The organism is Nocardioides sp. NPDC057577, assembly GCF_042801335.1.
GTDB lineage: Bacteria > Actinomycetota > Actinomycetes > Propionibacteriales > Nocardioidaceae > Nocardioides.
Map to the genome: position 1 here is coordinate 1 of NZ_JBHVGB010000020.1, position 51,619 is coordinate 51,619.

Below are 51,619 nucleotides of genomic sequence, written 5' to 3' on the forward strand. Positions count from 1 at the left end.
GGGCACCTCGGTGCCCGCTCGACCGGCGTACGTGACTTCTCGGCAGGTTGTCAGCCGTGGATGTCGCGGCGGCGGAAGCCGACCATCGATACCAGGAGCAGCGCGGCCGCGACGGCGCAGAGGCCGAGGGTGTGGCTGAGGGGCTGGGTCTCGAGCATGGTGTTCTCGATCCACCAGAACGGGGACAGGCCGCGGACCCAGTCGGGGAGCTTGAGCGCGTCGGCCAGGATGAGCACCAGGAACATCCAGCCGAAGATCGCCCAGCTCACCGCGCCGGCCGCCTGCGGCACCCAGGCGTAGAGGGCCAGCGCGAGCGCGACGATCACCAGGACCGCGGGGACGTAGGCCAGGGCGAGCACGGTGAAGTCACCGAAGCCGACCTCGTCGACACCGGTGGCAGCAGCACCCAGGCCCATCGCCCAGATCCCGGTGACCAGCACGACCAGTGAACCGAGTCCGGCGACGAGGGCGTTCGAGAGGAGCCAGCGGAGCCTGCCGAGGGGCTTGGCCAGCACCAGGGCCGCCCGGGTGGCGTCCTCCTCCGCCTTGACCCGCAGGGTCATGATGATCGCGTACGCCGCGGCGCCGAAGGCGGAGTAGGCGGCGATGAACGCGGCGAAGGTCTTGATCATGTCCTCCGCGCCGCCCTTGAGGAGATCGGCGTAGATCGGGTTGTCGCCGACGGCCTCCAGCATGTTCGGGACCTCGCTCAGGATCGAGCCGGTCGCGAACCACATCAGTCCGAGTCCGGCGGCGGTCCAGAACAGGCCGGTACGCTGCCGCACCCACGCCAGGGCGATCGGCCCGTCGAGCAGCGGCGAGGCGTCGGCCCGCCCGCGGCGTACCTTCACCATCCCGGCGCCGAAGTCACGGTGGGAGCCGAGGAAGGCGGCGACCGCGAGGAGGACCAGCGCGACGACCGCGGCGATCCCCAGGGGCCAGATCCGGGTGTCGACGAAGACCCTGGTCTGGTGCACCCAGGCGATGGGGGAGAGCCAGGACAGCGGGCTGCCCAGGGGCTCCTGGATATCGCCGACGACACGGGCGACGTAGGTGGCGCCGACGACGGCGAAGGCCATGCCCATCGCGCCGCCGCTGCTCTCGGAGAGCTGGGAGGTGACCAGCGCGACGGCTCCGTAGACCAGCGCCGCCAGGGCGATCCCGAAGGACATCACCGCCGAGTCGACCGGGTCCAGACCCATCGCGACCATGGCCAGCATGCCGGCGGTGGCGACGATCAGGTTGGTCAGCGCGACCTCGACGATGACCGCGAGTGAGGGGGCGTGCCGGCCGAGTACGCCGGCGCGCATCAGCTCCGAGCGGCCCGACTCCTCCTCGGAGCGGGTGTGGCGGACGACCTGCAGGATCGTCATGACGGCCAGCGCGACGACCATCCAGAGGATGAGCTCGTTGGCGACCGCGGCGCCCATCGTGTAGTCGTCGAGGCCGTAGCCGGGGCCGCCCATCGCGATCATCGCCGGGCTGCTCAGGGTGACCGCGCGCGCGGCTCGCGCCTCGGGGTCGTCGTTCAGCACCGCGTACTCGCCACCCGGCGCCAGCGAGACCAGGTAGAGGACCGCGACGATCAGGGTCCACACCACGATCCGCACCCGGTCGCGGCGGAGCATGAAGCCGATCAGGTGTCCGGTGCCGGTGAAGGAGTCCAGGAGCCCGCTCTTCGGGACCGGAACCGCGGTGGCGGCGCTCATTTCGCGACCTCGGACTCGACCTCGGACTCGGTGATCACGTCGCCGTAGTGGCGCATGAACAGCTCCTCCAGGGAGGGAGGCGTGATGGTCAGACCGTGCACGTCGAGCGCGGTGAGCGTCTTGAGCACCTCGCCGACGGAGGCGTTGTCGACGTCGAAGGCCACCCTGGTCCCGGCGCCGTTGGGGTTGATGACGAGGTCGTTGACGGCCGAGATCGTACGCAGCGTCGACGCGTCCCCGCCGACGGTGGCGACGACCGAGGAGCGGGTCAGGTGGCGCAGCTCCTCGAGCGTGCCGGACTCGACGGCGACCCCGGCACGGATGATCGTGACGGTGTCGCAGACCTTCTCGACCTCGCTGAGGATGTGGCTGGAGAGCAGCACGGACGAGCCCGCGGCCTTGGCCTCCCGGGCGTACTCGGTGAAGACGGCCTCCATCAATGGGTCGAGGCCGGAGGTCGGCTCGTCGAAGATGTAGAGGTCGGATTGGTCGAGGAACGCCGCGACCAGGGCGACCTTCTGCCGGTTGCCCTTGGAGTAGGTGCGCGCCTTCTTGGTCGGGTCGAGGTCGAACCGCTCCAGCAGCTCGGCCTTCCGTGCCTTGCGCTTGGCCTTGTCGCCGCCCGGCTTGAGCCGGGTGAGGTAGTCGATGCACTCGCCACCCGAGAGGTTCGGCCACAGGTTGACGTCGCCGGGGACGTACGAGATCCGCTTGTGCAGCTCGACCGCGTCACGCCAGACGTCGCCGCCGAAGAGGCGGGCGGTGCCGGCGTCGGAGCGCAGCAGCCCGAGCAGGATCTTGATGGTGGTGGACTTGCCGGCGCCGTTGGGGCCGAGGAAGCCCGCCACCTGGCCGTGCTGGACGGTCAGGTCGAGGCCGTCGAGGGCCTTGAAGGAACCGAAGGACTTGTGCAGACCCGCGATCTCGACCGCGGGGATGTTGTCGGACATGGAAACTCGCTTCCGCGTTGGGAGGGTAGGAGGACGTACGCCGACGGGCCTGGCGTCATGGGGACGGGGGCTCGGTCGTGGCGTCCTGCGGCGGGTCTGGGACGTAGAGCAGGTATTCGTCGAGCATCCGGCGGGTGGTGAAGACGCCCTGGGTGTAGAGCTCGATCATCGGCAGGTAGCTCGTGGCCAGGAAGCCGCGCACGATGCCGCTGATGTCGCTCGGGTCCTTGGCCGGGTTGAGGGTGAGCTCGAGCATGAGCGAGCCGAGGGCGGAGAGGACCAGGTAGCGGGCCCGGGCCGTCTCGTCACGGCTCGGCTTGATCAGTCCCGCCTCGACGCCGTTCTTGGTGTAGCCGACCGCGTCCTCGATCATCTGCTCGATGAAGGTGCGGCCGACCGGGCCGCCGTCCTGCAGCGAGCGGAGGACGTAGCCGAGCATCGGCGCGTACTCGTCCGCGGCGGCGAACCGGTGCAGGATGCTCTGCCCCGAGGACAGCTCGTCGATCGTCTCGTTCTTCGCCGAGCGGATCTCGGCGAGGACCTGCTCGTCGCACTCGGCGTGGAGCTCGTCCTTGGAGCCGAAGTGGTGGATCACCAGCGCCGGGCTGACCCCGGCGTCGGTGGCGATCGAACGGACCGAGGCGCTGAATCCGTCACGCGCGAACCGCAGCACGGCGGCGTCTCGGATCCGGTCACGGGTGGTCGGGTCGGCAGGGGCTGAACGCATGTTTAATGCTAAACACGTGTTCAGCCCCTGCGCAAGGGGTAACCGATCAGTTCGTGGTCCAGCGGAAGTCGACCGCGATCGGGAAGTGGTCGGAGAGCATCAAGCCGGTGCCGTCCTCGCGGAAGTCGGGGTCCAGGTTGCGGTAGGAGGTCGCGCTCAGGTCGACCCCGCCACCGTCGCGGTAGAGCACCTTGTCGACGACCTCGCACTCCACGCCCGGGTTCACCTCCGGGCACCCCAGGGCCGGGCTGCCGCGGTCGGGCTCGTCCCCGCTGCGTACGAGCTCGACCCAGGCGTCGGTGAGTCCGTTCGCGGCGGCGAAGGCGGAGATCCGGTCGCCCTCGCGGGTGTAGCGCGTGTTGGTGTCGCCCATGACGAGGACTGCGTTGCCGGCGGAGTGCTCGGAGAGGTACGCCGTGAGCTGCTCGAGGTTGCTGCGGCGAGCGGCCTCGTCCAGGCTGTCGTCGCCGGCGTCGGCATGCAGGTTGTAGACGTCGATCCAGGTGTCCGGGGCGATCTGGGCGCGGTGGAAGGTGAACCCCTTCGGGGTCAGGCAGTCGGCCTGGTTGATCCAGCAGCGGTTCCAGGTGACACGGTCGAGCGCCTCGTACGGCTGGTGGTGCAGGCTGTTCAGCCCGCTCCCGAACGGCACGCCGCCCGAGGTCGGGGTGCGGTGGGCGTGCACGTCGGTCTCGTAGAGGTAGGCGTGGTAGTTGAAGTCCTCCTGGACGTTGACGATGTCGAACCCGGCGATCCGCCGGCCGATCTCGTTGGTGGCGGACTTGCGGGGCGTCGGGGCGCTGGAGATGGCCTCGGGGAGGCCGGCGATGTTGTACGTCAGCGCACTGAAGCTCCCGTCCTGGGCCTGCGCGGGCGTGGTGGCGAGGAGAGGGAGGGCCACGGCGAGCGAGGTCGTGGCGGCGAGGGCGAGGAGACGCTTGATCTGAGGCACGAGAAACTCCGATCGAGTGTGGGGTTGTTGGCTCGCGATGAGCCCACCCATCGTGGCGGAGTTCGTGGTGCGTGTCCGCAGATCTCCTGCGTACGTCCTCAGCCCGCGTAGCGCGCGGCCCGAGCCGTCGGCTCGCCCGGCCCGGAGGTGAGCAGCGCGAGCAGCTCCTCCTCCAGGGCGGCTCCGACCCGGCGGCAGAAGTCCTCCGGCTCGTCGGCGGCGTCGGGGGACTCCGCGACGATCCGGTCGACCACGCCGATCTGCTGGAGGTCGACGGCGAGGACCCGCTGCGCCTCGGCCATCTCGGCGGCGTGGTCGGAGTCGCCGTGCACGATCGCGCTCGCACCCTCCGGCGGTAGCGGGGAGAGCCAGGCGTGCTGCGCGGCGACCACCCGGTCGGCGGGGAGGAACGCGAGCGCGCCACCACCGTTGCCCTCGCCGAGCATCAGGCTGAGCGTCGGGGTCTCGACGTTGACGAGTGTTCCCAACGTACGCGCGATCTCGCCGGCGATGCCGCCGTTCTCCGCCTCCGCCGACAGCGCCGCGCCGGGGGTGTCGATGACGGTGACGACGGGGAGCCCGAGCCCGGCGGCGAGCCTCATCCCGCGCTGCGCCTCGCGCAGCCCCTCCGGTCCGAGCGGCTGGTGAGCCTGTTCGCGCCGGTCCTGGGCCAGCACGAGGCACGGCGCCGATCCGAACCGCGCCAGCGCGATGATCAGGCCCGGGTCCCGCTCGCCCTGCCCGGTGCCGTTGAGGGGTACGACGTCCGAGGCCGCGATCCGGAGCAGCGCCCGCGCCCCCGGCCGGTCGGTGCGTCGGGACCGCGTGATCGCGTCCCAGGTATCGACCGCCGAGAAGTCACCCCCGTTGGCCGAGACGTCACTCCCGTCGGCCGAAGCGTCACCCGATGACCTCTCGGCCGACGCGAGTGACGTCTCGGCCGACCTGCCTGACGCCTCGGCAGAAGGGCGGAGGTCGAGGATGGTGAGAACTCGGTCGACGAGCCCGGCGAGCTCGTCGGGAGGTACGACCCCGTCGACGAGGCCGTGAGCGAAGAGGTTCTCCGAGACCTGGACGCCGGAGGGGAAGGGGCGGCCGTTGAGCACCTCGTAGACCTTCGGGCCGAGGAACCCCAGGAGTGCCCCGGGCTCGGCGACGGTGACGTGGCCCAGGGAACCCCACGAGGCCATCACGCCGCCGGTGGTGGGGTGGCGCAGGTAGACGAGGTAGGGGAGTCCGGCGGTCTTGTGACGGGTGACCGCCTCGGCGATCCGCACCATCTGCACGAACGCCGGTGTGCCCTCCTGCATCCGGGTCCCGCCCGAGGCCGGCCCCGCCAGCAGCGGCAGCCCCTCGCGGGTCGCCCGCTCCACGGCCGCGATCAGCCGCTCGGCCGAAGCGCGCCCGATCGACCCGGCCAGGAACCGGAACTCCGAGAGCACCACGGCCACCCGCCGCCCGGCGATCCGGGCCTCGCCGGTGACCACCGACTCATCGGTCCCCGCCCGCTCCCGGGCACGCACCAGGTCGGCGGCGTACGCCTCGGGGAGCTCGCCGTGGACGGGCGGGGTGTCCCAGGACGTCCAGGTGCCGGGGTCGAGGACGAGGTCGATCAGCTCGGTGGAGGTGAGGCCCATGCCGGGACCATACCCCGGGTTGGCTCATTGGCTGAGCCTCTGTCCATCCGCGGACACAGCGACGAATAGTCGATAAAGCCGATTAACATTGACTAGAAGACCTCATGAAGGAGTCCGGAATGAACGCCCCACACGCCCCCGAGTTCCTCTGGTATCTGCCCAACTTCGTCGAGACCGGCCACCGTGGCGACACCGCCTCGCCGGAGGAGGGGTACGGCACCCTCGACTACCAGGTCGGCCTGGCCGAGGCGGTCGAGGACGCCGGCTGGACCGGCGCCCTGCTCGGCACGAGCTGGGGGAGGCCCGACACCTTCACCGTCGCGACCGCCCTGGCCGCGCGCACGACCACCTTCGAGCCGCTCGTCGCGATCCGCCCGGGCTACTGGCGCCCGGCCAACTTCGCCACCTCCGCGGCAACCCTCGACCAGCTCAGCCGGGGCAGGGTGCGGGTCAACATCGTCTCCGGTCAGGACGACCTGGCCGCCTATGGCGACCGCGAGGACTCACGCACCGCCCGCTACGCGCGGACCAAGGAGTTCATGCGCCTGGTGCGGCGGTTGTGGACCGAGGAGAACGTCACCTTCGACGGTGACCACTTCCAGGTCACCGGCTCCACCATCACCCCGCGGCCCTATGTCACCGACGACCGGCCGCATCCCCGGCTCTACTTCGGCGGCGCCTCACCGGAGGCCGAGGCGGTAGCCGCGACCGAGGCCGACGTGCAGCTCTTCTGGGGCGAGCCGCTGGACGGCATCGCCGAGCGGGTCGAGCGCCTGCGTGGGCTGGAGGGATCGCTGGGCCGTGACCTGGAGCCGCTCGAGTTCGGGCTCAGGATCACCACACTGATCCGCGACACCCGCGAGGAGGCCTGGCGGGACGCGGAGGAGAAGGTACGCCAGATGGCCGACAACGTCGGCGACCGCGAGTTCCGGCGCGCGGGCCGCGCGGCGGTCGGGCAGAGCCGGCTCCTCGACCTCGCCGACCGTGGCGACGTGCTCGACGACTGCCTCTACACCGCCCCGGGACGCTATGGCGGTGGCGGGGCCGGAACCACCTGGCTGGTCGGCTCCGCGGACGACGTCGCCGCCGCGCTCGCCCGCTACCAGGAGCTCGGCGTGAGCCACTTCGTCCTCTCGGACACGCCCTACCGGACCGAGGTCGCCCGGGTCGGCGAAGCGCTGATCCCGAGGCTCCGCGACGCGGGCCGGGTCGCGCTAACGGGGCCAAACGGCGTACGTCGAGCGTAGTTAACCGGAAAGACACGGTCCTGACCTGGGAAAACCGTTGGTAGGTGGAGGGTGTTCGCTCTATCCTGGTAGGACCCGGTCTCACCACCGGGCGAAATCCACCTGACCTGTTGAAGGGCCCACGCATGAGCACGCAGCACTCGACCACCGCCCCGGCGGCCTGGTCGCTGACCGCTGCGCACGAGCGCGACCCTCATGCCCGCGGGAGCCGACAGTGACCTGGGTGCATAGCCGCACCGGATCACTCCGGGCCGCTCCTGCGAGACATGTCTGTCTCGTCGGGGCGGCCCCCTTTTTTATTCAGTCCAGTGTTTCCGTCTGATCTGCACGCGATCTCTATCCGACTCTCCTGGGAGGTAAACGAAGATGACCACGACCGTGGGTGCCGTGACCCTGTACAACGCCTCCTTCGAGCCGCTCGGGAGGGTCTCGTTCAAGCACGCCGTGCGGATGCTGTTCCGTGAGGTGGCAGTGGTTCACGAGCAACAGGGCGACAAGATGATTGGGCCACATCCATGGCCCAAGGCGGTGCGGCTGGTCCGCTACATCGCCATGCATTGGATGTATCGGCCGGCCGGCTACTCCCGCGAGGGAGTGCTCAAGCGCGACCAGCATCGTTGTGCCTACTGTGGCGGCCAGGCCCGCACCATCGACCACCTGCTGCCACAGTCACGCGGCGGCAGATGGACCTGGCTGAATACCGTGGCGGCGTGCGGCAAGTGCAACGGCCGCAAGGGCAACCGCACGCCCGAGGAGGCCCACATGGCTCTCCGCATCGAGCCGTACGTCCCGACCCGGGCCCAGCTCGCCGCCATCCTCTGACCTCTCGGCGTCAGAAACGGACTTCTCGGCGGGATTTCAGGTTCTCGACTTGACGAGACATTAATAAGTACGATGGACTTACAAACATGTCCAAGGCGAGACGTCGTACGTTGCGGCCGATCGGTAAGTTGCTGCAGGAGGATGCGCGGCGGCATCACCGATCCCTGGTGCTCCAGCATCTGTTCGCGGTGGGTCCGGCGAGCCGCGCCGACTTGGCTCGGTCCTCCGGTCTGACCCGGGCGACGGTCTCCGATCTGGTGGGCAGCCTGCTCGAGGACGGGCTCGTCGAGGAGCTCGGAGCGCCGGTGGAGAGCCGGGTCGGGAAGCCGCCGATGCTGGTCGGGCTGGCCGCCGACGCCACGCACATCGTGACCATCGACGTCTCCGGTGACGACCAGGTCGCCGGAGCCGTGCTCAACCTGACCGGCGATGTCGTCCACCGCACCGCCAGGTGCCGGGAGGGCCGCACCGGAAGCGAGGCCGTGCGTCTCGTGAAGGAGCTGGTCACCGAGCTGATCGCGAGCACCGACCGGCCGATCCTCGGCATCGGGATCGGCAGTCCCGGTGTCGTCGCGGCCGACGGCACGGTGGTCGCCGCGCCCAACCTGGGCTGGGCCGATGTCGCCCTGGCCGATCAGGTGCGCCGCGAGACCGGCCGACCGACGTACGTCGCCAACGACGCCAACACCGCGGTGCTGGGGGAGTACACCTTCGGCCAGTCCGGCGACGGCGGCCTGATGCTGATCCGGGTCGGGACCGGTGTCGGTGCGGGTCTCGTGCTCGAGGGAGCGCTGCTCCACGGGTTCGTCGACGCGGCGGGTGAGGTCGGGCACGTGACCGTCGACCCCGAGGGGCCCCTGTGCGCGTGCGGGCGCAAGGGCTGCCTGGAGACCTTCCTCGCGGTGCCCCGCCTGCGGGAGCGCCTCGAGACAGCCCACGACGATGCGCTCGTGGAAGCCGGCGAACATCTTGGAAAGGCATTGGCCCCTGTGGTCGGAACCCTGAATCTTCACGAGCTGGTCCTCTCCGGACCGGCCGACCTCCTCGACGGCCCGCTGCGCGAGACCGCCGACCGGATCATCCGCGAGCGGACGATGCCGGTCAGCGGCGAGCCGCTGGAGTTCCGTACGTCGACGCTCGGCGAGGACGTCGTCATCGTCGGCGCTGCCGTGCTCGTCCTCGCCGGTGAGCTGGGGGTGTCGTGATGTCGTCCCCGACCACCGTCGAGACCCTGGCGCTGCGCGTCCAGGTCTCCGCCTTCGCCGGCCCCACCCTGCCGCCCGGCTATGCCGAGCTGCTCCGCGAGGGCCTGGGCGGGATCTGCCTCTTCGGCCCCAACACCGAGGCCGGTGAGGAATCCGTACGCAGCCTGGCGGCCGAGATCCGGACGGCATCCGCCGAGGGCGGCTGGGCTCCGGTGATCACCATCGACGAGGAGGGCGGGGACGTCACCCGGCTGGAGGCGCTCACCGGATCCTCGGTGCTCGGCGCCGCAGCCCTCGGCGCGGCCGACGACCTGGCGCTGACCGAGGAGACCGGCCGGGCGGTCGGGGTGCGGCTGGCCCGGGCCGGCATCAACCTCAACCTGGCACCCGTCGCGGACGTCAACTCCAACCCCGACAACCCGGTGATCGCGACCCGGTCGTTCTCCCACGACGCCGGCGTGGCCGCCAAGCACGTGGCCGCCTGGGTGAAGGGCCTGGAGTCGACCGGGGTCGCCGCCTGCGTCAAGCACTTCCCCGGTCACGGCGACACCGGGCAGGACAGCCATGTCTCCCTCCCGGTCCTCGACGCCGACCTGGCGACGCTGCGCGACCGCGAGCTGGTTCCCTTCCGGGCGGCCGCCGAGGCCGGAGCCGCCTCGGTGATGACCTCCCACATCATGGTTCCGGCGCTGGATCCCGAGCTCCCCGGCACGCTCTCGGCGCCGGTGCTGGGGCTGCTGCGCGAGCTCGGCTACGAAGGGCCGATCGTCTCCGACGCCCTCGACATGGCCGGTGCCTCGGCGATCCGGGGGATCCCGGCGGCCGCGGTGCTCTCGCTCGCAGCCGGCGCGGACCTGCTGATCCTCGGACCCGACAAGCCGACCTCGCTGGTCCGCGACACGGCTGCCGCGATCGTGGCCGCGGTCGAGTCCGGTGAGCTGCCGCTCGAGCGGCTCCAGGACGCGGTCGCGCGCATCGACACGCTGCTCGCCGCCTTCGCCGGGTCGCCGCAGCCGGAGGCCGCGCTCGACCCCCGGTTCGAGGAGCGCTCCCTCGAGGGCGCTCGCCGGGCGCTCGCGACGGCCAGCGACGACCTCAGCGAGATCCCGCGCCTCGCCGGAGCCCAGGTCGTGACCGTCGACACCGAGGCCAATATCGCTGTGGGCGACGTGCCCTGGGGGCTGCCGCCGGACATCGTCATCCGCCTCGGCGACCCGCTCCCGGATCTCCCCGACGCACCCCTCATCGTGCAGGTGCGTGACGCGCACCGCCGTCCCGAGGTGGGCCGGACGGTCGCCGAGCTCCCGGGCGCCGCGGTGCTGGTGGAGTGGGGGTGGCCCGGGGCGTACGACGGGACGGGGTTGCCACGACTGTGCCCGCAGGGGTTCTCCCTGCCGGGCGTGGCCGCCGTCACCGAGGTGCTGCGACGATCGGGCTGGAACCGGTGAACGGCGCACGGGTAGGCCTCGACATCGGCGGCACCAAGATCCACGGCATCGCGATCGGGCCGGACGGGGCGGTGCTCGCCGAGGACCGTGCCGCCACCACCCCCGGCGGCGAGGGCGTCGTGAAGAGCGCGGCCGCGGTGGTCGCGAGCCTGCGTGATGCACTCGACGGCGCCGAGATCCGCTCGATCGGGGTCGGTATCCCCGGCATCGTCGACACCCGGGCCGGCACCGTGAAGCATGCGGTCAACCTGGGCCTGGACGGCGACGCCTTCCCGCTCGCGGAGCTCCTCGGCGCACGCACGGGAGCGGTCGTCACCCTCGAGAACGACACCAACGCGGCAACCCTGGGCGCACACGCCGTCGAGGACGTCGACGACCTGGTCTACCTCTCGCTCGGCACCGGCCTGGCCGCCGGCCTCTACCTCAGCGGCGCGCTCCGCCGAGGCTTCCACGGCGCCGCCGGAGAGGTCGGGCATCTCCCGGTCGACCCGGAGGGCCCGGTGTGCGGCTGCGGGCAGCGCGGCTGCCTCGAGCTGGTCGCCTCCGGTGCCGCGCTCGCCGCAGCCTGGCCGACGGCGACCGGCCACCCGGCTTCGGCGCTCTTCGCCGCAGCTGCCTCGGGTGACCCGGCGGCCGTCATCGTGCGGGAACGCTTCGCCGACGGCGTCGCCGCGGCAGTACGTGCTCTGGCGCTCGCCGTCGACCCCGAACGTGTCGTCATCGGCGGAGGCGTCGCGGCGGTCGGGGAGCCGCTGCGGGAGGCGATCGCCCTCGCGCTGGTCAGGCAGACCGAGACCTCGCCGTTCCTCGCCTCCCTCGAGCTCGCCTCGCGCCTGCGGGTCGTCTCCGCTGCCCCGGTCGCCGCCATCGGTGCCGCCCTGATCACCCCAGTGAACGATCCGACGAAGGACTGACATGGAAGTAATTGTCCTCGAGACCCCCGCCGCGGTGGCATCCCTCGCCGCGGACACGATCGAAGACGTCGTACGCCGCCGGGCGGCCGCCGGCACCCCCGCGGTGCTCGGCCTGGCCACCGGCTCGACGCCACTGGCGACGTACGAGGAGCTCATCCGGCGCGCCCGGGGCGGTCGCGGGCCGTCCTATGAGGGCGTGGAGACGTTCAACCTGGACGAGTACGTCGGCCTCCCCGAGGGGCACGAGCAGTCCTATCTGGCGACCATCCGCCGCGAGTTCACCGACGCGGTCGGCCTTCCGCCCGAGCGGGTCCACGGCCCCGACCCGACCGCGGAGACCCTGCCGAGCGCCGGTGAGCGCTACGAGGCGGCGATCGTTGCCGCGGGCGGGATCGAGGTGCAGATCCTCGGCATCGGCTCCGACGGCCATCTGGCCTTCAACGAGCCCGGCTCGTCGCTGGCCTCGCTGACCCGGATCAAGACGCTCACGGCCAGGACCCGCAAGGACAACGCCCGCTTCTTCGGCTCACCCGACGCGGTGCCGCGCCACGTGCTCACCCAGGGGCTCGGCACCATCACCCGAGCCGGCCACCTGCTTCTCCTCGCCACCGGCGAGGGCAAGGCCGAGGCGGTCGCCGCCGCGGTCGAGGGCCCGGTCTCGGCGACCTGCCCCGCCTCCGTCCTCCAGCTCCACGGCCACGTCTCCGTCCTCCTGGACGAGGCCGCGGCCTCCCGCCTCGTACGCCGCGACTATTACCGCGAGGTCTACGCAGGGAAGCCCGACTGGCAGGGGCTCTAGAGAGCCTCGCGGAGGCGCTCGGCGGCGGTCTCCGGGGGGATGTCGTTGACCCAGAGAGCGACCCCGGACTCGATGCCGGCCAGGTACTTCAGCCGTCCCGGAGCCCGCCGGATGGTGAAGATCTCGGCGGCGAGGTGCCAGGTGTCCTCGCGGCCGGTCGGGGCCTGCTGCCAGCCGGCGATGTAGGGCACCGGACCGGCGTCGTCGAGCCCGTCCATCCGTCGCAGGCACTCCTGGTAGAGCGCGGCGAGGTCGTCCATCTCGTCGGCGGTCAGCCCGGGCAGCGAACCCACGTGGCGCCGCGGCACGACGCGGATCTCGTAGGGCCAGCGGCCGGCATAGGGCACGTACGCCACGAACGACGCGTTCTCGGCCACCACCCGCGACCCGTCGGCGATCTCGTCGGCGAGCACCGCACACTGGAGGCACTCGCCGGTCGCCTCCCGGTGGGCGTCGGCGGCGTTCACGAGCGACTCGATCCGAGGCGGCAGCACCGGCATCGCGTAGATCTGCCCATGGGGGTGCTGCAGCGTCACCCCGATCTCCTCGCCGCGGTTCTCGAAGCAGAAGACGTACGCCACCTCCGGCATCGCCGTCAGCTGCTCGGTGCGGTGCGCGAGCGCCGCGAGCACCGTCCGCACCCGCTCGGGCGGAAGGTCGACGAAGCTCTGCTCGTGGTCGCTGGTGAAGCAGACCACCTCGCACCGGCCCCGCCCCGGCAGGGAGACGAACGGCTCCCCGGTCGCCTCGCCGACTGCGACCGTGGACAGCGCCGGGAACCGGTTCTCGAAGGCCACCACGTCGTAGCTCTCGGCCGGGATCTCGGTCAGCCTCCCGTCGACCGACGGGCACAGCGGGCACTCGTCCGACGGCGGCTTGAACGTACGCGTCTGCCGGTGCCCCGCCACCGCCGTCCAGGTCGCGGTCAGCCGGTCCCAGCGCAGCTGCGACCCGCCCGCCCGCGGCTCCAGCGGCCGCTCGTCGTGCGCCGACCGCAGCGTGGGCTGCTCGTCGAAGAACCAGATCTCGCGTCCGTCCGCCAGCTTCGCTGACGTGGCCACAGGGGTGTTCGGCATGCGCCGATTATCTCCTGCGGGGCGTGGGCCGCGACGACCGGATGCGGCCATTCGCCGATGATTGCAAGACTACACAGATCTAGGTAGTGTTGCAGCCGTGAAGGAGACTCGTGTGCCGATGACGGCCGCCTCCCGGATGGGAGTGTCAGCCCTGGCCGCCAAGAGCGCCGAGGGGCGAGTCATCCTGACGAGCCACGGTCGTGCGGTGGCCGTGATCGGCTCTGCGGAGCATCTCGACGCCGACCTCCGGGCGCTGCGAGAGGCCACGGCTCGAGTGCTCGATGCGGCAGCCGACATCGTCTCCTCACGTGGCGAGCTGTTGTCTCTGGAGGAGACCTGCGAGCGGCTCGGTGTCGATGTGGACCGGGTCCGTGAGCGGGCCGCTGCGCATCGCGACGTCGGCTAGACCCGTGCGAGCAGGCGAAACGTTTCCGGCCGACCAGGCGTACGTCGAGTTCAACGACGCGTTCGTCGAGTCGCTCGAACCGCTGACGGTCGCGCAGCGCGAGTCTCTTCTGGCTGACGTCGTCGCGCTCTGTCGAAACCCGGCCGGTGCCCGTCCGCTCAGCAACCGGGGCGGGCAGAAGCTCGCGGGATGGAACACTCTCGACGTGCTCCAGAAGGAGTATCGGGTCGTCTTCGCGAGTCGCGTCGAGGTCGTCGACGGCGTTCCCGTCGGAATGATCGAGGTGCTGGTCGCGGGGCCGCGCCGGGCGGAAGCGGCGTACGACATGGCGGCCGCGCTCGTTCGCTCGGGGCGGATCGACCCGGACCTGATGACCGAGGTCTGGGAGGTGCTAGCCCTGGTCGAGGTGGTTGCCGAGGACGTCGGGCTCGACGGCTGGGACTACCGTCCCGAGCCAGCACCTCCCGGCATGGTCAAGGCTGCCGTCGTCGCCGGGATCCTCGAAGAGACGACGGCGACGAACCTGTCGAAGGACGAGCTCGAAGCCGCGATGACGCATGGTTGGGACGCAGCCGGCAATCCGGACCCGGTCGCAGCTCTCGGCGCGGCGATGCGACGTGCTCGCGCGGGCGTCGACCCGTTCGATCTGACCCGCATCATGTCCGGGCGTCGCGAGCCGCGCTGCGGTGCCATCCTCAAGCGTGCGAAACGCCCCTGCATCCGACGTGAGGGACATCCCGGACCCCACCGGTCCAGCTAGTCCTACTTGGACACGCAGGCCTGGGCGGCGCCCTGGGAGACGTTGCCGTTCTCGCCGAGGGAGCGGACCTGGATGCAGACCTTGGTCGCCCCTTCGAGGCGTACGACCGCCTTGGGCTGGCTCACGTTGCCGCTGGTGGAGTTGTCGCCGACCCACTTGTAGCCGGTCGCTCCGGAGACGCCGGACCAGGTGAAGACGGCGCGGTTGCCCTTGAGCGTGCCCTTGACCTTGCCCGGGGCGGCTGGGCCGGTGACACCGGGGAGGTCGGTCTCGACGGGCGGGGGCGGGACCTCGTCGGGCTTCTCGTCCTCGCCGCCGCGGGAGAGCACGATGCCGATGACGGCGGCGATGAGGAAGAGGAGGACGACGCCGATGATCGCCGGGGTCTTGCTGCGGCTCTCCGTCGGGCGTGCGCCGGTGAGGACGGACGGGCCCTCCTCGGTCCGCGGGTAGCTGAACCGGGTGCGGTCGCCGGAGAGCGAGCCTGCGTCCGCCATCGGGGCCGAGGCCAGCGAGGCCGGGGGCTGTGTGATCGGCGCCTGCGCGATGACCTGGGACGGCGGCTTGAGCTCGGTCGCCTTCTCCATCTCCGGGTCGCTGGGCGGGGAGGGGAGCCGCGCACGGCCCGATCCCGTCGTGGGTCCTTCACCCCGCGCGGCCGGAATGTCGGGAACGACCGGGAACGACCCGCTGCCGCCGGCGTCGCGGTCGAGGACCTGCACCTCGGTGCGGCCCAGCCGCAGCTCCTGCTCGATCCGCTGGAAGTGGCGGGCCAGGTCGAGGGCCGTCCGAGGCCGGTAGGTCGGATCCTTCGCCATCGCCTGCTGGAGCACGCGGTCGAGCGAGGGTGGCACGTCCGGGCGCCCGGTCGCCGGGGGAGCCGTGTGCAGGATGCGGGAGAAGACGGCGCGGTCGGAGTTGTTGCCCCGCTCGGCGAACGGCGAGCGCCCGACGAGGAGGTGCCAGACGGTCGCGGCCAGGGAGTAGACGTCGGAGGCCACCGAGCCGTTGGACGCCGAGGTGAGGACCTCGGGCGGCGACCACGGCAGCGAGACGCCGATGTCGCCCTCGTCGTCGCGCGGACGGCCTGCGATGCCGAAGTCGGCCAGGCCGGGCACGTCGTAGCGGGAGAGCAGGATGTTGGACGGCTTGATGTCGCGGTGGATGATCCCGGCGCGGTGCGCGGTCTCGACGGCCGAGGCCATCTGGATCCCGAAGCGCAGCGCGTCCTGCACCTTCATCGGGTTGTTGCGTACGCGGGCACCGAGGTCGTTGTTGGGGTAGTAGCCCATCACCAGGTACGGCCGGCCGTCCGGCGTCTCACCAGCGCTGTGCACGGGCACGATGAACGGATGCTCGGCCAGCTCAGCCATCACCGCCGCCTCGGCGGCGAACTGCGCCCGCTGCGCCTCGGCGAGATCGGAGGAGCGCATCAGCTTCACCGCGACCCGGACCTTCGGGTGGTGGCGCTCGTAGAGATACACGTCGGCGAACCCGCCGGAGCCGAGCCTGCTCAGGCAGTTCATCCCCGGCAGCTCTGGCCCGAGCTCGGGAGGTGGTGTCTGTGTCACCCGAGAACCTCATAGGTCAGATTGATCGAACCGGCCAGGCTGATCACGGCGCCGGGCTCCAGGGCGTACTCCTCCATCGGCCGCATCTGCTGCGGACGCCCACCGGGCAGGGTCAGATAGGACCCGTTGGCGGAGCCGAGGTCGCGTACGAGAACCTGCCATTCCTCCAGCCGCACCTCGGTGTGCAGCCGGCTGATGTCGGGCAGCATCACCTTCACCAGATGCGGAGGTACGCCACCAGCCCCCGTGTTGCCGTTGGCATCAGCGCGCGGCGACCGCCCGAAGACGGCACCGCGGTCCAGGACGACGACCCGGCCGTCGCCCAGCTTGAGCTGGCCCAGCGCGGGGCGCGGGACCGAGACCGGCTGCTGGTGCGGTGGCAGCGCCATCCGGCAGATGCGGCAGGTCGGGGAGTAGGGCGGCGAGGCGTGGCCCTGCGGACAGTAGACCGCCCACACCGTCGGCCCGCCCGCCGGCGGCACCGGGGTCGGGGTCGGGACGTCGCGGACGCGGGTCGCCATGTCGACGGGAGGCGGCGGCGCAGGAGCAGGCGCGGGCATCGGGGGAGGAGGCGACGCGGGCGGCATCGCGGGCGGGGGCGAGGGCTGCCGGTCCGGCGGGCCCCACGCGTTCGGGTCGGGCTTCTTGGCACCCTTCTTGCGCCACGGAAGCCCGTCGATGATGCCCTTCTTGGCCTCCGGCGCGGGCTGCGCGGGCGCCACCGGTGGCGGCGGCACGGCGGCCGGGGGAGGGCTCTGGAACGAGGGCACGCCCGGAGGCGGCGCGGCGGGCGGCATCCCGGGCGGCGGCGAGGCCGCCAGGTCGGAGCGCCGGATGGTGTGGTCGAGCGGCGTCATGGTCGCGTCGGGCTGCGCCTGCGCCTGTGCGTAGTAGTGGGGGTCGAAGACGACGTCCAGCGAGCGCGCGTGGGCGGTGTCGACCAGCGGCTGGTCCTCCTCCATCCCGCCCCAGGCCCCGTTGGCGAGCTCGGCCCGCTCGGGTACGGCGGCGAAGTGGCCGTCGGCCCACTTGCCGGAGACGTCGATGCCGTCGATGAAGACCGGCACCTCGTTGACGACGGCGGTCACCTTGGCAGGGGAGCGCACGGCGTACCGCACCCGTGGGCCCTCGCGTCCGATCAGCGCGAAGCCGGGGGCTCGCGGGCCGTCCGCGGAGAGCAGTCCGGCGATCGCGTCGACCGGGTGGGGGTCGGCCAGCGCGGCCTGGACACCACCGACCCGCGGGTCGCCGGGCCCGAGCTGCACCAGCGCCCAGCACCGGTCGCCCTTCAACGCGAGCCAGTGCCCGGCACAGTAGGTAGCGGTATCACTCATGGGACGACGAGGCGTCGACTTCCATCGGGGCGGTGAAGAGCGAGGGAGGGGGCGTCACGAGTACCACAGTGACATTGTCGCGCCCGCCCGATGCAACCGCTGCGTCCACCAGCCTCTGGGCGAGGTTGTCGATGCTTCCGCCCACCCCGAGCGTCTTGGACGCGATCTCATGGATCTCGTGGTCCTCGAGCTCGCCGGTGAGACCGTCGGAGCAGAGCAGGAAGAGGTCCTCGGGCGACACGGCCATCAGCCAGGTGTCCGCCTCGGGGGACGGGTAGGTGCCGAGCGACCGGGTGATGACGTTGCGCAGCGGGTGGACGCGAGCCTCGGCAGCGGTGATCATCCCCGCCTCGACCATGACGGCGACCTCGGAGTGGTCGACGGTCACCTGCGTCACCCCGGCCGGGGAGAGCCGGTAGACGCGCGAGTCGCCGACGTTGAACACCAGCCAGTGGGGAGCGCCCCCGGACTCGACGAGCGCCACTCCGGTCAACGTCGTTCCCATGCCCTGCTTCTCGGAGTTGCGCGCCGCCTCCGAGGTGATCGCGGAGTTGGCGGCGTGGACGGCGTCCTGGATGTCCTCGGGAACCGGGCAGATGGTCGCGAAGCGGCTCTGGAAGGTCTCCACCGCGAGGGCGCTGGCGACATCGCCGCTGGCGTGACCGCCCATCCCGTCGGCGACGACTGCCACCGCGGGCAGCATGACGAACGAGTCCTCGTTCACTTCGCGGACCCGGCCGACATCAGTCGCCCCCGCGGCACGCAGGGCTGGGTAAGCGGTCATGCTGTTCCTTTGCGATGCCAATGATCGGGACGTCCCGGTCAGGATGCGAAATAGTGGTGCTGGAAGCGGACACTTTAGAACATCACGTACGGTATCGGTGAGCGTGTTCACTGAGCCGTGTGCCACGTTTGGCTCATTCGTGTGGCTTCAACCCCTGGGCCCGCCTAGAGTAAGCCCGGCTTTTTGCGTTGGCTGGCCGTTTTGGCATGGAAGGACTTGGGGAGAGCCTTGGTGGCACGTTTCGGGATGGCGCCCGGTTGGATGCGGCGTCATCGGACCTCCATCGCGTCCTGGGTGGCTCTTGCCGTGGTCGCGGGCGGTCTGACCGTCTACGCGATCCAGTCGACGGGCTACCCCGTGCACAAGGCGGATCTCGACGACGGCGGCATCTGGGTGACCAACCAGTCCTGGGGCACCCTCGGCCGGCAGAACCGCCCCGTCGCCCAGCTCGACGGCGTCGTCTGGGCGGGCAACGAGACCGGGTCCAGGTCCGAGCGCGCCGGCCTCGACGTGGTGCAGAACGGCATCGCGGTGGCCTCCGTCGACCGCGACGCCCGCACGATCACGCCGGTCAACACCAAGCTCGCCGAGGGCATCGACGACGACGCGGTGACCGTGAAGGACAGCCGCGTGATGATGGGTGGCAACACCATCGGCGTCGCCGAGCAGAAGACCGGCAAGGTCTGGCTCACCTCCGTCGACCCGACCACCGGCGTCGGCGACCTCTCCGACCTCTCCGGCTCGACGAAGCCCACCGAGACGGTCGGCGCCGACGCGGTGCTCACCATCGGCGCCGACGGGACCGCGTACGCCGTCTCGGCCGCCAAGCGGACGCTGACCGCCTTCGCCCCGGACGGTGATCGCTTCGCCGGTCCCGAGGAGACCAAGCTCCCGAAGGCTCCGGAGTACGCGGAGACCCCCACCTCGGCGACAGTCGTCGGCGGCGAGGTCATCACTCTCGACCAGGCCGGCTGGCTGCTCGGCGCAGCCAAGGGCTCCGACGTCGCCGTGGACTTCGGCGACACCGCTGAGAGCGCGGTCCTCCAGCAGCCCTCCGTCAAGGCAACGGAGGTGCTCGTCGGCGACGCGACCGGCCTCAAGGCCGTCAAGCTGAGCAACGGCGAGATCCGCCACGTCGCCGAGTCCGCCGGCGACCCGGCCGCGCCGGTCCGGCTCGGCGACTGCGTCTTCGGTGCCTGGGCCAACGGCTCGACCGGCTCGGTGGTGACCCAGTGTGGTGAGGGCGAGCCCGTCCTGGGCGAGATCCCGACCCTCGGCCCGGCCGCCGAGCTGGAGTTCCGGATCAACCGGGGCCAGCTGGTGCTCAACGACCTGCGCAACGGCGACGTCTGGGAGATCGACGGCGCCGACATCAAGAAGATCTCGAACTGGGAGGCGTTCCAGCCGCAGACCGAGAAGCAGAACCAGAAGAAGGACAAGCAGCAGCAGCAGACCAAGGCCGCCCAGGCGCCGAAGGCCAAGGACGACCAGCTCGGTGCCCGGGCCGGACGCACCACGGTCCTGCACGTCCTCGACAACGACTCCTCGGCCAAGGACTCGATCCTCAGCGTCGTCTCGGTCGGCAAGGCCTCCGTCGACGGCGTCGAGGCCACGATCGCACCCGACCGGCAGTCGGTCCTGGTCACCGCCCCCGAGTCGGCCGAGGGCAAGAAGACCAGCTTCAAATACACCGTCGACGACGGGCTCAAGGGCAAGGCGGGCCAGGACGACGCCAGCGTGGAGCTCAAGATCGAAGGCTCGGGCGGCACCGGCAAGCCGACGCTGCGTGAGCACTTCACGCCGACCGACTACACCGTCGCCGCCGGCGGCACCGTGGAGATCCCGGTGGTCGGCGACTGGCGCGACGAGCGCTACGGCGACCCGGTCACCGCGCAGTCCCCGACCGCGTCCAAGGGCAAGGCGAGCGTGACCCCGGATGGCCTGGTCCGCTACACCGCGGCCCCGGACGCCACGGGGAACGAGAGCCTCGGCTACCAGGTCAGCACCGGCGGCAAGCCGTCGAAGGACAAGGTGCGGATCAACATCGTGGCCGGGGCCAACACCGCGTCCCCCGAGCCGAAGGACGACGTCGCCGAGGGCACCCAGGGCTCCTGGGTGACGATCCGTCCGCTCGACAACGACATCCCCGGCGCCGACCCGTCCAACCTCGACGCGAGCCTCACCCTCGCCGGTGACGTACCGCCCAAGGGCGGCCTCGAGGTCAGCACCGACCGGGAGACCGGCGTGGTGCGAGCCCGGGGAAGCTCGCCGGGCACCTACCAGCTCAGCTACAACGCCGGCTTCGGGGCCGCGAAGCCCGCCTCGGCGAAGATCCGGGTCGACGTCAAACCCGCCTCCCAGGCGGCGGACGAGCCGATCGCGACCCCGGACACGACCGCCGTCCTCGGCACCTCGACCCGCACCCTCGACGTCCTTGCCAACGACTACGACTCCAGGGGCCGACTCCTCGCCGTGACCCATGCCGAACCCGTCGGCGACAGCGACCTGACGGTCGCGGTGCTCGACGGGCGCTGGCTCCGGATCCAGGCGTCGAAGCCCGACATGGACCCGGCCACCCAGGCGATCCGCTACACGATCAGCAACGGCGCGGCCGAGGCCGAGGGGTCGGTGACGGTGAGTCAGCGTCCGGCGCTGCGCGGTGCCGAGAACGCCCCGGAGGCGGTCGACGACGAGGCCACCGTGAGGGCCGCCGACTCCGTCTCGATCCCGGTCCTCGACAACGACTCGACGCCCTCGGGCGACCCGGTCGGCCTGGTCGTCGACCAGACCATCGAGACCAAGGGTCAGCTGCAGGTGCTGGGCCAGCCGACGGTCGGCGAGGCCTACATCGACGGCAACCGGGTCCGCTACGTCGCCCCCGACGACGTGAAGGGGCCGGTCGACGTCGACGTCCGCTACGTCGTGCAGAACACCGGCGACCCCTCCGCGGAGCACTCCTCGGGCAACATCCGCATCCACATCAAGCCGCTGCCGAAGAAGAAGGCCGACAACTCCGCGCCCGCGCCCAAGGCGCTGGAGTCGCGGGTGGTCCAGGGTGACGAGGTCACGCTGCGGCTGCCCACGGTCGGCACCGACCCCGACGGCGACTCGGTCTCGGTCACCCGGATCAACAGTGCGCCCTCCTACGGCCGCGTCCTGGCCCACGGCGCCAACACGATCACCTACCAGGCCTTCCCGAACGCCGCCGGCACCGACGAGTTCACCTACGAGGTCAGCGACCCGTTCGGTGCCGTCGCGACCGGCACGGTGCGGATCGCCGTCGTCGCACCCGGCGCGCCCCAGCGTCCGGTCGCCGTCGACGACCTGGTCACGCTCGACCCCAGCAAGAAGCTGACCTACGACGTGCTCGCCAACGACCTGCGTACGCCGGGGACCGAGCTGCACCTGGCTTCCACCGACAAGGTCGAGGGATCCAACGTCACCCAGCGCTCCGACGGCATCGTCACGGTCGAGGGTGGCTCCGAGGAGCCGTTCCAGCACATCCCCTACCGCGCGACCACGGGTCTTCACGAGGACACCGGCGAGCTGGCGATCCGCTATCAGGAGGGTTACGACAACCCGCCGATGGCCGGGATCGTGGTCGCCCGCCCGGAGGGCGACTCCTCGACCACCACGGTCGACGTGATGACCAAGGTGACCGACATCGACGACGCGCTCGAGGACCTCACCGTCGACGCGGTCAAGGGGCCCTCGGTCGGCGAGGACGAGTCCAAGCCGAAGATCGACGACGGCAAGGTCACCCTGCCGGTCGGCGACACCACCCGGGTCTGGACCTACCGGGTCACCGACCCGGACGGAGCCCAGGCGGTCGGCTCGATCTACGTCCCCGCGCGCCCCAAGGACGCCCCTTACCTGAAGCCGGGCTCCGAGCTCCAGCTCAACCCGGGGGAGACGAAGAACGTCGACATCACCGACTACGTCGAGGACCCCGAGGGCGACCCGGTGGTGCTGACCACCACCGACAAGATCGTGGCCGCGCCCGAGGGCATGCTCAACACCGGCGACACCACCGCGACGACCGTGAAGGTCACCGCCGGTGAGACCAAGGGCCCCGCGACCCTGACCTTCGAGGTCGCCGACCGCGAGAAGATCACCTCCGCGGACGCCCACCTCTCGGTGATCTCCCTGCCGGTCCAGATCGGCAAGGAGGAGCCGGAGATCAACTGTCCGAGCACCCCGGTCGAGGTCCCCGAGAGCGGCAACGGCGCGCTGGTGGACATCGCCGCCATCTGCCACGTGTGGACCGCCGACCCGGGCGACGCCGACGACCTCGACTTCACCGCAAAGGTCGGCGACGGGCTCGACGGGGTCGAGGTCAAGCCCGAGGACGGCGGCCTGCGACTCACCGCCGAGCGCGCCGACGCCGGCGCCCAGGGCGCGCTCGAGATCGGTGTCGAGGGCACCGACGCGACCGGCCAGCTCCTGGTCACGGTGATCGCGCTGCCGGCCCCGTCGCTCTCACCGATCAAGCCGCTGCAGACCGAGGCCGGAAAGACGGTCGCCATCGACCTGGCCGACTATCTGCAGACACCGGTGCCATCGGAGTCGCAGGAGATCGTGGTCACCAAGCTCGACCCGGTCGACGGTGACTCGCCCGACATGGGCAAGGCCAGCGGCTCGAAGATCACCTTCAACACGCCCGAGGAAGGTCACGGCCACTACCGCTACGCGATCGAGGTCAGCGACTCCGGCAAGGACTCCAAACGGGTCAAGGCCACCGGCGTCATCGAGGTGGACGTCATCGACGTCCCCGGCGCGCCGACGGGGCTGCGTACGACCTCCGACTTCCTCTCCAACGTGGTCGCGCTGTCGTGGAACGCGCCCAAGGACAACGGCGACGACCCGATCCAGCGCTACGAGGTGGAGGCCAACGGCGACCACGTCCAGGACTGTCCCTCGACCTCGTGCCGGATCACCGGGCTGAAGAACGGCGTCGTCTACGACTTCCGGGTGCGCGCGGTGAACTCCGTGGGCCCGAGCCGCGAGTGGAGCAACTCGGCCGAGGGCGAGCCCGACGCCTACACCGGTCCGGTGCAGAACCTCAGTGTCACCCGCCAGCGCGACCACAAGGTCGAGCTGAGCTGGAGCAAGCCGGCCGCGTGCGACTGCTCGGACGTGCAGAAGTATCGGATCAGCTGGCCGGGCGGCGGCATCAAGGACATCTCCGCAGGTCAGACGACTTACGCGGCGGCAGTCGCGACCAACGGCGACCCGGTGCAGTTCACCGTCGTCCCGCTCAACGACAAGGGCGTCAAGACCAACAAGGGCCCGTCGGCGACGGTCGAGGGGATGGGTGCCGGCAAGCCGGACACCCCGGCGACGCCGACCTTCCAGTGGAACGACACGGCCAACAACTCGGGCAAGTCGGTGACCGTCTCGTGGAGCCCGGTCGCGGCCAACGGCCCCGGGCCGGTCACCTATGAGGTACGCCGCACCGGCGGCACCGGCGAGAAGATCGTCTGCTCGTGGGTGACCGAGACCAGCTGCCGCGACGACGTCGCCAACGACGGCACGATCTACACCTACGCGGTCCGGGCCCGCAACGCGGAGGCGACCTCGCCTCGCGAGACCGGCTCCGGTGGTTCGCCGGAGACACACATCTCCAGCTACTCGGCGGGCGGCAAGGTCGAGGCGGCGGCGACCCCTGACGCGGTCTCCTTCGCGAGCGCGACCCCGACGGGGGCCAACGGTACGGCGGAGATCGTCTTCACCCCGCAGGCCTCGCACGGCAAGACCAACCGGGTCGAGTGCCTGCGCAACGGCTCCTCCTGCGGGAGCTGGACCTACTCGCCCGAGGGCGCAGGCCAGCAGACCAAGACGATCACCGGCTTCACCAACGGCACCTCGACGGCCGTCCAGCTGCGCGCCTGCAACGACTCCTCCGGTGGCACTGGCGCGGGGGCGTCCTGCGGCGCCTCGACGTCGAAGAACGTGACCACCTACGGTCCGCTGGGCGCGCCGTCGATCTCGGCGAGCGTCGACGGCAACAAGGTCAACTGGAACGTCAGCTACAACCCCAACGGCAAGGCAGCGACCGTCACGGTCAAGCGTGGCGGCACCGAGATCGCCCAGTTCGGCACCGGCACCGGCGCGGGCTCCCGCTCGGGCACGGACACCGCGCCGGAGTGGAACACGTCCTACACCTACACCGTGACGATCAGCGACTCTGGCCGGTCCAGCAAGTCCGACTCGGTCACGGTGCGGACCGACCCGCCGCCGGACCCGATCCTCGAGGTGAACAAGGCCGGCGAGTGCTCGGGGGCATCCTGCCCCGAGCCGGACGTGGCCTGCGGTGGCACGTGCTGGTACGTCGGCTCCACCATCACCGACCTCGCCTTCCCCGGCAAGACGTGGGAGTGCAGCACCAACTCCACCACCTCACGGTGGAACGTGAACATCGGGAGCAACGGCAAGGGCACGGGCAGCGGCCGCGGCTGGGTCGGCGCCAACACCCCGTTCCGGGTGACCTGCACGACGTCCGGTCGACCCAACCTTTCGAAGAACGTTACGTGGTAGGAGAGAAGAGATGACCGTCACGACCGAGCAGGCTCGTTGGTTCCACGAGACCTTCGAGAAGCTTGCCGACAACGTCGAGAAGGCGGTGCTGGGCAAGCGCAACGTGATCCGCCTGGTGCTGACCGCGCTGCTCTCCGAGGGTCACCTGCTCCTCGAGGACTACCCGGGCACGGGCAAGACCCAGCTGGCCCGCGCGCTCGCCAACACGGTCCAGGGGTCGCACGCCCGGATCCAGTTCACGCCCGACCTCCTCCCGAGCGACGTCACCGGTGTGACCGTCTACGACCAGGGCAAGGGCGCCTTCGAGTTCCACCCGGGCCCGATCTTCCACTCGATCGTGCTCGCCGACGAGATCAACCGTGCGTCCCCGAAGACGCAGTCGGCGCTCCTGGAGGTCATGGAGGAGGGCCGGGTCACCGTCGACGGCGCCACCCGCGAGGTCGGCCGTCCGTTCATGGTGATCGCGACCCAGAACCCGATCGAGCAGGCGGGGACGTACCGGCTGCCCGAGGCGCAGCTGGACCGTTTCTTGATGAAGACGTCGGTCGGCTACCCCGACCAGAACGCCACCGTCGAGCTGCTGATGAACTCCTCGGTCCGCGACCGGGCCACGCTGGTCACCCCGATCATCACCGCCCCGACGGTCACCCAGATGGCCGAGATGGCCGACCAGGTCTACATCGACCCCGCGATCGTCGCCTACGTCTCCGCGCTGATCGACGAGTCGCGTCGCCACAAGCACATCCGCCTCGGGGCCTCCATGCGTGGCTGCCTCGCCCTGGTGCGCACCGCCAAGGTGTGGGCGCTCGCCGAAGGCCGCTCCCAGGTGCTGCCCGACGACGTCAAGTCGCTCGCCGAGCCGGTGCTCTGCCACCGCCTGATCCTCGACCCGGAGGCGATGTTCAACGGCGTCACCGTCGAGGACGTCATCGGCGACCTGCTCACCTCGGTCCCGGCTCCCACTGAGCGTGTCGCCTGAGATGAGCAGGCTCAGTGTCCGCAACATCGTTGCTGACCTGCGGAAACGACTCGCCCCCGTAGCGTCCGGGGCGGGTTCGGGCTACTCGTTCGTCGCTGACCGGGTCCGTCCGTGGTTCGGCACGGTGACCTCGATCGGCTGGGGTGTGCTGCTCCTCGGCGCGCTCGCCTGGGTCGCCGCGACCGCGCTCGGCTGGATCGAGGCGGCCGTGGTGGCGATGGCGGCGCTGTTCCTGGTGATCGGCGCGGCCTTCTTCATGATCGGGCGCACCCGGCTCGCGGTGGCGACCGTGGTCGAGCCGCCGCGGGTCGCCGTCGGCCAGGCGCTGACCGGCGAGCTGCGGGCCCGCAACGAGGCGCGCGGACCGCTCGTCTCGACGAGCCTGGAGTTCCCGATCGGGGCGGGTGGGGTGACGTACGACCTGCCGATGCTGCTTCCCGGTGCCGAGCACACCGAGCTGTTCGTGGTGCCGACCCAGCGCCGTGGGGTGATCGATGTCGGACCCGTCCGGACCGTACGCGGCGACCCGCTCGGCCTCTTCCGGCGGGTGCAGGAGTGGACCGACCGCACCGAGGTGTTCGTCCACCCCCGCACCACCCACCTGGAGCCGTTCGGGGTCGGTCTGGTCCGTGACCTCGAGGGGACCACGGCACAGAACACCTCGATGAGCGACCTCGCCTTCCACGCCCTGCGCGAGTACGTCCCCGGCGACGACCTGCGCCACATCCACTGGCGCTCCTCGGCACGCCACGGCCAGCTGCTGGTGCGTCAGTTCCTCGACACCCGCCGCTCCCACATCGTCGTCATCGTCGACTCCTCGCCGATGTCCTACGACTCCGAGGACGAGTACGAGACCGCGATGTCGATCGCGGGCTCGCTGCTGCGTCGCGGGATCCTGGACGAGTTCGACGTCTCGCTCGCGACCGGCGACGTGCTGATGGTGCGGGCCACCGCGGCGAACGGGGGAGGGCGGTCTGCCCTCGACGCCTGCTCCCGGGCGACCCCGCAGCACACCAACCTGATCGAGATCACCGCCGAGGCCGCTCGGCAGGCGCCGGACGCGTCGCTGGTGATGCTGGTGACCGGGCGCTACCCCGAGTTCGTCGCGCTGCAGCGCGCGGCCGGACAGTTCTCGGTCGACGCCACCACGGTCGCCGTGCGGGTCGACTCCTCGCAGCGTGCCGGCTTCAAGGCCGTCGCCGACCTGCCGATGCTCACCCTGCCCGATCTGGACCAGCTGCCGATCGTGCTGTCGAAGGGGCTGTCCGGATGAAGATGACGAAGCACTACGCCGTCGACGGCCTCCTCCTGTTCCTGCTCGGCACCATCGCGTTCCTCGGCTTCGACGACACCTACGCCGGCTGGACCTACCTCGTCGCCGGCGTCGCCGGGCTGCTGCTCGGGATCCTCATCGCCTTCGTCGGCCGCGGACAGCCGGTGGTCGTGCTGGCCGTCGCGATGCTGGCCGCCTTCTTCGTGCTCGGTGGCGCGGTCGCGCTGCACGGGCTCGGCAACCTCTCGTTCCTCCCGGTCCCCGACACGCTCGGCACGCTCGCCGACAACTCCGTGCACGGCTGGAAACGGCTGCTGACCACGCTCCCGCCGGTCGACGGCGGGGCGCTGCTGACGATCCCCTACATCCTCGGCCTCGTGGCCGGCTGTGTCGGCTTCGCCCTGGCGCTGCGCGTGAAGGCGGCTCTGCCGCCGGTGCTGGTCGCGTTCGCGCTGCTGGCCGGCGTGATCCTGCTCGGCGTGACGGACCCGTCCAAGACCGCCCTGCTCGGCGCACTCTTCGGGGCGGTCGCGATCACCTGGCTCTGCATCCGCGGGATGCGGGCCCGCGCCCTCGCGGCCGGTGGTCGCCGGCTCTCGCGGACCGCGATCGGTGCGTTCCTGTGCCTGGGTGCGGCCGGGCTGGCGTTCCTCGCCGGGCCGCTGCTCCCGGGTCTCGCGCCCGAGCGCACCGTGCTGCGCGGCGAGATCGAGCCGCCCTTCAACGTCGGCCAGTACCCATCGCCCCTGGCGGGCTTCCGGGTCTACACCAAGGGCTACCAGACGCCGGAGGACGACCGCCGGCTCTACGAGAAGGACCTGTTCACGGTCTCGGGCCTGCCGGAGGGCACCCGGGTCCGGGTCGCCGCGATGGACTCGTACGACGGCACCGTCTGGCGCGCGGCCAACGACTCCGGCGAGACCGAAGGTCCCGACGACACCTTCCAGAAGATCAGCTCGACGCTGCGCAACCCGCTCGCCGACGGCAAGCAGGTGCGCGGGACGATCACGATCGGGGAGGACTTCGGCGGCGTCTGGGTGCCGCTGCCGACCGCGCTCACACACATCTCGTTCGACGGCCCCGACTCCGACTCGTTCCGCTACAACCTGGCGACCTCCACCGGAGTCCTGCCGTCGGCGCTGAAGCCCGGCGACTCCTACTCCTTCACCGCCTCGGTCGCCGACGAGAAGGTCGGCGATAAGAGCGAGACCTGGTCCGGCGGGTCGCCGATCGGCGACGAGGCCGCCCAGTTCCAGGCGCTCGCCGCCGAGTACGCCGGTGGTGGTGACTCACCGATCACCAACGCGCTGGCGGTGGCCTCGAAGCTGAAGGAGGAGGGCACCTACACCGACGGGGAGCCGCCCAATCAGCAGTACCCGGCCGGTCACTCCCTGCGTCGCCTCGCCGACTTCACCGCCAAGGGCGGCCAGCTCGCCGGCAACGACGAGCAGTACGCCGCGCTGATGGCGATCCTGGCCAACCAGGTCGGCGTGCCGGCCCGGGTGGTCCTGGGTGCGGTCGTCGGCTCCGACGGCACCGTCCAGGGCAAGGACATGCACGCCTGGGTCGAGCTGAGGATGTCGGACGGGTCCTGGGCCACCCTGGACTGGTCCGAGTTCATGAACACCGAGAAGCCGCCCGAGCAGAACGCTCCCCAGCCCGAGGAGCTCGTCACCGGCAAGGTCGTCCCGCCGCCGGCGCCCGTACGCCCGCCCGCGACCTCCGGCGACCCGCTGGACGAGTCGGTCAACCAGAAGGCCAACTCACGGCCCGACGGGTTCACGCTGCCCGGCTGGCTGATCGCCGTCTTCACGTACGTCGGCATCCCGCTGCTGCTCATCGCCGCCGTGTGCGGGGCGATCATCGGCGCCAAGATCTGGCGGCGACATCGCCGGCGGACCCGCGGGACCCCGGTCGCCCGACTCTCCGGTGGCTGGCGCGAGACGCTCGACCACGCCCGTGACTTCGGGGTCGGGGTCCCGGCCGGTGGCACCCGCCGCGAGCAGGCCTCCGTGCTGTCGGCCTCCCCGGGGATGGACGGTGCGCCGGGGCTGGCCCTGCTCACCGACACCACCATGTTCGGCGAGGCCGGACCCGACGATGCCGAGGTCGCCGCGTTCTGGGAGCAGGTCGGGACGCTTCGCTCGTCGGTCTCCGACTCGCGCACCAGATGGCAGCGGATCCGGGCGGCGATCAACCCGCTCTCGCTGGTGCCCGCCCGGCTGTTCCGGAAGCGCTGAGTCAGTCCCCGAGTCCGTAGTCCCTGATCCACTCCGGGGTGATCCGGAGGATCTCGCGCGACATGCCCTTCATGGGCGGGTCCACGTCGGTGAGCGCCTCGGCGGTGCCGCGGATCTCGACCATCCGCGGCCTCCACGGGTTGGTGGAGGCGAGATCGTCGACCACGAAGGCCACCTGGTGGTGCTTCTGGGCGTTCCTGAACTTCCGTGACCTGCCCATCTGGTGGCCGCCGATGAGGATCCGGTGCTCCTCGTCGATCTTGAACCCGACCGGGTTGTTCTGCAGGCCGCCGTCGGGGGCGAGGGTCGCCAGCCGTCCGAGGAGCTGGGTGCGGAGGTAGCGGAGCTGGGTGTCGGTGAACTTCATGGCTCCAGCATCGATGCTCACGTCGAGTTGAGGTCAAGGGTCTACGAGCGCGGGTAGCGGAAGGCGTACGTCCGGAACCGGGCCTAGCGTGAGCGCCATGACCACCACCGATTTCAGCCGGCCGGTCGACATGACCCCGGTCATGGACGAGACCGGAACACTTCTCAGCACCCTCGACCGCATCCGGCGCACCTTCGCCTGGAAGTGCGGCGGACTGACCGACGAGCAGCTGCGCCAGCGGCTGGAGCCCTCGGAGATCACCCTCGGCTGGCTCCTCAAGCACCTTGCGTTCTGCGAGGACCACTACTTCACCGCGATCCTCGCCGGCAAGGGCTACCCCGACGTCTGGGACCGCTACGACCCCAGCCAGGAGGGCTGGGACCGCAGGACCGAGGCGGACGACACCGCCGAGGGCCTGATGGCCCTCTGGGAAGGCGCGGTCGCCCGGTCCCGCCGCTCGACCGCCGAGGCCCTCGACCGCGACGGGATGGACACCCTCGCGAACAACCCCGAGTGGCAGGTCGAGGCCAACGCCCGCCGCTACGTCGCCGACATGATCGAGGAGTACGCCCGCCACACCGGCCACGCCGACCTCATCCGTGAGTCCATCGACGGCCTCGTAGGCGAGGACCCACGCGACTGAAAAACGGCGTAGAAAAATTCTACTTCGTTGGCTATCGTGGATGTATGAGCGAAGTACGCGTGGGGGAGCTGAACCAGCAGACGGGCCGTGTGCTGAGGCGCGTCCAGAATGGCGAGTCATTGCTGGTCACGGATCACGGCCGCCCGATCGCGGTGATCTCGCCTGCACCGAAGAGCAAGTTCGACCAGATGGTGGCTCTTGGTCAGATCCGCAGACCCACGGGCACGGGTGGCGGGTGGCGGTCCGTGAGGGCCGTGTCGCGGGACGAGGACCTGGACGTGGTCCTTGCAGAGCTGCGTGAGGACAGCATCTGATGCTGGTCTATGTGGACACCTCGGCGCTGGGCCGGATCCTGCTGGGTCATGCCGACAGGCCAGCGTTGGAGGACTACCTGGACAGTGTCCTGGAGCGCGGCGATCGCCTGGTCTCGTCGGACATCCTGAGCATCGAGCTGGCTCGGCTCCGCGTGCGGATGGATCTCGATCCGGTGGACGTCGAGCGAGTCTGCGAAGACGTCCATTTCATCGGCATCCTGCCCGAAGCCGTCGAGTCGGCGAAGGACATCAAGCAGTCGCTCAAGTCGCTCGATGCCATCCACCTGGGCACCGCTCTACTGCTGGCCGATGAAGCCGAAGGAGAGGAAGCGGTCGAGCAGGTGGTGACCTACGACAAGCGGATGGCCCAGGTCGCCGAAGAGCTCGGCTTCGAGGTGATCAGCCCAGGGCGACCGTGAGGGCGAGGAGGGTCGCGGGGTCGTCGAGCCGGTCCCCGTACACGTCGCGCAGCTGACCCATCCGGTAGCGGACGGTCTGGGGGTGGATGAAGAGGTCGGCGGCGACCTCGTCGCGCCGGCCCTGATGGAGGAGCCAGGAGCGGAGGGTCTCGGTGAGCTTCTCGGCGGTGGCGGGGCGCAGGTCGGCCAAAGGGGCGAGAACCTGGGCGCGCAGGTCCTCGCGGGCGTCGGTGTCGGCGGAGAGGACCAGCTCGACGAGGTGCTGCTCGGTATCGGAGCCCAGGCCGGCGCTCTGGGCGCGGCGGGCGCGCTCGTAGGAGACCCGGGCCTCGCGCCAGGGCTTGGCCGGCCCGGCGACCGACCGGCGACCCTCCAGCGCCTTCATCAGCGCCCGGCGCCGGCGACCGTGTGCGTCCGGGACGAGCAGCAGGGTGTGGTCGTCGAGGTCACGAAGGTCGTCGTGCTCGAGGGTGCCCTGATTGACCTTGGCGAGGATGGTGCCGACCTGGGAGTTGGGGACCAGCACGGCGGTCAGCGTGCTGGGCGGGGTCCACTCGGCCCGTACGGCCGCGTCGTCGAGCTCTTCCGGGGTCGTCTCGGCCAGCAGCTTGCGGGCGAGCCGCTCGCGCAGCTGACGGCGTACGCGTCCGGTCGTGGCGCGCTCGTCGGCGTGCCCGGCCGCCGAGGCCTCCGAGATCTCGTCGATCCAGGCGAAGACCAGCGCGGAGAACTCCACCAGCATCGCTGGTGCCATGCCGCCCTCGACGGCCTTGCCCGCGAGCTCTCGCCAGGCCACGCGGGCGCCGATGCGGTAGGCGGCCAGCAGAGCCTCCATCGTGCGCCCGCTCCTGGCCTCGCCTCGACCCAGGTCGTAGGCGCCCTGGAGGGCCGGCGGGGTCGCGGCCGAGACGTCGGCCGGAAGGCTCGCGCCCGACGCGAGCGAGAGGAAGCCGCCCAGGGCCACGCCCACCGCGGTGCGGATGGTCTCGCCCATGTGCCCTGAGAGCGCGTCCTGGTAGGGAGGCACCTCGGCGATGATCGCGGCGACCACGTCCTCGCCGACCTGGGGGAGCACGGCGCGGATCGAGGCGACGACCTCAGGCGTCAGATGCACGTCATAGGACGAAAGAGCGGCCACATCTCGGGAACTTTTGTTCGTCACGTATAAATCCGCCTATCAGATTCACGTCGCTAACACAGGAGTTTACCTCGAATAAGTAGCACCATGGATGCATGGCTGAGATCTCTACATCCCCCGCCCTGTTCGCCCCTGGTGGGCCCAGGCGACCCGCGCTGCGGGAGAGGCTCTCGCGCAAGGTGTGGGAGGTCGCCGAGAAGATCGCCACGCCGCTGGCGCCGTCCGACTACCTGGACATGTTCAACCCCCTCCGACCCGGTGCTGACCTGCGAGGACGCGTCGTCAAGGTCACCCCGGAGACCGCCGACGCGGCCACCATCGAGATCAAGCCGGGCGCCGACTGGAACGGCCACACCCCGGGTCAGTACGTCCGCGTGGGCGTCGACGTCAACGGCGTACGCCACTGGCGGGCCTACTCCCTGACCCACGGTCCCCGCAAGGACGGCCTCATCTCGATCACCGTCAAGGCCGTGCCCGACGGCAAGGTCTCCAGCCACCTGGTGCGCCGCCTGCACCCCGGCAAGATCGTCCACCTCGAGCAGGCCGCCGGCGACTTCGTCCTGCCCAGTGACCTGCGCGGCCACAAGTTCCTGATGGTCACCGCCGGCTCCGGCGTGACCCCTGTCATCGGGATGCTGCGCAACCTCTTCCCGGTCACCGACGAGGGCGTCGTCGAGCACCAGCGGCTCGACGTCACGGTCGTCCACGTCGCCCCCAGCCGCCCGGACTCGATCTTCATCCGCAACCTCGAGTCCCTCGCCGAGGCCGGCGCGATCCGCCTCGTCACCCGCTACACCGGCACCGAGGGCCGCATCGACATCGACACCCTCACCGAGCTCGTCCCCGACCTGAGGGAGCGCAAGGCGTACGCCTGCGGTCCCGCCGGTCTCCTCGACAGCCTCCAGGCCTGGTACGACGAGGCCGGGCTGCCGATCCAGACCGAGCAGTTCCGGCTGGCCACCGTCGTGACCAGCGAGGGCGGCACCGTCGCCTTCACCGGCAAGACCGTCGACGCACCTGGTGACAGGCCGATCCTCGACGCCGCCGAAGAGGCCGGCGTCCTCATGCCGAGCGGATGCCGTATGGGCATCTGTTTCGGCTGTGTGCTCCCGATGAAGGAGGGCGCCGTCCGCGACCTCCGCAACGGCGAGCTCACCGTCGCCCGCCCGGGTGAGACCGGCCCCGAAGGGGTACCCATCCAGACCTGCATCTCCGCCGCCGCCGGCGAGTGCGTCATCGACCACCCTGCCTCCTGACCCCCCACAAGACGAGAGCGAGACAGACATGACCATCGCACCTGACGCTCCGGCCTACACCGGCCCGATCGCCCATCTGACCCGCGACGACATCGAGCAGCTCGGCCGCGAGCTCGACGCCATCCGCCAAGAGGTCATCGACACCCGCGGTGAGCGGGACGCGGCCTACATCCACAAGGTCATCAAGATCCAGCGCTCGCTGGAGCTCGGCTCCCGTGCCGTCCTGCTCGTGAGCATCTTCCCGCCGGCGTTCGTCGTCGGCACCGTCGGTCTCTCGATCGCCAAGATCCTGGACAACATGGAGATCGGCCACAACATCATGCACGGCCAGTGGGACTGGATGCGTGACCCGAAGATCCACTCCACCGTGTGGGAGTGGGACAACGCCTCGACGAGCGAGGGGTGGAAGCACTCCCACAACGAGCTGCACCACACCTACACGAACATCGTCGGCAAGGACAACGACCTCGGCTGGGGCATCATGCGCGTCGACGAGGAGCAGCGCTGGACCCCGTCGAGCCTGTTCCAGCCCGCGATGAACTTCATCAACATGTGCATCTTCGAGTACGGGATCGCGGCCTACGACCTCGAGCTCGGCCGGGTGATCCGGCAGAAGAAGAAGGGCCGCCGTCCGACCGCCGAGTGGCAGCTGGCGGCGAAGCGTACGGTCGCCAAGATCCGCCGCCAGGCGTTCAAGGACTACGTCGCCCACCCGCTCGTCTCGATGGTCACCCTGTCGGGCCCGACGACGCTGCTGGCCAACGTGATCGCCAACTTCACCCGCAATGTCTGGACCCACTCGGTGATCATGTGCGGTCACTTCCCCGAGGGTGTCGAGACCTTCGAGCTCAAGGACATCCCGGAGAACGAGACCCGCGGTGAGTGGTACGTCCGGCAGATGCTCGGCTCGGCCAACATCTCCGGCTCGAAGTTCCTGCACGTGATGAGCGGCAACCTGTCCCACCAGATCGAGCACCACATCTTCCCGGACCTGCCCTCGAACCGCTACGCCGAGATCGCTCCGAAGGTCCGCGCGCTCTTCGACAAGTACGGTCTCAACTACCACACCGCGCCGATGCCGCAGCAGGTCGCTTCCGCGTGGCACAAGGTCGTGCGCCTCTCGCTGCCCAACGGCTTCCTCGAGTCCACCAACGTGCGCAACGCCCCCAAGCAGGTCGTGAAGCTGGTGAAGGCGGTCCGTGGCGACACCCGCACCCGCCGCCGCCTCCTGAAGGAGTTCGAGGCAGCCGGCGCCGCCTCGGTCGGCAAGGCGATCTGAATCGATACGACGGGACATTCTTGTCGGTCCACCCGCGGGTAACCGGCAAGAACGTCCCGTCGTATCAGCTCTCGGTCAGACGTCGTACGCGCCCGACTTGATGTCGTCCATCAGGGTCGGGCCCTTCGGGTCCCAACCCAGGGTCTTGCGAGTGATCTCGGACGAGGTCGGTAGATCCAGGCCGAACATCATCGCCATCCAGCCGAAGTGGTCCGGGGCGTCCTCCGGGTCGATCGAGCGCACCGGCAGGTCCAGACGCTGGCCGAGGGCCGCGGCGATCTCGCGAGTCGGGATGCCCTCCTCGGCAACCGGGTGTGCGCGGAACCCTGCTGGTGCCTTCTCCAGTGCGAGCCGCACCAGGTGGGCCGCGTCGGGCCGGTCGACGGACGCCCAGCGGTTGTCGCCGTCGCCGATGTAGCCGGACACCCCTCGCGTCTTGGCGACCTGAGCCAGATAGGTGACGAAGCCGGGGTCGCCGGCGCGGCCGTGGACGATCGGAAAGCGCAGCGCCACGGGGCGTACGCCCTTGTCGGCATAGCTCAGGGCGAGGTTCTCGCTGCCGCCACGCATCGAGTCGGAGCCGTGGAAGGGGCTGGGGTCCTCCTCCGTGGCGGTGCGGCCCGGGGCTGCTCCGGCGGCGCCGCTGGCGAACAGGAATGCCTTGTCGCTGCCCTCGAGGGCCTCGAGCATGGCGCTCACGGCGGCACGCTCGGTCCGTCCGGCGGCATCGTAGTTGTCGAAGTCGTGATTGAACGCCAGGTGGATGACGGCGTCGGCCCCCTTGGCTGCGGCCGCGAGCGAGGCGGGGTCGTCGAGCGAGCCGCGCTGTGCGGTCACGCCCTTGGCCTCCAGCGCCGCAGCGCTGGCGTCGGATCGGGCCAAGCCGGTGACGGCGTAGTCGTTGGCGAGGAGCTCGTCGGTGACGGCAGAACCGATCCAGCCGGAGGCTCCGGTGACGAAGATGTTCATCGAACTTCCCTTCATGTCAGTAACTGACATCAACATAGCACGCGATGTCAGAAACTGTCATCGCGTAGACTGGTTGCATGGGTCGTTGGGAGCCGGACGCGCGAGGTCGGATGCTGGATGCCGCCATCGAGCTGTTCACCGAGAAGGGCTACGACAAGACCACTGCCGGCGACATCGCCGCCCGGGCCGGGGTCACCGAGCGCACCTTCTTCCGTCACTTCGCAGACAAGCGTGAGGTGCTCTTCGCCGGCCCGATCACGCTCGACGAGATGGTGACCAAAGCAGTGGCCGCCGCCCCCGCGGACGCGACGCCGCTGCGGATGGTGCTCGACGGCGTACGTCAGGCCGCAGTCGAGCTCAGCGCGGTCCGCAGCCGTGCGCAGGCGGCCCAGCGGGCCCGGATCGTCGAGGCGACCCCTGCTCTGCAGGAGCGTGAGCTGCTCAAGATGGCTGCGATGGCGACCGCGGCGCAGGCCGCGCTCACCGACCGCGGCGTGGGCGAACCGACTTCCGGGCTGGCCGCCTACAGCGCCGTCGCCGTCTTCCAGGCGGCCTTCTCCCGGTGGGTGTCCGGGGCCACCGACCTCGGTCTTCCCGAGTGCGTCGACGAGGCGGCCGCCGCGCTGCGCGACCTCCGCTAGTGCACACCTGGGTCACACCTCCACCACGGTGACGAATGTCGTATGGACATCACCCGCCGGGACCGGTAGACAACTAGGCACTATGGAGAACCAGCTGATTCCCGGAACTGAGTCGCGGACCGCGGTGCGGAGCTATGTGACCGCCAACGAGCCGAACCCGTCGGCGCTCGCCGAAGGCCTGTGGGTGCTGCCTCCCGACGTGCTGTCCAGCGGTGACCGTGCGGTCCTCTTCGACCAGTACAAGCTCTACGTCGCCGAGGCCGAGCGGCTCAGCGTGCGGCGCACGCTCACCAGCGCGTTCCTGCTGGTCCTCAACGTCGGGCTCCTGGTCGCAGGCACGGCGCTCGTCGCCAGCGCGCCCGAACGGCCCTGGATCTTCACGGTCGCCCTGATCGCCGCCCTCGGCTCGTGCCTCGGCTGGTTCTGGATCATCCGCTCCTACCGGCAGATGGCGAGCGGGAAGTACTCCGTCATCTCCCACCTCGAGAAGCAGCTCCCCGCTGCACCTGGTGTCGCGGAGTGGTCGGCCGTCGGCCTCGGTCGCGACAGCTCGCGCTACCTGCCGATGAGCAACGTCGAGGTGTGGGCGCCCGCGCTCTTCGGGTTCTGCCACCTCGCGACGTACGCCCTGCTCTACCTGCCCTAACGCTGGTTGAGCCGCCGGAGCCGCTAGGCGGAGGCGTGTCGAAACCAACACCTCACGCGAGCGTACGAACCTTCAGCGCCGTCTCCCCGTCCGGCCCGACGGCGTAGGCGACTCCGTCGGGCCGCTCGCTGATCGCCTCGACCAGCTCGCCGTCGCGCCACAGCAGGGCGACGCCGTCATCGGCCGCGTAGCCCGAGGGCAGTGCTCCGGAGCCGACGAACCGGACGTACGTCTCGCGCCGGTCCTCCTCGCCCAGGTAGTGCGGGCAGAACGAACCGGGGAGGAAGCCCAGGCCGTCGGGGAGCGGCGCGGTGGGGCCGAAGGAGTCGGTCGAGGACGCCTCGTACCAGCAGTTGGCCCCAGCCGAGATCCCGGCCAGGATCGTCCCGCCGGCGGCGGCCTTCTCCAGCAGGGCGGGCAGCCCGTGCAGCCGCCACACCGCGAGCAGGTTGGCGGTGGAGCCGCCGCCGACGTAGACGATGTCCTGCTCGAGCAGCTGCTCGAGGTCGTTGATCGGGAGGGCGTGCCCCTCGGGCGCCTTGTTGAACAGAGACAGGACCTTCGCCTCGGAACGGTCGGCGTACGCGGCGAGGAACTTGTCCTGGTAGCTGTCCGCGTCCCCGCTCGCGGTGCCGACGAAGCAGACCTTTGGCCGCTCCTTGCCGGTCAGCCGGTTCAGCTCGGCATCGATCGGCGAGAAGTCCCGCCCGTGCACCTCCGGCATCGAGAAGCCGCCACCGCCCATGGTCAGGATCGTTCCGCGCATGGCGTGAGTGTAGGGACAACAAAGGCCCCGCCGGAAAGTAGTTTCCGGCGGGGCCCTCGAGTGGTGCTGCGTGCTTACCTGACCTTGACGGTCACCGTCTCGGTGACAGCCTCGTTCTTCCGGTCACCCGAGTACGCCACCTGGTAGGTGTGCGTGCCGCGGCTCGCCCGGAAGGTCGCTTCCTCCCACTTCAGGCGGAACCGGCCGACGCGCTTGCCGTTCTCGGTGACGACGATCTCGCCGGAGGCGCGCTCGCCGTCGACGGTGATCTCGACCTTGCCCTTCTTGGGCGAGGTGGCGGAGATCTCCGGGACCGCCTTCTCGGTGCAGTAGCTCACCGAGACGTTGTCGACGGCCCAGCCCTCGACGCCGTTGCAGCCGTCGCGACCGAGGTCGAAGCGGAACTTGACGGTGTCACCGGCGTCGGCGACCGCGTCGAGATCGATGATCGTCGTGCCCCACTGACCGGTGAACTTGCCGCCGTCGGTGCCCGTCCAGGCGGGCTCGCTGGCGAGGTAGCCGCTGTCGGGGTCCATCGTCGCGCCCGGTGCGTTGAACAGGTACGCAGCCTGGTCGACGAGGGTGAAGTCGCCGCCGTTGACCGACACCTTGACGTTGCCGCCGTCCCAGCCGGACTCGGTGCGTACCGAGTGGTCGAACGTGAAGCGCGGCGTCAGACCCGCGGGCACCTTGATCGCCGGGGAGATCAGGCCGTTGCGGCTGGTGATGTCACCGGCCGGGTCACCGCACTGGCCCTCGACGGGGTCGGGGCCCCACGCCGCCTTGGTCTCGTTGCCCTCGACGTCGCTCAGGGTCTCCCAGGGGTAGTCGTTGCCGGGGACCAGAGACTCGGCGTCCTGGGTCCAGCCGGTCAGACCGTCCTCGAAGTCCTCGGTGTAGGTCGTGACCTCGTTGGTGCCCTCGCCACACAGGGCGGGGGTGTTCGGGTCGAGCATCGGGCCGAAGTTGCACTGGACCGGCTCCGTGGTCAGCTCGGTGGCCGTGTTGGCCGCCACGACCGCCGCGCAGTCGGTGGCCGTGATCGGCTCGAGAGCCGGTGCCGTGGCCTCGCCACCCGGAGTCTCGCCGCCGCCGGTCTGCGGCGTCGAGGTGCCCAGGGTGAGCTTCTTGAGCGTCGTCACGCCCACCAGGTCGGCGCAGGAGGAGACCATCGCCTGGGCGTACTCGGGGAAGCCCGAGGTCGGCGTCAGGTAGTTGGTCTGGGCGTGCCAGATCAGGTTGGCCGCCTTGTCCAGGCCGATGCCGGGCACGGTGACGTCGTTGTAGGCGCCGCCGTCGACCAGCAGGGCGTAGTGGTGGTTGATGACACCGGAGTTGCTGTGTACGCCGCCGGAGTCGGTGGTGTCACAGTGGTACTCCTCGTCGGAGACCTTGCCCGGGTCGCCGTAGCAGGTCGGGTTCCACATGTCGCGGATCGCGCCGCCGAAGGCGGTCGAGTCCTCACCCATCAGCCAGCGTACGGACTCGTCCTTGCTCTCGGTCGAGGTGTCCTTGATGGTGATGTTGACCGGGCCGGTGGCGTTCTTGATCTTCTGGCCGGTGGCGTAGTCGGTCGTCGCACCGTAGATGTCGGCGTTGCCGGCGATCGAGCCGATCGGCTGGCCCTCCAGGAAGCCGATCACGATGCCCTCGGCGCCGGCGGCGGACGCGTTGGCGACCTTCTGGGTGAAGGCGCAGACGCCGCGGTCGACGAAGACGAACTTGCCGGCGATGTCGGCGGCGTTGGTGAAGGCGCCACAGCCGTTGGTCGGGCTGCCGTCGGCGGGGTCGTCCTGGCCCACGACGATGTCGGAGGTCACGCCCGCGGTCGGGAAGACCGGGCCGAAGCTGGCCGCGGCGGCCGGGCAGGCGCCCGCGACGTCGGCGGGTGAGTTGATGGTCAGCTCGATCGCGCCACGCGTGGACGAGGAGCAGTGACCGTCGGTGCGAGCCACGTCGTCGGTGGTGTTCTCACGCGCGTTGATGAAGTCGACCGTGTTGCCCCACATGTCGGAGTAGGCCTCGTTGAGCGCACCGGGCTGCCACTGGTAGATCAGACCGGAGGTGTACTCGGTGTAGGCGTGGCCCCACTCGTGCGCCACCACGTCGTCCGAGGTGACCCCGGAGCAGTAGTTGGTGGTCGCGCCGTTCCAGTTGGCGTTCGGGCACGAGATCGCCGGGTCGTTGTTGACCGTGACCATCTTCGCGCCGGCGCCATCGTAGGAGTCTCGGCCGAAGGTGTTCTTGTAGAGCCAGTAGGACTCGCCGGTGGTGGCGACCTCGTTGGCCTGGTCCTGGTCGAGCGTGCCCGGGAAGGCGTCGTTCTCGACCCAGACGGTCGCGTCGTCACCGGTGTCGGGCGTGTTGTGCTTCTCGACGAGCTCGCGGTCGGTGGCCGAGTGGAGCATCGAGTAGCGGTTGACCGGCTTGCCGCTGGCGGCGTCGAGGACGACGGTCTCGCGCACGGTCGACTGGTTGGACACCTCGACGACCCAGGCGAGCAGGCTCTTGCCGCTCACGCCCTGGGCGGCGCCCATGCGGTAGATGTTGAGGTCGGACTTGACGACCTCGACCCCGGTGGTGTCGACCTTGCTGTCGGCGTGGGCATCGGCCGGCTTCGACTTCACCAGCTCGAGCGCCTTGGCGGTGGCCTTCTCCTTCGACCACTTCGGGGTCGTGCTGAGGTCGAGGTTCGGGGCGGCGAAACCGTTGACCGAGGTCAGGTCGCCGGCCTTGTCGACGTGGGCCTTCAGGACGCCGCCGAAGACCGGGACGTCGTTGTAGGCCTGCTCGAACTCGACCGTCCAGCCGGCCGGGGTGGTGCTGACCTTCGACTGGTCGAGCTGGTCGGCCTCGGCGCCGAAGACCGAGGCGTACTTGTCGAGGTATTTGCGTGCCTTCTCGGCCGCATCCGACTTGCTGTCGGCGGAGACGCTGGGCATCAGGTCGCCCTTGGTGGACGCGTAGCCGATCTGGCCGGTGGCGCCCTCCTTCTTGAGCGTCACCGTCTGGTCGGCATCGGCCTTGAGCTGGTCGATGCCGCCGGGATCCGGTTTGGCCGCGACCGCGGCGACGGGGGTGATCACCAGGCTTGCCGTGACGAGCGCAAGGCTGATTCCTTGCTTTCCGAGCTTCACGGGTTGCTCCTCTCGGGGATTCGCCGCGTCAGGTCGCGGCGATTTCGCATCGTAGAGAGATTTGCGACGAAGAGGGGCGTAAACGCGAATCACGAGTCCGAAACGATTCGTCCTCGGGAGATTCTCTCCGGGAGCTCAGGGGAGATCTAAGGTAGTTGCCCGATGTGCGGGCCTACCTCAGGAGCAGATTCTCGAGGGGTGCCCTTGGAGATCATCCCGCCTCTGTACGCCGCCGGCCTGCCGTGCCACGGAGACGACTCTGCGTTGTGGTTCTCAGAGTCCCCCGCCGCCCTCGAGGTCGCCAAAGACCGCTGCCTCGACTGCCCGGTGATGCGTGAGTGTCTCTCCGGTGCTCTGGCCCGCTCCGAGCCGTGGGGCGTCTGGGGCGGCGAGATCGTCGAGCGCGGCCAGGTGGTCACCCACAAGCGCGGCCGCGGCCGCCCGCGGCGCCAGGCCGCCTAGCCGTGTGCTGACTCCAGCCCCAGGTCGGCGGCGAGCTTCGCGATCTGGTCGGGTGCTGCGTACGCCTCGATCTCGGTGACCTTGCCGTCGACGACCGTGAAGGCCATGACGCTGTAGAGCTTCCCGTGGAAGGTGATCGCGACGCCGGCGGAGCCGTTGACCAGGGCGGCGTGGGTGACGCGGTCGGCATGGGCGTACATGACGGCGTTGCCCGCCACCTTCGCGGCGCCGCGGTAGGTGGTGATCCCAGAGCCGAGGTCGGCGTGCAGGACGACGTCGGGGTGGAGGGCGCCGATCAGGCGGTCCAGGTCGCCGTCCTGGGCGGCGGCGAAGAAGGCGTCGACGACCTCGCGCTGCGCAGTGACCGCCCGGTCTGGCCCGCTCCCATCAGCAGAGCGGCCTCGGACCCTGCGCCGCGCGCGGCTCGCGAGCTGACGCGTCGAGTCCGAGGAGCGGTCGAGCATCGTCGCGATCTCGTCGAAGGGCACGGCGAAGAGGTCGTGGAGCACGAAGGCCAGCCGCTCGTCCGGGGAGAGCTGGTCGAGCACGACGAGGAGGGCGATGCTGACCGAGTCGGCGAGCATCGCGCGCTCGGCCGGGTCCTGGGTGGTGGGATCGTCGAGCACGACCGTGGGTTCGGGCAGTCGGTCTTCGAGAGGCTGTTCGCCGCGGGTCTTGCGCGAGCGGAGCATGTTGAGCGAGACGCGTGCGACCACGGTCGTCAGCCAGGCGCCGATGTTGTCGATCTCGTCGGCGTCGCTCCGGCTCAGCCGGAGCCAGGCGTCCTGGACCGCGTCCTCGGCCTCGGAGGTCGATCCGAGCATCCGGTAGGCCACCCCGAACAGGTGCCGCCGCTCCTCCTCGAAACGCTCGGCCAGCCACTCCTGCTGCATCTTCGGTCCTCTCGATCGGGGCAATCTTCCTTCATGGACCCGACCCGCGAAGCAGACCAGATGTGACCGATTCGGTGAAAGAGTTTTTTCTTTCGTGGATCCGTCACATCCCTCCGCCCTGCCGGGTCGGGGATGGCATGAGCAACCGAATGAAGAACCCCGCAACCGTCATCCCGCAGGCCTACAAGGGCATCGGCAACCTTCTGGCCGCCGTGGCCGACGGTGGTCTTCCCGAGACCACCACCGAGCTGATCGCGATGCGCGTCAGCTCCCTCAACGGCTGCGCGGCCTGTCTCCAGGGGCACGCTGTCCGCGTCGAGGAGGTCGGTCTCCCGATCGAGAAGATCGTCGGCCTCGCCGCCTTCCGCGAGTCGCCCTTCTTCAGCGAGGCCGAGAAGGCGGCCCTCGCCCTCGCCGACGCCGTCACCCGGCTCGCCGACTCCGAGGAGGCCGTCTCCGACGAGCTCTGGCGCGAGGTCACCAAGCACTACGACGAGAAGCAGACCGCCGCACTGGTCCTCTGCATCGCCACCCACAACCTGTTCAACCGGGTGAACGTGACGGTGCGAGAGGACGCCGAGCGCCCCTTCTGGACCCGTTGATCTCGGGCGCACGCCATGTGTAACACGCTGTTCGTCGGACTATCCGGTCGTCCTGATAGGGCGAGTAGTTCTACGAACAGCGTGTTACATGCCCGGAAGCGTTAGCTCAGCGCGGCAGCGACGACTGACTTGGCCTCTTCCTGGACCATCGCCAGGTGGTCGGGGCCGCGGAAGGACTCGGCGTAGATCTTGTAGACGTCCTCGGTCCCGCTCGGGCGGGCGGCGAACCAGGCCGACTCGGTGGTCACCTTCAGGCCACCGATCGCCGCGCCGTTGCCCGGTGCCTCGGTGAGCTTGGCGGTGATCTCCTCACCGGCCAGGGTGGTCGCGGTGACGGCGTCGGGGGAGAGGGCTGCGAGCTTGGCCTTCTCCTCCCGTGATGCGGGGGCGTCGATCCGGGCGTACGCCGGCTCGCCGTGCTCGGCGACGAGCTCGGCGTAGCGCTGCGACGGCGACTTCCCGGTGCGCGCCAGGATCTCGGAGGCGAGCAGGGCGAGGATGATGCCGTCCTTGTCGGTGGTCCACACGGTGCCGTCGAAGCGCAGGAACGAGGCGCCCGCCGACTCCTCGCCGCCGAAGCCGAACGAGCCGTCGATCAACCCCGGCACGAACCACTTGAACCCGACCGGCACCTCGACCAGCGGCTTGTCGAGCGCACCGGCGACCCGGTCGATCATCGAGGACGAGACCAGCGTCTTGCCGATCCGTGCGGTCGCCGGCCAGCCGGGACGCGCGCCGCCGAAGAGGTGGTCGATCGCGACCGCGAGGAAGTGGTTGGGGTTCATCAGCCCGGCATCGCGGGTGACGATCCCGTGCCGGTCGGAGTCGGCGTCGTTGCCCGTGGCGATGTCGAACGCCGGGGTGCCTTCCAGGAAGCGCACCAGCTCGGCCATCGCGCTGGGGGAGGAGCAGTCCATCCGGATCTTGCCGTCCCAGTCCAGCGGCATGAACCGCCAGGTCGGGTCGACCAGCTCGTTGACCACGTTGAGGTCGATCTTGTGCCGCTCGGCGATCTCGCCCCAGTAGGCGACCGAGGCCCCACCCAGCGGGTCCGCCGCGATGCGCACCCCGGCATCGCGGATGGCGGCCAGGTCGACCACGTTGGGCAGGTCGTCGACGTAGGAGCCCAGGAAGTCGTACGCCTCCGCCTTCCGCCTCGCGGCGGCGAACGGCACCCGCTTGACGCCGGAGAGCCCGGCACGGATCAGCTCGTTGGCGCGGGCGGCGATCACCTTGGTCGCGTCCGAGTCGGCGGGACCGCCGTGGGGCGGGTTGTACTTGAAGCCGCCGTCGGAGGGCGGGTTGTGGGACGGGGTGACGACGATCCCGTCGGCGAGACCGGGGCCGGCCAGCCGCCCGCCGTTGGCGCGAAGGATCGCGTGCGAGACCGCCGGGGTCGGGGTGTAGCCGTCGCGGTCGTCCACCAGGACGCGTACGTCGTTGGCGACCAGCACCTCCAGCGCGCTCGCCCACGCGGGCTCGGAGAGGCCGTGGGTGTCGCGCCCGATGAACAGCGGCCCGTCGAAGCCCTGCGAGGTGCGGTAGTCGACGATCGCCTGGGTCGTGGCCAGGATGTGCGTCTCGTTGAAGGCCGACCTGAGCGAGGACCCACGATGCCCCGAGGTGCCGAAGACGACCTGCTGGGACGGATCCTCCGGGTCCGGCTGCAGGTTGTAGTAGGAGGCGACCAGGTGAGGTACGTCGACCAGGTCGGCGGGCGTAGCGAGCGTTCCAGCGCGTGGGTCAGCCATGTGCCCCATCATGCCTACTGCCCCGTAATGTTCTCCTCATGCCCCTCGTCACCACCGAAATCAACGACGGCATCGCCCAGGTGCGTCTCAACCGCCCGGACAAGCTCAACGCGCTGACCCTCGAGCTGCTCCGGGAGCTGGTCGACACCGCCAAGGAGCTCGGCAAGAACCACGAGCTGCGCGCGGTGGTCATCGCCGGCGAGGGGGATGCTTTCACCGCCGGTCTCGACTTCGCCTCGGTCCTGCGTGACCCGAAGAAGATCGTCGGCGCGTTCGTGCCCGTGCCCTTCCGCGGCACCAACCTCTTCCAGGAGTCGGTCTGGGCGTGGCGCCGGCTGCCGGTCCCGGTGATCGCGGCCGTCCACGGCCACTGCCTCGGCGGCGGCGTACAGATCGCGCTCGGCGCCGACTTCCGCATCGCCGAGCCCGACTCGCAGTGGTCGGTCCTCGAGGGCAAGTGGGGCATCATCCCCGACATGACCGGCATCCGGTCGCTCTCCGAGGTCGTCGGCATCGACACCGCCAAGAAGCTCACCATGACCGCCGAGCAGTTCTCCGGCGAGCGTGCCTACGAGCTCGGCCTGGTCACCGAGCTCTCCGCCGACCCGGTGGCCACCGCGACCGCCTTGGCCCGCAAGCTCTCCGAGCGTTCCCCGGACCAGCTCGCCGCTGCCAAGCGCCTCTTCAACGACACCTGGTACTCGCCCATCAAGCGCACCTTCTCCCGCGAGCGCATCGAGCAGCTCCGCCTCCTCTTCGGCGAGAACACCAAGATCGCCCGCGAGGCCGCCTTCAAGCGCGAGAAGCCGACCTACAAGCCCCGCCGCTGACCCGACTCAGCCGAGGCGTCACCCGCGTCGGCCGAGGCGTCACCCCGGTCGGCCGAAGCGTCACTCGCGTCGATCGAGGCGTCATCTGATGCCTTCTCGGCCGACGTACGCGACGCCTCGGCCGACGTACCTGACGCCTCGGCCTGCGCGGCTGACGCCTCGGCGTGCTTGCGGCGACGCTTGATCTCGCCCTGGGCGAGGACGAAGGCGAGGATGACGGGCCAGACGTACTTCAGATGGCTGGCGACCCACTTCACCCATTCGGGGACCTGTACGTCCGGCAGGTCCGGCCACGGGATCGAGGGCCACGGGATGCTGGGGAGGTCGGGGAGGGGCAGGTCGGGGACGTCGGGCAGGTTCGGAAGCGGGAGGTCGATGTTCGGCAGCGAGATCCGGGCGAGGATCCACGCGACGACCGCCGCGACCACGATGCCGCCGACCACGCCCGCGGCGCCGCCGAGGGTCTCGATGAGCGCGTAGCGCCTGGGGTGGTCGATCACCCGGCGTTCGTACGCAGCGGCCCGTGACCCCGGCTCGGGGGTGAGGTCGACGCCGCCGATGCCGGCCAGCCCGGCCAGGTCCTCGCCGGGCGCGAAGTAGGTCGCCCGCCGCGGGGTGCCGAGGCCGGAGTGGATCACGAGAAGAGCGCCGTGCTCCTTGCTCTCCAGCCGGGCCCGGTCGTCGGAGGTCTTCTTGGTGAGGACCTCCTCGCCGTCGACGGTCCACACGAACGTACGGATGATCTCGCCGGTCACCTCGAGATGATGGGTGATGCCGGAGATCGTCCGCGACCAGATCTGGACCTTCTTGCTCACCCTGAAGAATCTAGGAGAGGTGACACCGGGGCGGCATCGGTCGCAGGTAGCGACCGGAGTGCGACTTTGGTCAGGGGCAGGCCAATCAGGGGTAGGCGATACCAGTGGTCTGCTCGGACAGCTCCCACAGCGCCCGGGCCGCCTCCGGGTCGTGCGCCAGCCGGGTCGCGGCGACCGGCTTCGGTGCGCCCCGAGCCTCGAAGGCGTCGCCGGGCCCGACGTACGTCCCGGGCTCCAGCCCTGGGTAGGTCGTCGCCATCAGCGCAGGCCAGGCACCTGCTTCGGGAGTCTGAGCCATGGCATGGACGGCGGCCTCACTGATGCTGGCGATCGGCGCGATCAGCCTCCTGGACGTGCCGTTCGCCATGAGACGCGTCGAGGCGAGCCCCGGGTGGGCGGCGTACGCAGCGACGGGCAGCCCCGCCTTCTCCAGGCGCCGCTGGAGCTCGAAGGTGAAGAGCAGGTTGGCGAGCTTGGACTGCGAGTAGACGTTCCAGGGCGAATACCGCCCGACCTGCACGGTCGGGAAGCCCAACGGCGCCTTGCGGGCCATCTTGTGCATCATGCTCGACACGGTCACGATCCGCCCCTCGCCACTCTCGGCCAGCGGCTCCAGCAGCAGTCCGGTCAGCAGGAAGGGCCCGAAGTGGTTGGTCGCCATCTGCAGGTCGAGGTCGTCCACGGTCCGTGACTGCGGTGTCGCCATCACGCCCGCGTTGTTGACCAGCAGGTGCAGCGGCCCGCCGCCGTCGAAGGTCGCCGCCGCGATCGCCTCGGCGCCGGCCCGCACCGCCTGGAGCGAGGAGAGATCGAGCGCGACCCGGTCCAGCCTGGCGCCCGGCACCTCCTCGGCCAACGCCGCGGCGGCCGCGTCGAGCTTCTCCCAGGACCGCCCCGCGAGGACCACGCGTGCCCCCGCGGCAGCGAGGCCACGCGCGGTGAAGTAGCCGATCCCGCCCAGCGTCGGTCCGGTCACCACGGCGTTCTTGCCGGTCAGGTCAGGAATGTCGGAGGTCGTCCACGGCATGCGGCCACACTAGGCGGCCCGTCAACACAATGGACGGATTTGATCGTCGGGCCCCGCCCGATCAGCCCAGCCCACCCACTGCGAGCCCGGCGGCGATCGCGAGCATCGTGCACCCGATGAGACTGTCGAGCACCTGCCAGGCACGCCGGCTGGCGAGCAGGGGCCCGAGGAGCCGGGCGCCGTAGCCGAGGGCGGTGAACCAGATGATGCTGGCCAGGCAGCCGCCGATCGCGAACCCCCACCGCGCCGAGCCGTACGTCGCCGCGATCGACCCGTGGAGCACAAGTGTGTCGATGTAAACATGCGGGTTGAGCCATGTGAAGGCGGCGGCCTTGGCGATCACCCGGGGGAGTGTCTCGCGGGGAGCACCGGCAGCATCCAGACCCGAGGGCCGCAGCGCCCGCCGGAAAGACCCGATGCCGTACCAGCCGAGGAACACGACCCCGAACCAGCGCAGCACCTCCACCACCCACCCGGCGCTCTCGACGACCGCCCCCATGCCGGCGACCCCGGCGCAGATGAGAAGGAGGTCGGAGACCGCACACACGGCCACCACGGCGAGCACGTGCGAGCGGAGGATGCCCTGCCGCAGGACGTACGCGTTCTGGGACCCGATGGCGATGATGAGGCTGAGCCCGGTGAGGAGCCCGGCGAGGCTTGCGTTGATCACGTCGGCGACGCTAGGCGGCCACGAACCTGCAGGCCAGCGAAAGAATCTTACCGAAGATAAGCCACACTTAAGTCATGCCCGCTCTCGACCCGACCCAGCTCGAGACCCTCGTCGTGATCGCAGAGGAAGGCACCTTCGACGCCGCAGCGAGACGACTTCACATCACCCCGAGCGCCGTCAGCCAGCGGATCCGGGCGCTCGAGCGCGCGGCCGGGCAGGTGCTGGTGCGGCGTACGACTCCCTGCACGCCCACCGAGGCAGGCGAGCCGCTGATCAGGCACGGCCGACAGCTCCGCCTGCTGCTCGACGAGGCCACCGCGACCCTGAATGCCGGCGACAGCAGCGACGACACCGTCGTCGACCTTTCGATCGTCGTCAACGCGGACACGCTCGCGACCTGGTTCCGTCCGGTGCTCGACGAGGTGGCGACCTGGGATCGGACGGCGCTGCGGATCACCGTGGAGGACCAGGGCTACTCGGCCGACGCGCTACGTCGCGGGGAGGTCCTCGCCGCGGTCACGAGCGAACCGAGACCGGTCCAGGGCTGCACCGCCGAGCCCCTGGGGCGGCTCCGCTACACCCCCGGCGCGACCCCGGCGCTCATCGAGCGCCACCGCAAGGGCAGAGGCATCGACTGGGGCGCGATCCCGATGATCGTCTACAACGAGAAGGACCATCTCCAGGACGAGGTGCTGGCGGCGCACGGCTCGACCCGGCCGCCGGTGGTCCACCGCGTCCCGAGCAGTCACGACTTCCACGAGGCCATCAGGCGCGGCCTCGGCTGGGGCATGCTGCTCGACGCCCAGGCCGAGGCCGACCTCGAGAGCCGAACGACGATCCCGCTCCCGGGCGCGAGGCCGATCGACGTCCAGCTCTTCTGGCAGCGCTGGCGCCTCGACTCGATCGCGCTGGACGACCTGAGCGAAGCCGTACGCCGCGCCGCGCGCGACCAGCTGCGCCCGACACGTGGCCGGCGAGCGGCTCAGCCGCGCTCGGGCGGGTAGCCACCCCCGTTGGGGCCGTTGGGGTAGCCGCCCTGCGGCGGGTACTGCCCCTGGGGAGGCGGGTAGTGACCCTGCGGTCCGCCCTGATAGGGACCGGCGTCGTACTGGCGGTGCTCGACGGCCGTGGTGTGCTGCGACCGGTTGACCGACAGGAGGACCCCGATCCCGATGGCGAGGCCGCCGGCGATCACGAGGATCCAGCCCAGCGGCTCGCTCGCGATCGCGTTGGCGACGTCGTCAGGCAGGTCGACCGCGCCGGTGAGCAGGATGAGTCCGAGGACCAGCAAGATGATCCCGAGGCCGATGGTCATGAGAGAAACTCCAGACGTGTGGGGGCTGGCGCGCCACGCTACCCAGCCGGTTCAGGCCCCCATACCGTCCCCCGCATCACGGCTTGCCGCAGGTCAGGCCGTACGCCGCGACCCGGCCACCCCTCGAGCCGCGACCCCGAGCAGCACGAGCAGGAGCGCGCCGAAGGCGAGCATCGCCGGCTCGGTCGCGACGTACTGCACCAAGATCCCCAGCAGCACCACCGGCACCGTGATCCCGAGATAGGCCATCAGGAAGAGCCCGGCCAGCGCCTCGCCGCGGCTGTTCGCCGGCGCCACCGAGATCACGGTGGCGACCGCCGCCTTGAACGACATCCCCGATCCGGCTCCGGTGACGACGGCCCCGACGACCAGGACCCAGAACGTCCCGGACAGCAGGGCGCCGATGACGAGGAGCAGCCCGGTGGTCAGCGCGACCAGCCCGATGGCGTACAGCCGATGGCGCGGCCAGCGCCCGGCCAGCACCTGGAAGAGAGCCGCGGCCCCGAAGATCGAGAACCCGACCACGCCCGCGACGGCGTGCGAGTTCATGCCCAGATCCTCGGCGAGGAACGACGGCACCAGCGAGGTGAAGAAGCCGAACATCGCGAACGCCACGAAGCTCGCCATCCCCGCGGCGAAGTACGCGCCGCGCGCGTCGGCCGGCACCCGCACCCGCTGCGGCCGGTAGGTCCACCCCGGCTGGTCGGTGTCGACCGTCTCCGGCGCCGCCACGACCGCGAGCAGCCCGAGCACCATCAGGAACGTGAAGACCGCGTACGGCGTGTAGAGCGGTCGCGGTGCCCACTCGGCCAGCGCGCCGGCGACCAGCGGGCCCAACCCCAGGCCGCCGATGTTGGCCGCGGTCGCGACCACCTCGGCCCGGGTCGCCGACGCCTCCGGCCGCGCGGTCCGGTGCAGCTCGGCGAGATGGGCCGTCGCGGTGGCGGTCAGCATCCCGACGCCGAGCCCGGACAGCAGCCGCGCCAGCAGCAGCCAGCCGAGCTCGTGGGTCGAGAGGAAGATCAGCGCCGAGAGCACGTTGAGCAGCACCGCCGGCGCCACCACCCGCCGTCGCCCGAACCGGTCGGACAGGTGACCGGCGAGGAAGAGCGAGATCGCCACCCCCGCGCCGTACGTCGCGAACACCACCGTGATCACGAACGAGCCCCACCCCTGCTCGTCGACGTAGAAGACGTAGAGCGGCGCCGGCGCGGCCGCGAAGCCCATCGTCACCGCGAACAGGAACGCCACCGACCAGAACCCGCGGACGTGGTGGTGCCGCTCGGTGCGGGGCGCTGCCTGGATCGTTGTCATGCGTCCATGCTCGCCGATCCTCACGATCATCTCCAACGAATCTTGTCGAAGGTAAGCATCACGATCTGCGATAGTGAGGCCATGCAGCCGCACCAGCTGGAGTACTTCGTCGCCGTCGCCGAGACGGGCAGCTTCACCGCCGGCGCAGATCGGGTCGGTGTCGTGCAGTCCGCGGTCTCCGCAGCCATCAAGCAGCTCGAGCGCGGCCTGGGAGCGCCGCTGATCGAGCGCGGCTACCACCGCCTCGCGCTGACCGCCGAGGGCGAGGCGCTGCTCCCGCGCGCCCGCGAGGTGCTCGCCGGCATCGATGCTGCTCGCGAGGCGGTCGCCGGCGCCCGTGGCCAGGTGGTCGGCACCGTCCTCTTCGGCACGCTCTCCTACACCGGCCGCTGGGACATCGCCGAGGTCCTGCAGGGCTTCGCCGCCCGTCACCCCGGTATCACCGTGCGCCTGCGCCAGACCATCTCGGGCAGCGCCACCAGCGAGGCGGACGTACGCTCCGGGGCCCTCGATCTCGCTCTGGTCTCGACGGCTGCGGCGTCGCTGCCCGGGCTGAGCCTGACCCGCATCCACAGCGACGAGCTCGTGTTCATCTGTGCACCCGGCCACCGCCTGGCGCAGGCCGGCGCCGTGTCCGCCGCCGATCTGGCCGAGGAGACCTGGGTCGACTTCCCGACGGGGTGGGGCAACCGTACGGTGGTGGACGCCGCGTTCGCCTCTGCCGGTGTCTCGCGGGCGGTCCGCACCGAGGTCACCAGCTTCGAGCTGGCGCGCAACCTCGTCTGCCGCGGTCTGGGCGTCTCGGTCGTGCCCCGCGCGTCGATCGAGGGTGACCCCGGGGTCGTCGCCGTCCCGATCGGCCTGGAGTGGTCCTTCCAGCTCGCTGTCGCGAGCAACCGACGGATCTCTGCCGCCGCCGCCCGGCTCGCCGAGGCGGTCACGGCCTCCGCGATCTGAGCAGCAGATGGCACTGCGGCCCGCCCGGAGAACCGGGC

45 protein-coding genes are annotated in these 51,619 nt (G+C 70.3%); 24 read left to right on the top strand and 21 right to left on the bottom strand.

Annotation, left to right across the window (positions count from 1 at the left end):
- Positions 1 to 50: 50 nt before the first annotated feature.
- The 5 genes from ACFU7D_RS06565 to ACFU7D_RS06585 all read right to left on the bottom strand — a co-directional run bounded on the left by ACFU7D_RS06565 (position 51) and on the right by ACFU7D_RS06585 (position 5,975).
- On the bottom strand, positions 51 to 1,709 hold the full coding sequence (locus ACFU7D_RS06565) for an ABC transporter permease (RefSeq protein WP_378864779.1): 1,659 nt from the start codon (positions 1,707 to 1,709) through the stop codon (positions 51 to 53).
- On the bottom strand, positions 1,706 to 2,659 hold the full coding sequence (locus tag ACFU7D_RS06570) for an ATP-binding cassette domain-containing protein (protein ID WP_378728258.1): 954 nt from the start codon (positions 2,657 to 2,659) through the stop codon (positions 1,706 to 1,708). Before ACFU7D_RS06570 ends, ACFU7D_RS06565 begins: the two co-directional genes overlap by 4 nt.
- Before the next feature lie 55 nt (positions 2,660 to 2,714).
- Positions 2,715 to 3,386, bottom strand: coding sequence for a TetR family transcriptional regulator (locus ACFU7D_RS06575; RefSeq protein WP_378864781.1), 672 nt, complete (start codon positions 3,384 to 3,386; stop codon positions 2,715 to 2,717).
- 46 nt (positions 3,387 to 3,432) lie between these two features.
- Positions 3,433 to 4,338, bottom strand: coding sequence for a hypothetical protein (locus ACFU7D_RS06580; RefSeq protein WP_378864784.1), 906 nt, complete (start codon positions 4,336 to 4,338; stop codon positions 3,433 to 3,435).
- 98 nt (positions 4,339 to 4,436) lie between these two features.
- Complete coding sequence (locus tag ACFU7D_RS06585) at positions 4,437 to 5,975, bottom strand: carboxyl transferase domain-containing protein (RefSeq protein WP_378864787.1); 1,539 nt, start codon at positions 5,973 to 5,975, stop codon at positions 4,437 to 4,439.
- Positions 5,976 to 6,094: 119 nt separating this feature from the next.
- Here ACFU7D_RS06585 and ACFU7D_RS06590 point away from each other — a divergent pair, with 119 nt between their 5' ends.
- The 6 genes from ACFU7D_RS06590 (at position 6,095) to nagB (ending at position 12,410) form a co-directional block, all read left to right on the top strand.
- The gene (locus ACFU7D_RS06590) at positions 6,095 to 7,222 is read left to right on the top strand and encodes an LLM class flavin-dependent oxidoreductase (RefSeq protein WP_378864790.1); all 1,128 of its coding nucleotides are present in this window, start codon (positions 6,095 to 6,097) and stop codon (positions 7,220 to 7,222) included.
- A 366-nt stretch (positions 7,223 to 7,588) separates the two neighbouring features.
- Positions 7,589 to 8,044, top strand: a complete 456-nt coding sequence (locus ACFU7D_RS06595; protein WP_378728263.1) for an HNH endonuclease — start codon at positions 7,589 to 7,591, stop codon at positions 8,042 to 8,044.
- Positions 8,045 to 8,130: 86 nt separating this feature from the next.
- Positions 8,131 to 9,249, top strand: coding sequence for an ROK family protein (locus tag ACFU7D_RS06600; RefSeq protein ID WP_378728264.1), 1,119 nt, complete (start codon positions 8,131 to 8,133; stop codon positions 9,247 to 9,249).
- On the top strand, positions 9,249 to 10,697 hold the full coding sequence (locus ACFU7D_RS06605; RefSeq protein WP_378864793.1) for a glycoside hydrolase family 3 N-terminal domain-containing protein: 1,449 nt from the start codon (positions 9,249 to 9,251) through the stop codon (positions 10,695 to 10,697). Before ACFU7D_RS06600 ends, ACFU7D_RS06605 begins: the two co-directional genes overlap by 1 nt.
- Positions 10,694 to 11,611 carry an ROK family protein gene (locus ACFU7D_RS06610; RefSeq protein WP_378864796.1) on the top strand — a complete coding sequence of 306 codons (918 nt, stop codon included), beginning with the start codon at positions 10,694 to 10,696 and terminating at the stop codon, positions 11,609 to 11,611. The genes ACFU7D_RS06605 and ACFU7D_RS06610 overlap by 4 nt, the downstream gene beginning before the upstream one ends.
- 1 nt (position 11,612) lies before the next feature.
- Positions 11,613 to 12,410: a glucosamine-6-phosphate deaminase gene (gene nagB / locus ACFU7D_RS06615; protein WP_378864799.1), complete on the top strand. Its 798-nt coding sequence runs from the start codon at positions 11,613 to 11,615 to the stop codon at positions 12,408 to 12,410.
- Here the strand turns inward: nagB and galT are convergent.
- Positions 12,407 to 13,486 (bottom strand): galactose-1-phosphate uridylyltransferase, encoded by a 1,080-nt coding sequence (galT, locus tag ACFU7D_RS06620; protein WP_378864801.1) that lies wholly within the window; start codon positions 13,484 to 13,486, stop codon positions 12,407 to 12,409. The two genes, nagB and galT, sit on opposite strands and share 4 nt — an antisense overlap.
- A 97-nt stretch (positions 13,487 to 13,583) precedes the next feature.
- Here galT and ACFU7D_RS06625 point away from each other — a divergent pair, with 97 nt between their 5' ends.
- Together ACFU7D_RS06625 and ACFU7D_RS06630 are read left to right on the top strand one after the other, a co-directional pair.
- A complete protein-coding gene (locus ACFU7D_RS06625; protein WP_378864804.1) occupies positions 13,584 to 13,892 on the top strand; it encodes a hypothetical protein in 309 nt (102 codons plus the stop codon).
- Between the two features lie 4 nt (positions 13,893 to 13,896).
- Positions 13,897 to 14,652: a hypothetical protein gene (locus tag ACFU7D_RS06630; protein ID WP_378864807.1), complete on the top strand. Its 756-nt coding sequence runs from the start codon at positions 13,897 to 13,899 to the stop codon at positions 14,650 to 14,652.
- A 2-nt stretch (positions 14,653 to 14,654) separates the two neighbouring features.
- Here the strand turns inward: ACFU7D_RS06630 and ACFU7D_RS06635 are convergent, their stop codons facing one another.
- Genes ACFU7D_RS06635 through ACFU7D_RS06645 form a run of 3 tightly spaced genes read right to left on the bottom strand, consistent with a single transcriptional unit; the run spans position 14,655 to position 18,341 of the window.
- Entirely contained in the window at positions 14,655 to 16,223 is a 1,569-nt protein-coding gene (locus ACFU7D_RS06635; protein ID WP_378728271.1) for a protein kinase, read from the bottom strand.
- Positions 16,220 to 17,557, bottom strand: a complete 1,338-nt coding sequence (locus ACFU7D_RS06640; protein WP_378864810.1) for an FHA domain-containing protein — start codon at positions 17,555 to 17,557, stop codon at positions 16,220 to 16,222. The genes ACFU7D_RS06635 and ACFU7D_RS06640 overlap by 4 nt, the downstream gene beginning before the upstream one ends.
- Positions 17,550 to 18,341 carry a PP2C family protein-serine/threonine phosphatase gene (locus ACFU7D_RS06645; RefSeq protein WP_378728273.1) on the bottom strand — a complete coding sequence of 264 codons (792 nt, stop codon included), beginning with the start codon at positions 18,339 to 18,341 and terminating at the stop codon, positions 17,550 to 17,552. Before ACFU7D_RS06645 ends, ACFU7D_RS06640 begins: the two co-directional genes overlap by 8 nt.
- Before the next feature lie 231 nt (positions 18,342 to 18,572).
- On the opposite strand from ACFU7D_RS06645, the gene ACFU7D_RS06650 reads away from it, so the two are divergent.
- From ACFU7D_RS06650 to ACFU7D_RS06665, 4 genes are read left to right on the top strand one after another with little or no spacing between them, the layout of a single operon-like run.
- A complete protein-coding gene (locus ACFU7D_RS06650) occupies positions 18,573 to 24,878 on the top strand; it encodes an Ig-like domain-containing protein (RefSeq protein ID WP_378864813.1) in 6,306 nt (2,101 codons plus the stop codon).
- 10 nt (positions 24,879 to 24,888) lie between these two features.
- Positions 24,889 to 25,857, top strand: coding sequence for an AAA family ATPase (locus ACFU7D_RS06655; RefSeq protein ID WP_378728275.1), 969 nt, complete (start codon positions 24,889 to 24,891; stop codon positions 25,855 to 25,857).
- Position 25,858: 1 nt separating this feature from the next.
- Positions 25,859 to 27,130, top strand: a complete 1,272-nt coding sequence (locus ACFU7D_RS06660; protein WP_378864816.1) for a DUF58 domain-containing protein — start codon at positions 25,859 to 25,861, stop codon at positions 27,128 to 27,130.
- Entirely contained in the window at positions 27,127 to 29,370 is a 2,244-nt protein-coding gene (locus tag ACFU7D_RS06665) for a DUF3488 and transglutaminase-like domain-containing protein (protein WP_378728277.1), read from the top strand. Before ACFU7D_RS06660 ends, ACFU7D_RS06665 begins: the two co-directional genes overlap by 4 nt.
- A 1-nt stretch (position 29,371) precedes the next feature.
- Here the strand turns inward: ACFU7D_RS06665 and ACFU7D_RS06670 are convergent, their stop codons facing one another.
- Positions 29,372 to 29,737: a PPOX class F420-dependent oxidoreductase gene (locus ACFU7D_RS06670; RefSeq protein ID WP_378728278.1), complete on the bottom strand. Its 366-nt coding sequence runs from the start codon at positions 29,735 to 29,737 to the stop codon at positions 29,372 to 29,374.
- A 97-nt stretch (positions 29,738 to 29,834) separates the two neighbouring features.
- On the opposite strand from ACFU7D_RS06670, the gene ACFU7D_RS06675 reads away from it, so the two are divergent.
- The 3 genes from ACFU7D_RS06675 to ACFU7D_RS06685 are packed head-to-tail and all read left to right on the top strand — an operon-like array spanning position 29,835 to position 31,113.
- Positions 29,835 to 30,380 (top strand): DinB family protein, encoded by a 546-nt coding sequence (locus ACFU7D_RS06675; RefSeq protein ID WP_378864819.1) that lies wholly within the window; start codon positions 29,835 to 29,837, stop codon positions 30,378 to 30,380.
- A 44-nt stretch (positions 30,381 to 30,424) separates the two neighbouring features.
- A complete protein-coding gene (locus tag ACFU7D_RS06680; RefSeq protein ID WP_378728280.1) occupies positions 30,425 to 30,694 on the top strand; it encodes a type II toxin-antitoxin system Phd/YefM family antitoxin in 270 nt (89 codons plus the stop codon).
- Complete coding sequence (locus ACFU7D_RS06685) at positions 30,694 to 31,113, top strand: type II toxin-antitoxin system VapC family toxin (RefSeq protein ID WP_378864821.1); 420 nt, start codon at positions 30,694 to 30,696, stop codon at positions 31,111 to 31,113. Before ACFU7D_RS06680 ends, ACFU7D_RS06685 begins: the two co-directional genes overlap by 1 nt.
- Here ACFU7D_RS06685 and ACFU7D_RS06690 read toward each other — a convergent pair.
- Positions 31,094 to 32,227 (bottom strand): PucR family transcriptional regulator, encoded by a 1,134-nt coding sequence (locus ACFU7D_RS06690; protein ID WP_378728282.1) that lies wholly within the window; start codon positions 32,225 to 32,227, stop codon positions 31,094 to 31,096. The two genes, ACFU7D_RS06685 and ACFU7D_RS06690, sit on opposite strands and share 20 nt — an antisense overlap.
- 119 nt (positions 32,228 to 32,346) lie before the next feature.
- On the opposite strand from ACFU7D_RS06690, the gene ACFU7D_RS06695 reads away from it, so the two are divergent.
- Both ACFU7D_RS06695 and ACFU7D_RS06700 read left to right on the top strand, forming a co-directional pair.
- The gene (locus tag ACFU7D_RS06695) at positions 32,347 to 33,507 is read left to right on the top strand and encodes a ferredoxin reductase (protein WP_378864824.1); all 1,161 of its coding nucleotides are present in this window, start codon (positions 32,347 to 32,349) and stop codon (positions 33,505 to 33,507) included.
- A gap of 28 nt (positions 33,508 to 33,535) precedes the next feature.
- A complete protein-coding gene (locus ACFU7D_RS06700; protein ID WP_378728284.1) occupies positions 33,536 to 34,786 on the top strand; it encodes a fatty acid desaturase family protein in 1,251 nt (416 codons plus the stop codon).
- A gap of 75 nt (positions 34,787 to 34,861) precedes the next feature.
- On the opposite strand, the gene ACFU7D_RS06705 is transcribed toward ACFU7D_RS06700, so the two are convergent.
- Positions 34,862 to 35,755, bottom strand: coding sequence for an SDR family oxidoreductase (locus ACFU7D_RS06705; RefSeq protein ID WP_378864827.1), 894 nt, complete (start codon positions 35,753 to 35,755; stop codon positions 34,862 to 34,864).
- 77 nt (positions 35,756 to 35,832) lie between these two features.
- Between ACFU7D_RS06705 and ACFU7D_RS06710 the strand changes: the two genes are divergently transcribed.
- Positions 35,833 to 36,396 carry a helix-turn-helix domain-containing protein gene (locus ACFU7D_RS06710; RefSeq protein ID WP_378728286.1) on the top strand — a complete coding sequence of 188 codons (564 nt, stop codon included), beginning with the start codon at positions 35,833 to 35,835 and terminating at the stop codon, positions 36,394 to 36,396.
- Between the two features lie 136 nt (positions 36,397 to 36,532).
- Complete coding sequence (locus ACFU7D_RS06715) at positions 36,533 to 37,042, top strand: hypothetical protein (RefSeq protein WP_378728287.1); 510 nt, start codon at positions 36,533 to 36,535, stop codon at positions 37,040 to 37,042.
- A gap of 52 nt (positions 37,043 to 37,094) precedes the next feature.
- Here the strand turns inward: ACFU7D_RS06715 and ACFU7D_RS06720 are convergent, their stop codons facing one another.
- On the bottom strand, positions 37,095 to 37,808 hold the full coding sequence (locus ACFU7D_RS06720; RefSeq protein WP_378864830.1) for a Type 1 glutamine amidotransferase-like domain-containing protein: 714 nt from the start codon (positions 37,806 to 37,808) through the stop codon (positions 37,095 to 37,097).
- A gap of 74 nt (positions 37,809 to 37,882) precedes the next feature.
- Complete coding sequence (locus ACFU7D_RS06725) at positions 37,883 to 40,945, bottom strand: M4 family metallopeptidase (RefSeq protein WP_378864833.1); 3,063 nt, start codon at positions 40,943 to 40,945, stop codon at positions 37,883 to 37,885.
- Between the two features lie 198 nt (positions 40,946 to 41,143).
- Between ACFU7D_RS06725 and ACFU7D_RS06730 the strand changes: the two genes are divergently transcribed.
- Positions 41,144 to 41,407: a WhiB family transcriptional regulator gene (locus ACFU7D_RS06730; RefSeq protein ID WP_292649912.1), complete on the top strand. Its 264-nt coding sequence runs from the start codon at positions 41,144 to 41,146 to the stop codon at positions 41,405 to 41,407.
- Here the strand turns inward: ACFU7D_RS06730 and ACFU7D_RS06735 are convergent.
- On the bottom strand, positions 41,404 to 42,300 hold the full coding sequence (locus ACFU7D_RS06735; protein ID WP_378864836.1) for a sigma-70 family RNA polymerase sigma factor: 897 nt from the start codon (positions 42,298 to 42,300) through the stop codon (positions 41,404 to 41,406). The two genes, ACFU7D_RS06730 and ACFU7D_RS06735, sit on opposite strands and share 4 nt — an antisense overlap.
- A gap of 149 nt (positions 42,301 to 42,449) precedes the next feature.
- Here ACFU7D_RS06735 and ACFU7D_RS06740 point away from each other — a divergent pair, with 149 nt between their 5' ends.
- Entirely contained in the window at positions 42,450 to 42,902 is a 453-nt protein-coding gene (locus ACFU7D_RS06740; RefSeq protein WP_378864839.1) for a carboxymuconolactone decarboxylase family protein, read from the top strand.
- Positions 42,903 to 43,003: 101 nt separating this feature from the next.
- On the opposite strand, the gene pgm is transcribed toward ACFU7D_RS06740, so the two are convergent.
- Positions 43,004 to 44,653: a phosphoglucomutase (alpha-D-glucose-1,6-bisphosphate-dependent) gene (gene pgm, locus ACFU7D_RS06745; protein ID WP_378864842.1), complete on the bottom strand. Its 1,650-nt coding sequence runs from the start codon at positions 44,651 to 44,653 to the stop codon at positions 43,004 to 43,006.
- Positions 44,654 to 44,691: 38 nt separating this feature from the next.
- Between pgm and ACFU7D_RS06750 the strand changes: the two genes are divergently transcribed.
- The gene (locus tag ACFU7D_RS06750; RefSeq protein WP_378864845.1) at positions 44,692 to 45,483 is read left to right on the top strand and encodes a crotonase/enoyl-CoA hydratase family protein; all 792 of its coding nucleotides are present in this window, start codon (positions 44,692 to 44,694) and stop codon (positions 45,481 to 45,483) included.
- Here the strand turns inward: ACFU7D_RS06750 and ACFU7D_RS06755 are convergent.
- The 3 genes from ACFU7D_RS06755 to ACFU7D_RS06765 form a co-directional block, all read right to left on the bottom strand.
- Positions 45,465 to 46,298 carry a hypothetical protein gene (locus tag ACFU7D_RS06755; protein WP_378864848.1) on the bottom strand — a complete coding sequence of 278 codons (834 nt, stop codon included), beginning with the start codon at positions 46,296 to 46,298 and terminating at the stop codon, positions 45,465 to 45,467. The two genes, ACFU7D_RS06750 and ACFU7D_RS06755, sit on opposite strands and share 19 nt — an antisense overlap.
- Positions 46,299 to 46,383: 85 nt before the next feature.
- Positions 46,384 to 47,325 carry an oxidoreductase gene (locus ACFU7D_RS06760; RefSeq protein WP_378864851.1) on the bottom strand — a complete coding sequence of 314 codons (942 nt, stop codon included), beginning with the start codon at positions 47,323 to 47,325 and terminating at the stop codon, positions 46,384 to 46,386.
- 61 nt (positions 47,326 to 47,386) lie between these two features.
- The gene (locus tag ACFU7D_RS06765) at positions 47,387 to 47,995 is read right to left on the bottom strand and encodes a LysE/ArgO family amino acid transporter (RefSeq protein WP_378864854.1); all 609 of its coding nucleotides are present in this window, start codon (positions 47,993 to 47,995) and stop codon (positions 47,387 to 47,389) included.
- A 74-nt stretch (positions 47,996 to 48,069) separates the two neighbouring features.
- On the opposite strand from ACFU7D_RS06765, the gene ACFU7D_RS06770 reads away from it, so the two are divergent.
- On the top strand, positions 48,070 to 48,999 hold the full coding sequence (locus tag ACFU7D_RS06770) for a LysR family transcriptional regulator ArgP (protein WP_378864857.1): 930 nt from the start codon (positions 48,070 to 48,072) through the stop codon (positions 48,997 to 48,999).
- On the opposite strand, the gene ACFU7D_RS06775 is transcribed toward ACFU7D_RS06770, so the two are convergent.
- Both ACFU7D_RS06775 and ACFU7D_RS06780 read right to left on the bottom strand, forming a co-directional pair.
- Complete coding sequence (locus tag ACFU7D_RS06775) at positions 48,978 to 49,310, bottom strand: hypothetical protein (RefSeq protein WP_357339938.1); 333 nt, start codon at positions 49,308 to 49,310, stop codon at positions 48,978 to 48,980. The genes ACFU7D_RS06770 and ACFU7D_RS06775 overlap by 22 nt on opposite strands.
- A 93-nt stretch (positions 49,311 to 49,403) precedes the next feature.
- Positions 49,404 to 50,624: an MFS transporter gene (locus ACFU7D_RS06780; protein ID WP_378864860.1), complete on the bottom strand. Its 1,221-nt coding sequence runs from the start codon at positions 50,622 to 50,624 to the stop codon at positions 49,404 to 49,406.
- Between the two features lie 81 nt (positions 50,625 to 50,705).
- Between ACFU7D_RS06780 and ACFU7D_RS06785 the strand changes: the two genes are divergently transcribed.
- Positions 50,706 to 51,581: a LysR family transcriptional regulator gene (locus ACFU7D_RS06785; RefSeq protein WP_378864863.1), complete on the top strand. Its 876-nt coding sequence runs from the start codon at positions 50,706 to 50,708 to the stop codon at positions 51,579 to 51,581.
- Positions 51,582 to 51,619: the final 38 nt, after the last annotated feature.

Bases quoted from the DNA above. Each gene is read 5' to 3' on its own strand.
- ACFU7D_RS06670 (WP_378728278.1), bottom strand. From the start codon at position 29,737: ATGAAGTTCACCGACACCCAGCTCCGCTACCTCCGCACCCAGCTCCTC.
- ACFU7D_RS06675 (WP_378864819.1), top strand. From the start codon at position 29,835: ATGACCACCACCGATTTCAGCCGGCCGGTCGACATGACCCCGGTCATG.
- ACFU7D_RS06780 (WP_378864860.1), bottom strand. From the start codon at position 50,624: ATGACAACGATCCAGGCAGCGCCCCGCACCGAGCGGCACCACCACGTC.
- ACFU7D_RS06710 (WP_378728286.1), top strand. From the start codon at position 35,833: ATGGGTCGTTGGGAGCCGGACGCGCGAGGTCGGATGCTGGATGCCGCC.
- ACFU7D_RS06705 (WP_378864827.1), bottom strand. From the start codon at position 35,755: ATGAACATCTTCGTCACCGGAGCCTCCGGCTGGATCGGTTCTGCCGTC.
- ACFU7D_RS06600 (WP_378728264.1), top strand. From the start codon at position 8,131: ATGTCCAAGGCGAGACGTCGTACGTTGCGGCCGATCGGTAAGTTGCTG.
- ACFU7D_RS06695 (WP_378864824.1), top strand. From the start codon at position 32,347: ATGGCTGAGATCTCTACATCCCCCGCCCTGTTCGCCCCTGGTGGGCCC.
- ACFU7D_RS06585 (WP_378864787.1), bottom strand. From the start codon at position 5,975: ATGGGCCTCACCTCCACCGAGCTGATCGACCTCGTCCTCGACCCCGGC.
- ACFU7D_RS06680 (WP_378728280.1), top strand. From the start codon at position 30,425: ATGAGCGAAGTACGCGTGGGGGAGCTGAACCAGCAGACGGGCCGTGTG.
- ACFU7D_RS06665 (WP_378728277.1), top strand. From the start codon at position 27,127: ATGAAGATGACGAAGCACTACGCCGTCGACGGCCTCCTCCTGTTCCTG.
- ACFU7D_RS06750 (WP_378864845.1), top strand. From the start codon at position 44,692: ATGCCCCTCGTCACCACCGAAATCAACGACGGCATCGCCCAGGTGCGT.
- ACFU7D_RS06760 (WP_378864851.1), bottom strand. From the start codon at position 47,325: ATGCCGTGGACGACCTCCGACATTCCTGACCTGACCGGCAAGAACGCC.
- ACFU7D_RS06660 (WP_378864816.1), top strand. From the start codon at position 25,859: ATGAGCAGGCTCAGTGTCCGCAACATCGTTGCTGACCTGCGGAAACGA.
- ACFU7D_RS06740 (WP_378864839.1), top strand. From the start codon at position 42,450: ATGAAGAACCCCGCAACCGTCATCCCGCAGGCCTACAAGGGCATCGGC.
- ACFU7D_RS06720 (WP_378864830.1), bottom strand. From the start codon at position 37,808: ATGCGCGGAACGATCCTGACCATGGGCGGTGGCGGCTTCTCGATGCCG.
- ACFU7D_RS06735 (WP_378864836.1), bottom strand. From the start codon at position 42,300: ATGCAGCAGGAGTGGCTGGCCGAGCGTTTCGAGGAGGAGCGGCGGCAC.
- ACFU7D_RS06640 (WP_378864810.1), bottom strand. From the start codon at position 17,557: ATGAGTGATACCGCTACCTACTGTGCCGGGCACTGGCTCGCGTTGAAG.
- ACFU7D_RS06700 (WP_378728284.1), top strand. From the start codon at position 33,536: ATGACCATCGCACCTGACGCTCCGGCCTACACCGGCCCGATCGCCCAT.
- ACFU7D_RS06685 (WP_378864821.1), top strand. From the start codon at position 30,694: ATGCTGGTCTATGTGGACACCTCGGCGCTGGGCCGGATCCTGCTGGGT.
- ACFU7D_RS06590 (WP_378864790.1), top strand. From the start codon at position 6,095: ATGAACGCCCCACACGCCCCCGAGTTCCTCTGGTATCTGCCCAACTTC.
- ACFU7D_RS06655 (WP_378728275.1), top strand. From the start codon at position 24,889: ATGACCGTCACGACCGAGCAGGCTCGTTGGTTCCACGAGACCTTCGAG.
- ACFU7D_RS06775 (WP_357339938.1), bottom strand. From the start codon at position 49,310: ATGACCATCGGCCTCGGGATCATCTTGCTGGTCCTCGGACTCATCCTG.
- galT (WP_378864801.1), bottom strand. From the start codon at position 13,486: ATGCCGAACACCCCTGTGGCCACGTCAGCGAAGCTGGCGGACGGACGC.
- ACFU7D_RS06645 (WP_378728273.1), bottom strand. From the start codon at position 18,341: ATGACCGCTTACCCAGCCCTGCGTGCCGCGGGGGCGACTGATGTCGGC.
- ACFU7D_RS06595 (WP_378728263.1), top strand. From the start codon at position 7,589: ATGACCACGACCGTGGGTGCCGTGACCCTGTACAACGCCTCCTTCGAG.
- ACFU7D_RS06605 (WP_378864793.1), top strand. From the start codon at position 9,249: ATGTCGTCCCCGACCACCGTCGAGACCCTGGCGCTGCGCGTCCAGGTC.
- ACFU7D_RS06785 (WP_378864863.1), top strand. From the start codon at position 50,706: ATGCAGCCGCACCAGCTGGAGTACTTCGTCGCCGTCGCCGAGACGGGC.
- nagB (WP_378864799.1), top strand. From the start codon at position 11,613: ATGGAAGTAATTGTCCTCGAGACCCCCGCCGCGGTGGCATCCCTCGCC.
- ACFU7D_RS06570 (WP_378728258.1), bottom strand. From the start codon at position 2,659: ATGTCCGACAACATCCCCGCGGTCGAGATCGCGGGTCTGCACAAGTCC.
- ACFU7D_RS06575 (WP_378864781.1), bottom strand. From the start codon at position 3,386: ATGCGTTCAGCCCCTGCCGACCCGACCACCCGTGACCGGATCCGAGAC.
- pgm (WP_378864842.1), bottom strand. From the start codon at position 44,653: ATGGCTGACCCACGCGCTGGAACGCTCGCTACGCCCGCCGACCTGGTC.
- ACFU7D_RS06770 (WP_378864857.1), top strand. From the start codon at position 48,070: ATGCCCGCTCTCGACCCGACCCAGCTCGAGACCCTCGTCGTGATCGCA.
- ACFU7D_RS06565 (WP_378864779.1), bottom strand. From the start codon at position 1,709: ATGAGCGCCGCCACCGCGGTTCCGGTCCCGAAGAGCGGGCTCCTGGAC.